This window comes from Oceanospirillum beijerinckii DSM 7166, assembly GCF_000422425.1.
GTDB lineage: Bacteria > Pseudomonadota > Gammaproteobacteria > Pseudomonadales > Halomonadaceae > Oceanospirillum > Oceanospirillum beijerinckii.
On the sequence record NZ_AULT01000053.1, the window covers coordinates 1 to 41,982 of the forward strand.

Annotated in this window: 31 protein-coding genes, 1 rRNA gene and 1 pseudogene; 19 read left to right on the forward strand and 14 right to left on the reverse strand. The window is 47.5% G+C overall.

Translation table 11 applies throughout. The features are described from left to right. The first annotated feature begins 57 nt into the window (after positions 1-57). Positions 58-173: ribosomal RNA gene (gene rrf, locus H579_RS0115515) — 5S ribosomal RNA — on the forward strand. 303 nt (positions 174-476) lie between these two features. Here rrf and H579_RS28670 read toward each other — a convergent pair. Then, positions 477-722 (reverse strand): annotated as a pseudogene (locus H579_RS28670) (transposase); the annotation flags it as partial. A gap of 377 nt (positions 723-1,099) precedes the next feature. Here H579_RS28670 and H579_RS0115520 point away from each other — a divergent pair. The 6 genes from H579_RS0115520 to H579_RS0115545 all read left to right on the forward strand — a co-directional run bounded on the left by H579_RS0115520 (position 1,100) and on the right by H579_RS0115545 (position 7,996). Next, positions 1,100-2,119 carry an amino acid ABC transporter substrate-binding protein gene (locus tag H579_RS0115520; RefSeq protein ID WP_028301455.1) on the forward strand — a complete coding sequence of 340 codons (1,020 nt, stop codon included), beginning with the start codon at positions 1,100-1,102 and terminating at the stop codon, positions 2,117-2,119. A 132-nt stretch (positions 2,120-2,251) separates the two neighbouring features. Continuing rightward, entirely contained in the window at positions 2,252-3,451 is a 1,200-nt protein-coding gene (locus tag H579_RS0115525) for an amino acid ABC transporter permease (protein WP_028301456.1), read from the forward strand. An 18-nt stretch (positions 3,452-3,469) separates the two neighbouring features. Further along, positions 3,470-4,585, forward strand: a complete 1,116-nt coding sequence (locus H579_RS0115530; RefSeq protein WP_028301457.1) for an amino acid ABC transporter permease — start codon at positions 3,470-3,472, stop codon at positions 4,583-4,585. 58 nt (positions 4,586-4,643) lie between these two features. Continuing rightward, positions 4,644-5,372, forward strand: coding sequence for an ATP-binding cassette domain-containing protein (locus H579_RS0115535; RefSeq protein ID WP_169449717.1), 729 nt, complete (start codon positions 4,644-4,646; stop codon positions 5,370-5,372). Between the two features lie 278 nt (positions 5,373-5,650). Then, positions 5,651-6,997, forward strand: a complete 1,347-nt coding sequence (locus tag H579_RS0115540; protein WP_028301459.1) for a DASS family sodium-coupled anion symporter — start codon at positions 5,651-5,653, stop codon at positions 6,995-6,997. 114 nt (positions 6,998-7,111) lie between these two features. After that, positions 7,112-7,996, forward strand: coding sequence for a DMT family transporter (locus H579_RS0115545; protein ID WP_028301460.1), 885 nt, complete (start codon positions 7,112-7,114; stop codon positions 7,994-7,996). 122 nt (positions 7,997-8,118) lie between these two features. On the opposite strand, the gene H579_RS0115550 is transcribed toward H579_RS0115545, so the two are convergent. Next, the gene (locus H579_RS0115550; protein WP_028301461.1) at positions 8,119-9,156 is read right to left on the reverse strand and encodes an NADP-dependent oxidoreductase; all 1,038 of its coding nucleotides are present in this window, start codon (positions 9,154-9,156) and stop codon (positions 8,119-8,121) included. 156 nt (positions 9,157-9,312) lie between these two features. On the opposite strand from H579_RS0115550, the gene H579_RS0115555 reads away from it, so the two are divergent. Then, positions 9,313-10,242, forward strand: coding sequence for a LysR family transcriptional regulator (locus H579_RS0115555; RefSeq protein WP_028301462.1), 930 nt, complete (start codon positions 9,313-9,315; stop codon positions 10,240-10,242). Positions 10,243-10,273: 31 nt separating this feature from the next. On the opposite strand, the gene H579_RS0115560 is transcribed toward H579_RS0115555, so the two are convergent. Continuing rightward, entirely contained in the window at positions 10,274-10,681 is a 408-nt protein-coding gene (locus tag H579_RS0115560) for a hypothetical protein (RefSeq protein ID WP_028301463.1), read from the reverse strand. Positions 10,682-11,156: 475 nt separating this feature from the next. Here H579_RS0115560 and H579_RS0115565 point away from each other — a divergent pair, with 475 nt between their 5' ends. Further along, entirely contained in the window at positions 11,157-13,172 is a 2,016-nt protein-coding gene (locus H579_RS0115565) for a CHASE3 domain-containing protein (protein ID WP_211224730.1), read from the forward strand. A 174-nt stretch (positions 13,173-13,346) separates the two neighbouring features. After that, positions 13,347-13,598, forward strand: coding sequence for a hypothetical protein (locus H579_RS0115570; protein ID WP_028301465.1), 252 nt, complete (start codon positions 13,347-13,349; stop codon positions 13,596-13,598). A gap of 152 nt (positions 13,599-13,750) precedes the next feature. Here the strand turns inward: H579_RS0115570 and H579_RS0115575 are convergent, their stop codons facing one another. Both H579_RS0115575 and H579_RS0115580 read right to left on the reverse strand, forming a co-directional pair. Further along, a complete protein-coding gene (locus H579_RS0115575) occupies positions 13,751-14,983 on the reverse strand; it encodes a bifunctional alpha/beta hydrolase/OsmC family protein (RefSeq protein WP_028301466.1) in 1,233 nt (410 codons plus the stop codon). A gap of 229 nt (positions 14,984-15,212) precedes the next feature. Beyond that, positions 15,213-15,746 (reverse strand): response regulator transcription factor, encoded by a 534-nt coding sequence (locus H579_RS0115580; RefSeq protein WP_028301467.1) that lies wholly within the window; start codon positions 15,744-15,746, stop codon positions 15,213-15,215. Positions 15,747-16,103: 357 nt separating this feature from the next. On the opposite strand from H579_RS0115580, the gene H579_RS25895 reads away from it, so the two are divergent. Then, positions 16,104-16,652 carry a DUF3833 domain-containing protein gene (locus H579_RS25895; RefSeq protein WP_245583288.1) on the forward strand — a complete coding sequence of 183 codons (549 nt, stop codon included), beginning with the start codon at positions 16,104-16,106 and terminating at the stop codon, positions 16,650-16,652. 128 nt (positions 16,653-16,780) lie between these two features. Here the strand turns inward: H579_RS25895 and H579_RS0115590 are convergent, their stop codons facing one another. The 4 genes from H579_RS0115590 to H579_RS0115605 form a co-directional block, all read right to left on the reverse strand. Beyond that, entirely contained in the window at positions 16,781-17,887 is a 1,107-nt protein-coding gene (locus tag H579_RS0115590; protein ID WP_028301468.1) for a 5-(carboxyamino)imidazole ribonucleotide synthase, read from the reverse strand. Next, on the reverse strand, positions 17,884-18,369 hold the full coding sequence (gene purE / locus H579_RS0115595; protein ID WP_211224731.1) for a 5-(carboxyamino)imidazole ribonucleotide mutase: 486 nt from the start codon (positions 18,367-18,369) through the stop codon (positions 17,884-17,886). Before purE ends, H579_RS0115590 begins: the two co-directional genes overlap by 4 nt. Positions 18,370-18,709: 340 nt before the next feature. Further along, a complete protein-coding gene (locus tag H579_RS0115600) occupies positions 18,710-19,987 on the reverse strand; it encodes an ATP-binding protein (RefSeq protein ID WP_028301470.1) in 1,278 nt (425 codons plus the stop codon). Between the two features lie 185 nt (positions 19,988-20,172). After that, a complete protein-coding gene (locus H579_RS0115605) occupies positions 20,173-20,748 on the reverse strand; it encodes a TetR/AcrR family transcriptional regulator (RefSeq protein ID WP_028301471.1) in 576 nt (191 codons plus the stop codon). A 148-nt stretch (positions 20,749-20,896) separates the two neighbouring features. Here H579_RS0115605 and H579_RS25900 point away from each other — a divergent pair, with 148 nt between their 5' ends. The 4 genes from H579_RS25900 to H579_RS0115625 all read left to right on the forward strand — a co-directional run bounded on the left by H579_RS25900 (position 20,897) and on the right by H579_RS0115625 (position 25,222). Continuing rightward, a complete protein-coding gene (locus tag H579_RS25900) occupies positions 20,897-21,457 on the forward strand; it encodes an HPP family protein (protein WP_084624167.1) in 561 nt (186 codons plus the stop codon). 163 nt (positions 21,458-21,620) lie between these two features. Further along, complete coding sequence (locus H579_RS0115615) at positions 21,621-23,774, forward strand: NosR/NirI family protein (RefSeq protein ID WP_036566396.1); 2,154 nt, start codon at positions 21,621-21,623, stop codon at positions 23,772-23,774. 238 nt (positions 23,775-24,012) lie between these two features. Next, on the forward strand, positions 24,013-24,798 hold the full coding sequence (locus tag H579_RS0115620) for a TatD family hydrolase (RefSeq protein ID WP_028301473.1): 786 nt from the start codon (positions 24,013-24,015) through the stop codon (positions 24,796-24,798). A gap of 112 nt (positions 24,799-24,910) precedes the next feature. Further along, positions 24,911-25,222 carry a hypothetical protein gene (locus H579_RS0115625; protein ID WP_028301474.1) on the forward strand — a complete coding sequence of 104 codons (312 nt, stop codon included), beginning with the start codon at positions 24,911-24,913 and terminating at the stop codon, positions 25,220-25,222. Positions 25,223-25,259: 37 nt separating this feature from the next. Here H579_RS0115625 and H579_RS0115630 read toward each other — a convergent pair whose 3' ends face one another. The 3 genes from H579_RS0115630 to H579_RS0115640 form a co-directional block, all read right to left on the reverse strand. Then, positions 25,260-26,984, reverse strand: coding sequence for a PAS domain-containing sensor histidine kinase (locus H579_RS0115630; protein WP_028301475.1), 1,725 nt, complete (start codon positions 26,982-26,984; stop codon positions 25,260-25,262). Positions 26,985-27,232: 248 nt separating this feature from the next. Further along, positions 27,233-30,343 carry an efflux RND transporter permease subunit gene (locus H579_RS0115635; RefSeq protein WP_036566392.1) on the reverse strand — a complete coding sequence of 1,037 codons (3,111 nt, stop codon included), beginning with the start codon at positions 30,341-30,343 and terminating at the stop codon, positions 27,233-27,235. Positions 30,344-30,346: 3 nt separating this feature from the next. Further along, positions 30,347-31,762, reverse strand: coding sequence for an HlyD family secretion protein (locus tag H579_RS0115640; protein WP_028301477.1), 1,416 nt, complete (start codon positions 31,760-31,762; stop codon positions 30,347-30,349). Positions 31,763-32,076: 314 nt separating this feature from the next. Here H579_RS0115640 and H579_RS0115645 point away from each other — a divergent pair, with 314 nt between their 5' ends. From H579_RS0115645 to H579_RS0115655, 3 genes are all read left to right on the forward strand, one after another. Then, positions 32,077-34,725 carry a DUF5666 domain-containing protein gene (locus H579_RS0115645; protein WP_028301478.1) on the forward strand — a complete coding sequence of 883 codons (2,649 nt, stop codon included), beginning with the start codon at positions 32,077-32,079 and terminating at the stop codon, positions 34,723-34,725. 201 nt (positions 34,726-34,926) lie between these two features. Further along, on the forward strand, positions 34,927-35,055 hold the full coding sequence (locus H579_RS29895; RefSeq protein ID WP_281167056.1) for a hypothetical protein: 129 nt from the start codon (positions 34,927-34,929) through the stop codon (positions 35,053-35,055). Between the two features lie 194 nt (positions 35,056-35,249). After that, positions 35,250-36,218 carry a sensor domain-containing diguanylate cyclase gene (locus H579_RS0115655; RefSeq protein ID WP_028301479.1) on the forward strand — a complete coding sequence of 323 codons (969 nt, stop codon included), beginning with the start codon at positions 35,250-35,252 and terminating at the stop codon, positions 36,216-36,218. A gap of 354 nt (positions 36,219-36,572) precedes the next feature. Here H579_RS0115655 and H579_RS0115660 read toward each other — a convergent pair whose 3' ends face one another. Further along, the gene (locus H579_RS0115660) at positions 36,573-37,640 is read right to left on the reverse strand and encodes a porin (protein ID WP_036566393.1); all 1,068 of its coding nucleotides are present in this window, start codon (positions 37,638-37,640) and stop codon (positions 36,573-36,575) included. Between the two features lie 789 nt (positions 37,641-38,429). Beyond that, positions 38,430-40,517 (reverse strand): elongation factor G, encoded by a 2,088-nt coding sequence (fusA, locus tag H579_RS0115665; RefSeq protein WP_028301481.1) that lies wholly within the window; start codon positions 40,515-40,517, stop codon positions 38,430-38,432. A 345-nt stretch (positions 40,518-40,862) separates the two neighbouring features. Here fusA and H579_RS0115670 point away from each other — a divergent pair, with 345 nt between their 5' ends. Beyond that, positions 40,863-41,744 carry an MOSC domain-containing protein gene (locus H579_RS0115670; protein WP_245583289.1) on the forward strand — a complete coding sequence of 294 codons (882 nt, stop codon included), beginning with the start codon at positions 40,863-40,865 and terminating at the stop codon, positions 41,742-41,744. The last annotated feature ends 238 nt before the right edge of the window (positions 41,745-41,982 follow it).

Sequence of the window (41,982 nt, forward strand, 5' to 3'; positions counted from 1 at the left end):
TAAAGCTCTTAATAAAGAGTACAGAGATATCTCGGCACGAATCTACAACCTTTTTTGCTTGACGACAATAGCGTGTAGGAACCACCTGATTCCATCTCGAACTCAGAAGTGAAACTGCTCAGCGCCGATGGTAGTGTGGGGTCTCCCCATGTGAGAGTAGGACATCGTCAAGCGCTTACTTAGTCTTTTTAGAAAAGACAGCAAACCCCGATCAGAAATGATCGGGGTTTTTTCGTGTGGGCGAAAGAAAAGTCTGTAAGAAAAGCAAAACAACGAAAAGCAAAACAACAAAGTAGCTTGCAGAACCCCCCTGATTCCATCTGCTATCTATCGCCGCAGCGCACAGAAGTGAAACGGCTCAGTGTCGATGGTAGTGTGGGGTCTCCCCATGTGAGGCTAGGACACCGTCAAGCGCTTGTTTAGTCTTTTTAGAAAAGACAGCAAACCCTGATCATAAAGCAGCTCATGGCTGCTTTTCAGTTTCTTATGGGTATGGTCCATTTTTTGGAAGCATAGTGAATCGCCAGATAAATCACTTTTCGTACTGAATCATCTGTTGGGAACACTTTCCGCTTACTCGTGCCCTTTCTGGTTACACTGTTCAGAGACTCTATCGCATTCGTCGTATAGATCGCCCTTCGGATATCCTGAGGGTAGTTAAACAGCGTATTCATATTATCCCAATGTTTCTGCCAGGAGAGACTGATTTGCGGGTATTTGTCAGTATTATCCTTAACTGGGTTGGTTGTATCTATCCTCCTCAGTTACGTGAGGTACAGGTTTGGTGCATTTTTGCTGATCATGTCACTTATAGTGGCATATCTCTAAAGCTGATTTTACAAGCAAAGTCAGCTCTGCGGTGCTTTTGCTCTAATTTTTCATGTGTGTAAATTTTATTTTACATGGTTCGTCCTCCCATTTTGTCGCACTTTTGCATATGTATTTCCCGTGAACTACGTTTAGTTTTAGGTGATATAAATAATTATCCTGAAACGGCGTTTAGCAAGATGGAACGTTGCTTGCTTAATGACTATTGTTTCTTGTGTAGTCATGTTATATGGCTACAGAAAACCCTGTGAACAATCGAGGAAATATAACAATGAAAAAACTGGGTCTGGTAGCTGCATCCGCAGTGATCTCTGTAACGATGGCGGGTACCGCTTTCTCTTCAACCACACTGAACGCTGTTAAAGAGCGTGGCTATGTACAGTGTGGTGTGACAACCGGTGTACCTGGATATTCTAACCCGGATGATAAGGGTAACTGGAAAGGTATGGACGTGGATGTCTGCCGGGGTGTCGCAGCAGCCACGTTGGGTAATGCTGATAAGGTGAAATATATCCCGCTGAATGCCAAAGAGCGTTTTACTGCCTTGCAATCCGGTGAGATTGATATGTTGTCCCGCGTAACCACCTGGACGCTGACCCGTGACTCTTCTCTGGGCCTGAACTTTGCTGGGGTGACCTATTACGACGGCCAGGGCTTTATGATTAATAAAGATCTGGGTGTGAAAAGTGCCCTGGAGCTGGATGGCGCTTCTCTGTGTATCCAGTCTGGTACTACCACTGAGCTGAATGCTGCGGATTATTTCCGTGCCAACAATATGCAGTTTGAGCCGGTCGTTTTTGATACGGCTGATCAGACAGTAAAAGGTTTTGAAGCGGGTCGTTGTGATGTGCTAACTTCTGACCAATCCCAACTCTATGCACTACGTATCAAGTTGGCCAATCCAAACGGTGCCATGGTACTGCCAGAGATTATCTCGAAAGAGCCGCTAGGTCCTGTCGTACGTCAGGGAGATGATGGTTGGTTTAATATCGTTAAGTGGTCACTGTTCGCTATGGTTAATGCGGAAGAGATGGGGCTGACTTCCAGTAATATCGACGGCAAGATGAAAAAGCCTGATCCAGCCATTGATCGTTTTGTTGGCAAGGAAGGTATCAAGGGTTCAGGTTTGGGGCTGAGCGATGACTGGGCTTACCAGATTGTGAAACAGGTAGGTAACTATGGTGAAGCTTTTGATCGTAACCTGGGGATGAGCTCTCCCCTGAAGATTGAGCGCGGCCTGAATGCGCTGTGGAATAAGGGCGGTCTGCAATACGCGCCACCGATCCGTTAATACGCTTTAACTGATTGGTCCGGCAGGTTCAGGGGAACTGTGCTGGCGTTATGAGAGTGTTGACTCGATTATTGTCAGTTTCTATGTAACCTGCGCCTGCTGGTGTATGTCTCTTTCTTCGGAGGTTGCTCTATGCAAGATGCCGATAAGACGCCGTCCTCCTCTCTACCTGAGCAAAAGACGCGCTTCTGGCATGATCCGGCAAAACGAGCCCTGGTGTTCCAGATACTTCTGGTGCTGGTGGTACTCGGTTTTGTTGGCATGATTGTCCAGAATACCCTGAATAATCTTGAGAGTCGGGGTATCACCACAGGTTTTGATTTCCTGTCACAACAAGCCGGTTTCGGCATTACCCAAACCCTCATCGAATACACGGAATCCAGCAGTTATGGCCGAACCTTTGTGGTCGGTTTACTGAATACCATTCTGGTGTCTGCACTAGGGGTTATCGTTGCTACCATTTTGGGTTTTCTGATTGGTGTGGCTCGCTTGTCCAATAATTGGCTGGTAGCTAAGGTCGCTTCAGCTTATGTGGAGATCTTTCGGAATATTCCACTGCTGTTACAGATTTTCTTCTGGTATTTCGCGGTACTGCAGGCGCTGCCGTCACCGAGAAAAAGTATTGAGATATGGGATACCTTTTATCTCAATGTGCGCGGTTTTTATATGCCACAACCCTTACCACAGGAAGGTTTTGATCTGGTTTGGATCGCCTTGTTGATTGCCGTAGTCGCCTCCTATGTACTGATCCGTTGGAACAAAAAGCGTCAGGATGCCACGGGGCAACGCTTTCCCGCTTATTGGGTTTCATTAGGCATGATTCTGGGTTTACCTCTGCTGGCATTTCTTGCCTCAGGCTCCCCGTTGGTATGGGAGCAGCCGGTATTAAAAGGCTTTAACTTCCGTGGCGGTATGGCTATTCTGCCGGAGTTAGCAGCGCTTTGGGTGGCACTCAGTATCTATACCGCTGCCTTTATCGCAGAGATTGTCCGTTCTGGTATTGAAGCGGTCTCCAAAGGCCAGACCGAGGCGGCCAGTGCCTTGGGTTTAAGCAACGGTAAGGTACTGCGTCTAGTGGTGATTCCTCAGGCGGTGCGGGTAATTATCCCGCCGTTGACCAGTCAATATCTCAATCTGATTAAAAACTCATCCTTGGCAACGGCGATCGGTTATCCCGATCTGGTGTCGGTGTTTGCCGGGACAACGCTGAATCAGACCGGTCAGGCCATTGAAGTGATCTTTATGACCATGCTGGTTTATCTGACTCTAAGCTTGTTGGTGTCGGCCTTTATGAATTGGTTTAACAGCAAAATGGCGCTGGTTGAGCGTTAAACGGACAGGAGATATTCCATGAGTGATCTGAGTAAAGTCAGACATGAGATGCTGCCCGATCTGCCTCCGCCTGAAAATACCACAGGCCCGATCGGCTGGATGCGTCGGCATCTGTTTTCCAGTGTAACCAATACCGTTTTGACGCTGTTTACACTTTATATCCTCTACATCCTATTGGTACCGACGATCGATTGGGCTTTTCTAAAGGCTGACTGGTTTGGCGAAACCCGAGATGCTTGTACCTCAGGTGGTGCGTGTTGGGTCTTTGTGACCACTCGTTTCAGTCAGTTTCTGTATGGTTTCTACCCTGAAGATCTGACCTGGCGAATTGATCTGGCCTTTATCCTGCTGGCGGTACAGCTGGCCTGGTTAATGATTCCAAAGCTGCCATACAAGGGCATCGTTTCTGTTTTGGTACTGTTTGTCTACCCCATCGTGGCCTTTTATCTGCTTTATGGTGGCAGCTTTGGTCTGGATGTGGTGGAAACCCATAAGTGGGGAGGACTATCGCTGACGCTGGTTTTGGCGGTGATTGGTATTGTTGCGGCCTTACCATTTGGTGTGCTTTTGGCTCTGGGACGACGTTCCGAAATGCCGATTGTGAAGAGCTTCTGCGTCGTCTATATCGAGCTATGGCGGGGCGTGCCGCTGATTACCGTGCTGTTTATGGCGTCGGTGATGCTGCCGTTGTTTGTCCCCGCTGAGGTGACCTTCGATAAGCTACTGCGTGCACTGATCGGTATTGTGATGTTTCAGTCGGCGTATATGGCTGAGGTGGTGCGTGGTGGTTTGCAGGCTATTCCCAAAGGTCAGTATGAAGCAGCGCAGGCGTTAGGTCTGAACTACTGGAAGATGATGGGCTTGGTGGTGCTGCCACAGGCATTAAAACTGATGATTCCTGGTATTGTGAATACCTTTATTGCCCTGTTTAAGGACACCAGTCTGGTATTGATTATCGGACTGTTTGATCTGTTAGCCATCGTTCAAGCCGGTTTGACCGATCCGAAATGGTTGGGCTATTCCGTTGAAGGTTATGCCTTTGTCGCCTTTATGTTCTGGATCTTCTGTTTTGGTATGTCCAAGTACAGTCAGCATCTTGAGCGTCATTTCCATACGGGCCATGGCTCCCGTTAAGCCCCGACAGAATTCTGGAGAGATTATGAGTAATACTCGTCAGCTAGATGACACTATTATGGTAGAGATGCGTGGGGTGAATAAATGGTATGGCCAGTTCCACGTATTAAAAGACGTTAATTTGGAGGTGCGCAAAGGTGAGCGTATTGTGATCTGCGGCCCTTCTGGTTCAGGAAAATCGACCACCATTCGTTGTATTAACCGTCTGGAGGAGCACCAGAAAGGCGATATTGTTGTTGCGGATACGGTGTTGAATAACGACCTGAAAAATATCGAAACCATTCGGCGGGAAGTAGGCATGGTATTTCAGCACTTTAACCTATTTCCCCATCTGACTGTGCTGGAGAACTGTGCCTTAGCGCCCATTTGGGTACGTAAGACGCCCCGGGCGGAAGCAGAAGAGATCGCGATGAAATACTTGCGCAGGGTACGTATCGAAGAGCAAGCACTGAAATATCCCGGGCAGTTATCCGGTGGTCAGCAACAGCGTGTGGCTATCGCTCGTAGTTTGTGTATGAATCCTCAGGTGATGTTGTTTGATGAACCCACATCCGCACTGGACCCTGAGATGATTAAGGAAGTATTGGATGTGATGATCGAGCTGGCGGAAGAGGGCATGACCATGTTGTGTGTCACCCACGAGATGGGCTTTGCTAAAACCGTCGCGGATCGGGTGATCTTTATGGATAAGGGGCAGATTATTGAAGAGAACGTACCGGATGCGTTCTTTAATAATCCGCAGTCTGAACGGACCCAGGCTTTCCTGAGTCAGATCCTGAATCACTGATCATCGTTACTGCGAATCATATGGAAATGGTTGATTGTAGTTCTGGATAAAGGCTGGGCCCGACGATAATGGTCGGGCTTATGCCTTCCTTGCCTTCTCTCTTCTCTCTTCTCTTTTGCCTTCTGTCTATACGCCGTTATAGCCTCCTATTATTCGGCTGACAGTGTTTCCCTCAAACAATAGATCCAGCGCAGTATAAAAAGCTTCAATTCCGTTTATGGCCAGTCACTTATCTGGCTTAATAGCATAATGATTGAAGAAGGGATGGGAGAAACAAGATGGTTGCTGATTTGGAACGTTCGCAGCTCAGCTTAATCGTGTCGCTATTGGCCGGAGCGGGGATCTGGTGGTTAACGGATTTGGATACGGCGCTAAAAACGGGCCTATCGATTCTAGTGGTGATTGCTTTGTTATGGATGACAGAGACCTTTCATATCACGGTGACTGCGCTTCTGGTACCGGTATTGGCGGTACTGTTTGGCGTGTTTTCTGTGAAAGAGGCGATGGCCAACTTTGCCAATCCGATTATTTTTCTCTTTTTGGGTGGTTTTGCCCTAGCGGCAGCGCTGCATAAACAGGCATTGGATGAACGTATCGCCAGTCTGGTATTAAAAGCCGCAAAAGGTCAGATGTTATTGGCCTGTGTACTGCTGTTTTTCACTGCGGCTTTTGTCTCTATGTGGATCTCCAATACGGCGACTACTGCGATGATGCTGCCGTTAGCGTTAGGTATGTTAAGTCGTCTGCCTTATGAATCAAACCGCAACACTTACTGGTTTGTATTATTGGGTGTGGCTTATTCCGCCAATATCGGTGGTATCGGTACTTTAGTGGGTAGTCCGCCTAATGCCATTGCGGCGGCTGCAGTAGGATTGGGTTTTGCCGAGTGGATGAAGATTGGTATTCCTGCGGTATTACTGATGTTCCCAGTGATGCTGGGTTTGTTATGGCTGATTTTTCGACCGGATCTATCCTTTCAGTTTGAATTGGAAGATAAACAACAGCCGATGACATCCCGGCAATGGCTGACATTGGGTATCTTTCTACTAACCGTGGTGCTGTGGTTATCCAGTAAACCACTGTCTCAAGCTTTGGATATCACCAAAGGCTTCGATGCCATGGTGGCGCTGCTGGCGATTATTCTACTGTGTGCCCTAAAGCTGGTGAATTGGAAGGATGTCGAACAATCCGCAGACTGGGGTGTATTGCTATTATTTGGCGGTGGTTTAACTCTGTCTGCCTTGCTTAAAGCCACCGGAACCAGTGTTTTTCTGGCGGAATCGATCAGTGCCATGTTGGAAGGTGCGCCGGTTATTTTGTTTTTGTTGGTCGTAACAGGTTTTGTGGTGATGCTGACAGAGATCGCCAGTAATACCGCCAGTAGTGCCTTGTTGATTCCGATTTTTGTCTCGATTGCTCAGGCGATGGGGCTGCCCCCGGTGATATTAGCTACCATGATTGCGGTATCGGCTTCCTGCGCCTTTATGTTGCCGGTGGCTACACCGCCTAACGCCATTGTTTTTGGCTCGGGCTATGTGCCTCAGCAGCAAATGATGCGTGTGGGTGTGGTGCTAAATATCGTGATGACTGTACTAATCGCCGTGATCGCTTGGCTGATGGTTTAGTTTTGAGAACGACAAAAGCGGGGAAGCTAAGGGCTTTCTAAGAGGGATTTTTATTGAATGGTCTTTTTGAAAAAAGGGTGCAACAGTGATTGTGCTATTAAGTTGTGAGTGGTTATGAGTGCACTAAGTGTTTTCCATCTGTTTAGCCTGGCGGCGATCTGGGGTGGTTCGTTTCTGTTTATGCGTATTGCCGCCCCTGTATTAGGTTCCGCCTGGTTGGTGGAGTTTCGGGTCGGCTTAGCGGCGCTGTTCTTGACACTGGTAGCCTGGTTTCTGAAAAAGCCGGTATCGTTTCGTCGCCACTACAAGCATTTTTTGATTCTGGGTTTGTTTAATTCAGCGTTGCCATTTTGGTTCTTTAGCTATGCTGCGCAAACTTTGACCGCCTCGCTGTTATCGATCCTTAACGCGACAGCACCGATCTGGGGTGGTTTGATTATGTCATTGTGGTATCGCGAGAAGCTAACTTATAAGGCGATATTGGGTATGGCCCTTGGTGTGTTGGGTGTCTCTATTTTGGTCGGCTTTGATGGCGTGATAACGCAGCAGGGTTCTTTGTTGTCGGTATTTGCCGCGATTGGCGCGGCTTTTAGTTACGGCATAGCGACGACCTATACCCGTAGTGCTGTTTCGGTGGATGCTTTTAATAATGCTTACGGCAGTATGTGGGCGGCAACACTTTGGATTATTCCGTTGTTGGCCTTTTATCCTATACAGGGCGAGCCCGATCTAACCATCGTTTCTTCTGTGATTGCGTTGGGTGTGGTGTGTAGCGGCATTGCTTATCTGCTCTACTTCCGTTTGGTGGCGGATATTGGTGCGGCACCGACGTTAACCGTGACCTTTTTGATTCCCATGTTTGGTGTGATGTGGGGTGCTTTGCTACTGGATGAGCCTGTGGGATGGCATACGCTGGCAGGTTCACTGGTGGTTATTACCGGTACAGCATTGGTGACAGACTTCTCGCCTAAGGTATTACTAAAGGGTTTTAATCGATAAGAGTTTGAGAATTGCTACGCATTGGCAGAGGCGTTACAAGCTGCATCTGTGTTTTCCTGTTAAAAGGCTTAAAAAGCCCTCAGGGCTATTTTAAAAATCCTGAGGGCTTGGGTGGCTGTGATTTATAGCTTAACGATCAGCTTACCCGTATTGTCACCACTATAGAGCATATTGACACCGGCTTTGGCCGCTTCCAGCCCTTCCAGTACATGAGTACGACTCTGAATTTTGCCCTGCTGCAGATAAGGCATAATACCCGCAGCCAGTTCCTGAGCGCGGTAAAAGTGATCCGTAATCACAAAGCCTTCAATCGTTGCCCGACGCTTAATGAGGTTGATCCAACTGGGGGCAGGTGCTGGGGTGGCGCTGTGGTAATCTGCAATCAAGCCGCAGACCGCTACCTTGCCATGAGGGTTCATGCGTTCAATGACAGTGTGTTGAGCTTCACCGCCAGTATTTTCAAAAAACAGATCAATACCATCGGGTGTCGCTTCAGTCAGGGCTTCTGCTACGTTATCTGTTTTATAGTTGATCGCAGCATCAACACCCAGTTCATCTTTCAACCAGCGTACTTTATCTTCACTTCCAGCCAAAGCCACGACACGCAGGCCGTCAGCCACAGCCATCTGCACAACGACTGAACCTACGGCTCCTGCGGCACCGGTCACTACAATCGTTTGCGGTTTGCCATTTTGCAGCTCGCTGACCTGTTGTGATTGAGTCTGACGTTGTTGCGCTTGTAATATATCGTGATAGCCCAGATAGGCCGTTAGCCCAGGCATGCCCAGTACAGACAATGCCATCTCTGCATCAACACTTTGAGGCACGATGGACAGTTCGCCCTCTTTTGCAATTAACTGTTCAGTCCAGCCGGTCATCCCTGTCACCTGAGTACCTACCGGGTAGTTTTCATTCAAAGATTCTGTCACGACGCCAAAGCCCAGCGAACGCATGACTTCACCCAGCTGTACAGGTGGGATATAGCTGCTTGGATCAGGGCTAACCCAGCCACGCATTGCCGGGTCTAGTGACAGATGGCTGACTTGCACCCTAAACTCGCCCTGTTGCAGAGGTTGTTCATTAAAACTTTGAGTCGCAAAAGTCTCGTCATCAATCAGGGCTTCAGGGTATTGCTGCAGAACAATGGCGTTATAGCTCATTCAGGATTCTCCTGGAAAATTATCTCTTAAGTTGCCAGAGATATTAGTTCAGAATACTTTGCTGATTGAGAGGGTAATTTGCGAATCAGTTTTGCTAAAATTGCAAAAATATTTTTTGCTTTGCAAATGTTCCAGCATTATCGGGGGAAGACAGCATTGGACCAATTTAAAGCCATCGAATGTTTTATTGCCGTTGCAGAAACCGGTAGCTTCAGTAAAGCCGCAGAGCGTTTAAGATTACCCGTTTCCAGTGTTTCCCGTCAGGTCACCGCATTGGAATCTCAGTTAAAAGCAGAGCTGTTATTTCGTACTACCAGGCAGATTCGTTTAACCGAAGTAGGGCAGCTTTATTTGAGCCAATGTCAGGATATCAGTGAACGTTTAACCAATGCCCAAGCCTTGGTGAATAGCTATCAGAGTGAGCCCTCGGGTACTTTGACTATTAGCGCGATGACCTCTTTTGGCGAGTTGGTGCTGACTCCATTGATTGAAGAGTTCCAGCAACAGTATCCACAGATATTAATTGATGCCGAGTTTTCAGATCAGGTGCAAGACCTCACTTTGAAAGGCATTGATCTTTGCTTTCGCGGCGGGCCTTTGCCCGACAAGCGCTTAATTGCGTATAAGGTGATGGAAAACCAGTTTTATCTCTGCGCGAGTCCTGACTACCTACAGCAATATGGACAGCCAAAAAACTTAGAGGACCTGGAACAACATAAAGCTATTTACTATCGGGCTCCGATAGGTCGTGTGCCCTGGTGGATTGCCGATGATCAGGGGCATCGTCGTTGCCAGTTAGATACGGCCTTGATTACCAACTCTACCTCGCTGCTGATCAACAGCATTGTTGCTGGCAAGGGGTTGTGCATGTTACCTATGTGGGCCATGTATCCCTACCTTGAAGCCGGTTCTCTGGTGCAGGTTGAGATGGAAAATCCACCTCGAATCAGTTTTGAAGAATCCGTTGGTATCTATCTGCTCTATCAACAAACCCGTTACCAGATTCCTAAGGTACGTTGTGCGGTAGATTTCTTTCGTCAAAAGTTAGCCCAATTAGAAAAAGGTCATGACTTAGGCAAGTCATAATGATGGGCGATCTCAAGTGAAGCTTTGTCGACTAAACCTCGATAGACAATCTTTGTGGGGGATTGGTAGCAGCATTGTGTGTCTGGCCGTCTTTGCTGTATAGGGGAAGAGGAGCAGGCTCAGGGGATACCGGTTCTATACTTGGCCTGGTTACAGACGATGATTGTGAGTTCATTTGAACTTCGGATGTGGAGGATGCGGCTTGTACAGATTCAGAGTGCTTGATTGCTGCGCCCTCTTTTAAATCGTGGTCCGCTTTTAACCCTTGGTAGATCAGAACCTGGTTAATAACTGGGTTTTGCTGCAACTGGCTTGTGAGCTCCTCATCCGCAGGTTCAATGGCAGAGATTCTTGAGATGGAGGAGATAGGCGTAATGGCACGCAAATGACTTAAGGTACTGATGGTAACCGGTCGGGTCAGATAATAAATGCTATTCATCGACTCTTTCTCCCATCCACAAACACACCATACCATTCTCTGGATCTTTAATTAGTTTACCTTCCTGCTGGTCAAATAGAGTTGTAAGCTGTCTTGGCTACACTTAGAGCTATTATAGCTTAAGTGATTAACTATAGATGATCGCTAGGTCATGATTCGTTCAGTAGGGAAAATTTGTCACAAGTCATGCATATAAGAAAAAAGTGAAAAAAAGATAACATGCTTACCTAATGCAGCAATAAAATATTGAAATCAAAGGAGTATTTACTCAAAATAAAAACATCTAATAAAAATGCTCTTTTACAAAAATCAGATAATGCTAACAACCTTTCATTCGGAAACCATTGATGGTGACGCTATGTTAAATCGCCTTAGTTTTAAAGCTAAACTATTGTCAGGATACGGACTTATCCTATCGCTTATGCTGATTGTGACACTCGTTGTTTTCTTCAGCGTACGCTCCCTTGTCAACAATATGAACTGGGTAAACCATACCCATAAAGTGCTGACAAAAGCCTCGGCTATTGAAGCCGCTGCGGTTGATATGGAAACCGGTATGCGCGGCTATTTGCTGGCGGGTAAGGAAGAGTTTCTTGAACCCTATAATGGCGGTAACCAGCGTTTTGAAAGTTTGATTGACGAGCTGTCAAAAACAGTATCGGACAACCCAGCTCAGGTTGCTCTGCTAAAAGAAACCAAAGAAACCATTCAGCAATGGAAGAGCAACGTCACCGAGCCCATTATCCAGCTACGCCGTGAGATTGGTGATGGCAAGACCATGAATGATATGTCTGAAGTGATCAAGCAGGCCAAGGGCAAGCAGTTTTTTGATCAGTTCAGAGCACAGATGAACACCTTTATCGAGCGTGAAGATGTGCTGCTTAAACAGCGTCAGCAAAGAGCAAACAGTAGCTACGATCTGAACGAAATCAGGGAGCTGAATGACTGGGTTGAGCACACGATCAAGGTGATCGCAAAGGCCAGATCTCTGGTTAGCGCTGCAGTGAATATGGAAACTGGTATGCGTGGTTTTCTACTGGCAGGTCAGGATGAGTTCCTGGCACCCTATAACGACGGTAAAAAAGAGTTTTATGCCCTGATTAAAGAACTGAGCAACACGGTTTCTGACAATCCGGCTCAGGTTAAGTTGCTGTCAGAAAGCAAGAATACTATTGATAACTGGATCAGTCAGGTTGTAGAACAACAGATCTCTTTGCGTCGTGACATTGGCGATGCCAAAACTATGGATGATATGGCTGATCTGGTGGGGCAAGCTAAAGGTAAGGTCTACTTCGATAAGTTCCGTGGTCAGATTGAAACTTTTAAAGACAGAGAAACTGTACTGATGGAGCAGCGCATGGGCGCACTGGCCAGTACCGAAAGTCTGGTAATCAACAGCACGATCTTTGGCACCTTGCTGGCCACTGTGATCGGTCTGTTTATTGCTCTGAAACTAACCCGTCATGTGATGCACCTACTGGGCGGTGAACCGACTTATATTGCCAAGATGGCGAAAACAGTATCTGAGGGTGATCTGGACCAAACCTACAGCGCTAAAGGTCAGGCGGAAGGCGTCTATGCCGAAATGCTGAAGATGACCCAGACTCTGCATAATAAAGCAGAACTGGCGCAGAAGATTGCTGCAGGTGAACTAAACCACAAGGTACAACTGGCCTCTGATCGCGATAGCCTGGGTCTGGCTCTTCAGCAGATGGCTGAAAACCTACATGAAGTGATGGGGCGTATTCAAAACGCCAGCCTGGAGATCTCCCAGGGCAGTAACAGTATATCGGATACCGGTATGAGCTTGTCAGCGGGTGCAGTACAACAAGCCCAGAACCTGGATGCAATATCTGTGTCTTTGAATGAGCTTACTGCTCAGATCAGCAATAACGCTGATAATGTCTCCCAGGCACAGCAGTTAACCGCTAAAGCACAGCAGGCGGCTGAATCCGGTCAACAGAAGATGGCCAGCATGGTCGAAGCAATGTCTGAGATCTCTCAGGCCAGCCAAAGTATTGCTGAGTTTATCAGCACCATTGATGAGATTGCAGAACAGACCAACCTGCTGGCACTGAATGCAGCAATTGAAGCGGCTCGCGCTGGTGAGCAAGGGCGTGGCTTTGCCGTAGTAGCGGATGAAGTTCGTAGTCTGGCGGCCAGAAGTACCGAAGCGGCGGAACAGACCTCTAAACTGATCGCCAGCTCGGTAGAAAAAACAAACTACGGTAGCCAGATCGCGTCTGATACTGCAGCCAGTCTGCAGGAGATCTTTACCGGCATCAGCCAAACTGCTGATCTGATGACTGAGATTGCTAACGCATCCAATGAGCAGGCCTCTGGTGTGGAAGAGATCAACCAGGGTATTATCGAGATTGATAATGTCACTCAGCAAAACAGTAATACCGCACAGGAAAGTGCAGCAGCCTCTGAGCAATTGGCGCAACAGGCAGAAGAGATGAAGATGATGCTGGCTCGCTTTAAGCTTTAGGCCAGAACGTTTCCTTTGCTCCAACATTCACCCCCAGTTAAGAGGCTCTCTTAGCTGGGGTTTTAGTTTATTTCCCCATAATCGTACACCAGCCTTTCTACTGTCGCTTACCCTACTACACGGGCATAATAGCTCTGAGACAACTTCTTATCAGGCAACTCACAGGTAATAACCATGAAACTCAGCGTAGAAATCAGCATGTACCCTCTGGCAGAAGATTTTAAGCCACCAATCAAAGCCGTTATTGCTGCCTTTAACCTGTATCCTGAGCTGGAAGTGATCACCTCTGCGACCAGTACACAGATTTTTGGTGATTACGATGTGGTGATGGATGCGCTAAAAGCCGAAATGAAGCGCTCTTATGAGCAGTATGGTCGAGCGGTGTTTGTCACCAAATTTATCAATGGGGATGTGAGAGATTTGTAAGCGGTTATCTCAAGTAAAGCACTGATCGTTAGGTGTCTTAGTACGGCCAGGCCTATACACCGATACTGGAATATAGGCCTTACCGTCTTAATACTGCTTGTTGATACTGAGTGAATGTTCTTCCAGCTTTATCAAGATTCAGGTTTTAATTTTCAGCCTTTAAGCGATGTTTTAATGGCAATTTCACCTTCCAGAGTACGATGTACAGGACAGCGATCTGCAATTTCTAACAGTCGCTGGCGCTCTTCATCACTTAGTTTTCCTACTAAAGTAATCTGACGTTCAAAACAATCGATCTTACTGCCCTTACCATTACCGTCTGAGGGTGAACAGCTGTCGCAGTCTTCAGCATGAATTTTGTCGTGAGTAACGTCTACCTGTACATGCTCTAAGGCTATTTTCTTACGACGAGCATACATACGAATAGTCATAGAAGTACAAGCCCCCAGGCCTGCGGCTACCAACTGATAAGGTGTCGCTCCGAGATAGTGACCACCATAATCGGCTGGCTCATCGGCTACTAGATGATGACCGTCGGCGCTGATATCCTGAGTAAAGCTGTTCGGATCTGCTTCGCTGACTCTAACCACACCTTCCGGTGTATTCATCAGTTTGGGCAGTACGCTGACATCAATATAGCGCTGCACCCAGGTTGAGATCATTTCAGCGGCATATTCCGCATCTTCAGCACGGCTGAGCAAGTGATCTGCAGAGTCCAGAGTAATAAAACTCTTCGGGTGTTTGGCCATCTGGAACAGTTGAGCCGCATTATCCAATGAGACGGTTTCATCCAAAGGCGCATGCATAACCAGTAGTGCTTTTCTTAACTCACCTACAGACTCCTGCAAGGACTGTCCGGCAATATCATCAATAAATTGACGCTTAATGGTGAAATTGCGTCCTCCCAGCTGTACCTCAGCTTCTCCTTTATGACAGATCTCACTGACCTGTTGAGAGAAGTTATGTAAGACATGAGCAGGATCCGCAGGGGAGCCCAAGGTGACAACGGCTTTGGCTTCTTCAACCTGTCCTGCTACTGCCAGAATAGCTGCTCCACCTAATGAGTGGCCGATCAGCAATTGAGGCGCTTGATGATGCTGTCTCAGATAATCCACCGCCAATAACAGATCCTGTACATTGGAACTAAAGCCCGTATTGGCAAACTCTCCATCGGAATGACCCAAGCCAGTAAAATCAAAACGCAGCACTGCAATACCGAGGGAGGCTAGTCGTTGGGCTATGCGTCGGGCGGCAGGAATATCTTTGGAACAGGTAAAACAATGGGCGAATAATGCATAAGCTGCGGGCTTACCGACAGGCTGATCCAGTCTGGCGGCCAGTTTTGATCCATCATGTCCGATAAACTCAATACGTTCTGATTTCATAATATCCTTCCTGTGACGATTGCACTGCAAAGATCACGCTTGGCAAGCGCGCGTATAAATATTCGGCATATTTGAAGATAGCTTAGGGGCTTAGAGCCGTTGTGAAAGGCCCAAGCAATTTTAAAGGCTTTAATGAAGTACGGTGAAAAGAGGAGCTTAGATGAAAATTGATGCTTTGGAGTTCAAAACTCGAAACAGATGTGGGTTTAGCTCACAAATTAATATGCAGTTACTCCCTAACCGGGCGCTTCTGTAGTTTACGCTGTAGTGTACGGCGGTGCATACCCAGTTGGCGGGCAGTGGCGGAGATATTGCCGTCGTTTTCGTTCAGAATCTTTTGAATATGTTCCCAGGTGAGGCGGTTTACGCTCATGGGTTTTTCGGCGATGGGTTGCTCTGGATTGGCTTCTTCCTGGGATAGCGCGGCCAGCACTTCATCGGTATCAGCGGGTTTACATAGGTAATTTACCGCGCCCAGTTTGATCGCTTCTACAGCGGTGGCGATACTGGAGTAGCCGGTCAGGATGACCACTTTACAGTCCGGCACGATCTCCAGCAGTTTCGGTAGCAGCAGTAGGCCGGTTTCTCCCTCCATCTTCAGATCCAAAGTTGCCAGTTCCGGTTGGAACTCTTCCAGTAGTGGCAGGGCTTCTTCGGCAGATTCAGCGACCAGTGTCTCGTAACCCCGACGTGTCAGTGAGCGTGACAGTATGCGGCTGAAAACGGGATCATCATCAACAATCAAAAAACGTGTCTGAGACATAGTGGACCTGTATACCGATTGATCTAAAACAGAGGACAAAGCTTATAGGATAGCCTGGCGCTTATTATGCCTTGTTCCTTGTTAAAACGGGAGCCCAATGGTCTGTAGCAAAATGTCGCAGTGTTTTGTAGGCCTGCTTTTGTAAGCTTAGGGGAATGAGTTTTGAGATGAGCTGTCTGGTTTGCAGGTATCGCTGTTGGATTAGGCGGTGTATTGATCAAGCAGACGGATTACGCGCTGGTTAAGTTGATCTGCCCCTTTGGTCAGTGCGTAAAACCAAGAGTGATAAATACTGATGTTTGCTTGAGGAAATGACTGATGCGCTCTTTTGGTTCTTGGCTTCGTTATGGAGTTATTTTGTCTTTTGCTGTGTTGCTTAGTGCCTGTTCGGGTATGAAGCCTGAACAGTTTGCTGATGGGGAGCCTAAGCTGGTCTTGGAAGAGTACTTCGACGGTAAGGTTTATGCTTGGGGGATTTTCGAAGATCGCTTTGGTCAGGTTAAGCGTCAGTTCCAGGTGGATATTGATAGTCGTTGGGATGGCAAGCAGCTGGTACTGGATGAGGCATTCCTGTTTGATGATGGTGAGCGTTCCCGCAGGGTTTGGACAATCACCAAGCATTCCAATGAACGCTATAGCGGTACCGCAGCTGATGTGGTGGGTGAAGCCGAAGGGATCGCGTCGGGTAATGCTCTGAATTGGCGTTATCAGATGATGTTAAAAGTGGGTGATGGTGAGTGGCAGGTGAGCTTTGATGATTGGATGTTCCTGCAGCCCGGCGGTGTAATGGTGAATCGTGCCGTGGTGAGTAAGTGGGGGGTTGAACTGGGACAGGTGACACTGTTTTTTACTCGTGGTGAAGCCATGAGAGATGCGCCCTTTGATCTGCAATCTGTGACTCAATGATATAACGGGATAGATAGTCATATTATTGTAGAGGTGTTGTTTACAAGGTGTTTTGTCTGTAGACAAAAACAAAAAAGCCGATAGCGTTTGCCATCGGCTTTTTTGGTACAGCTCAACGATAGTCTGAATTAGATATCGTCGCCGTAGACCTGCTTGGCCAGTGCGTTCAGCTGAGCTTTCAGAGACTCGCTGTCGTCGGCTTGCAGATTGATGTGGCCCATCTTGCGGTTAGGCTTAACGGACTTGTTGTACAGGTGCAGGTAGGCGTCTTCGCCCAGCGCATCTTTAGCCGTTACATCAACACCCAGTAGGTTCACCATACCGCCTGCTTTCGCTGGCTTGGTGTTGCCCAGTGGCATACCGGTAATGGCACGCAGGTGGTTTTCAAACTGACTGGCGATACCAGCGTTCATGGTCCAGTGACCACTGTTGTGTACACGTGGAGCCAGTTCGTTAACAACCAGACCGTTTTCCGTAACAAAGCACTCCATCGCCAGTACGCCCACGTAGTTAGAGGCGTTCAGCAGGGTGGCGATCATGCGCTGCGCTTCCGCTTCCAGCTCTTCTGACAGATCAGGTGCTGGTGCTTCAGAGATCAGCAGGGTGCCACGACGGTGGTAGTTTTCAGTCACCGGATAAACAGCGACTTCACCCTTGCTGTTACGGGCTGCAATCACAGACACTTCCGTGCTGAAGTTAACCATCTCTTCCATCACGCAGTCCTGAACGCAAACGCTGTCGTCCAGGTCCTGAATATCCTGTTCGGTCTTCAGACGCCACTGGTTGTAGCCGTCGTAGCCGCCGGAGCAGGTTTTCAGAATTGCGCTGCTGCTAAAGCTGTTCAGTGCGGCGATGATGTCATCACGGTTAGCAGTAACACGGTAGTTCGCCGTAGGAATACCTTGCTCATTGATCCAGTTTTTCTCTTTACCGCGGTGGCGGCAGATATCAATGACATCTGGGTCTGGGTAGATTGGGCAGTGCTGTTGCAGTTTGCGCAGCAGTGTGGTGTCTACCTCTTCTTTCTCAACAGTAATCACGTCAGGCTTACCCAGCGCGTCATACAGGCTGTCGATATCGGCATGGTCTTCCAGGAAGATAATATCTCCCAGACCTTCGATACAGGAGGTGTTTTCCTGCTTGCTGCCGAAAAAGGCAAAGCTGTAACCCAGAGGCCAACCTGCCAGGGCCATCATTCGGGCCAGCTGCCCGGTACCTTTAATGGCAATTCTCATTTTACGATCTCGAATGGTACGTTGTCGGTTTGTTTCTGACGGTATTCCTGCAGGCGCTGACGCAGTTCGTCGTCTTCAATCGCCAGCATCTGAGCGGCCATCAGACCTGCATTCAAAGCACCCGCTTCGCCAATAGCCATAGTCGCAACAGGGATGCCTCGTGGCATCTGTACAACAGACAGAAGACTGTCCATGCCTTTCAGATGACGGCTGGCAACCGGCACACCAATTACAGGTACCAGTGTTTCAGACGCTAGCATACCTGGTAGGTGAGCTGCGCCACCTGCGCCTGCGATAATGATCTTAGTTCCATTTTCATGGGCTTTAGTCGCGAATTCCACCAGACGCTGCGGTGTACGGTGAGCAGACACAATGCCTGTCTCGTACTCAATACCCAGCTCTTCCAGTGGCTTAGTTGCGCTTTTCATTGTTTCCCAGTCAGACTGGGAGCCCATAACAATGGTAACCCTGGCAAATTTCATGATCGTTATTCTCCACGCCCGAACAAAGCGGGTTTTATTAAGATATTAAATTTGATAGTCCACCGTCGCAGCTTTCGTTTTACATTCTACTCCTAGCACAAGAAGGTTCTGGTACATACAGGTTCTAGTACAAACAGGAAAAAGCCTATCCGACCCAAGCATACTCATGCCTAGTCTCAAAGCTTGTTGTCTGTTGTAAAACAGGGATACTGCAGCGGCATTCGAAGCCAGTTAATGGCGTAGTATACCACTTGTTTGTGCTGCATTCAGCGCCATTTATGACACTAATGCTATCCCTATTGTTATGAAGGACGTTTTTATATCTTTTTGATATAGAGCTTTAACTCTGATCAGACTCAGAAAGTGTGGACAGCAATGGCAGAGTCACCTGAGTGATGGTACCACCCTCTTTCGGACTATAGAGTTTCACCGTGCCATTAAAGCGGTTGATGGTGGAATGGGTTAAAAACAGCCCTATGCCCATACCTTCTTCCTTGGTGGAGATAAAGGTTTCACCTAAACGCTCGGCCACTTCCGGCGCAATACCAGGGCCATAATCCTTGATCTTAATGGTGACTTGAGACTGATCCCAGCTGACCGAGATATCCACCTGCTCAGGGCTGACATCGGCAGCGTTATTGAGCAGATTCAGCAGTGCCTGTTCCAGTGTTTGATCGGATTTTACCTTGGGTATCGGTGTGCTATCAGGGCTAGTAAGCTGATACTTTACCTCGGGGCGTAATACCTTCCAGTGTTCAATTACAGGGACTAGAAGATCACAGATATCCACCTGATTTTGGGACACTTGCTGATCCTTATCCGCCTGTCGGGTTAACTGCTGTAGCTTAGTCTTACAGCTATCAACTTGCTCACGCATAATGGCCAGATCTTCCTGTAGCAGAGGATCGTCGGCGTAATCCTTCTCCAGATCCTTGATCATAATCGCCAGTGTCGACAGTGGTGTACCCAGCTCATGAGCGGTACCGGCAGCCTGAGTCGCTACCGCCAGAATCTGCTCATCACGCATATGTTTTTCCCGCACTTCACCTAGAGTTTTCTCCCGATCCCGCAGGGTATGGGCCATCTTAAAAACAAATGTGGTGATAAGGCCGGTGGAGAGCAAAAAGTTAAGCCACATGCCTAACAGGTGCAGATTGATACCGACATGATTGGAATGACTGAGTTCGGGAACTGCAATATAGAACTGCATCAGAAAGGTATATGCGCTCAGCACCGCCGCCGCAATAATCCAAGTAAATATCCACGGTAAGGTGGCAGCGCTAATGGTCAGAGGGACCAGGAAATAGGAGACAAAGGGGTTATTAGCACCGCCGGAGTAATAGAAAAACAGGCTTAAACCGACCACATCGGCCAATAGATGAAACAGGTATTCTGAGTCGGTTACCGGGTAAGGTTTATGCAAGCGCCACCAAGTCAGCATATTCAGACCGGCCATGACAATAATAATGGCGATCAGAGGCACGGCCAGCAGATGAATTTTTAGTATTTCGGTGCCTGCGATCACTGCTAAAGAGAAACCGGTCCAGGCGATACCGCGCATCAGGGTCAGGCGAACCAGATTACGGCCCGGAGTGGAAAGAGGTAAAGGTTGATTCATAGGTGATCTAATCTGCAGAGCTTCTTTTAAGGCACTTTCGGTTCGGGTGTTGTTGTTTAAGTGCTGCTATTTGTGTGCCTTTATTTAGGCGTTTCAACTAGCCGAGCATTATGCCTGCTCAGATCCGATAACGGGAGGGATAGCGCTGTAGCAAAATGTCGCACGAGGGTAGAGCCTCTTGGTTGTTACATAATATCCAATGATACCTGTAAGGCTTTGAGAAGCCTTCTGCTCCTTTTTGCAGCCCCCAAATCTCCCTGAATATGGGCCTGAACTATGGCCCCTTCTTTTAGCTGGCAAATCGTCTCGGTCAGTTCTTGGTGTCCTGAGGTCATCGGTAGCCGATCTACCTGTTCTCTCACTAACTCTTCAATCCGTTTCTTATGCTGTGCACATCGTTGGTGGGCTTGGTGACTGATGTCACCAAATTCGGCGCAGGTGTTGATAAAGAAGCAGCCCTGGAAGTCCATTAGCTCTTCTGCCCGGTTATTAAACCAGTCATCCAATGCGTCAAAAATGGCCTCTAGTGCGGGTAGGCCGGGCTCGGCTTTTTGGATATAGCCACTAAACCATTCCAGAAAGACCTGGTCGCGATACTCCAGTACGGCCAATAGAAGTTGCTCTTTGCTGGTGAAGTGATGGTAAAGGGTTTTTTTTGCGATGCCGGATTCTTTCAGGATCTGATTGATGCCAACGGCGTGGATGCCGTTCTGGTAAAAAAGGCGGAATGCGGTGTTGATCGGTTGTTGGCGCTTATCCACGGCTTTTCTCTTCTTTTGCTTCAAGGCAGTTATGCAGATCGTTTCATATTGACAAAGGTAGACAGAGTTGTCTATCTTTTCGGGGTAGACAGATTGGTCTACTTGGCTGGAGGTTGATCCAGGACTGAATTCAGAAAGAGGTCAGGTAATGATTAAAGAGGGTGATAAGCCGATTGTGCATAGCTCGGGGAGTAATGGTTTAGCAGGTTTTGCGGTATTACGTCGGTTAGGGCTTACTCGCTGGCCAGCGTTGACGGCAGGGTTGGGTGCGATGCTAACCATTTCTATATTAGCCACTTTGGAAGAGAGCGGCATCCAGCTACTGGCTCAAGATCAGATCTGGCTGATGGCTCCGTTTGGTGCAACCATGGTGCTGCTGTTTGGTCTGCCAGATAGTCCGTTGGCGCAGCCAAGGAATATTGTTGTCGGTCATATTATGACGACGGCGATTGGTTTGGCTGTGATGGGGTTAGTGGGTGTTCATGCCTGGTCATTGGGTTTGGCAGTAGGATTGGCGATCACTTTTATGATGATGACGAAAACGGTGCACCCTCCAGCAGGTGCTAACCCTTTGCTGGTGATGTTAGCGGGGGAGTCCGTGGGTTTTCTGGTGAGTCCTGTGGCTAGTGGGGTGGTGATTATTGTTCTATTGGGTTGGTTTTATCATAAGGTGTTATGCCAACGCGCTTATCCTAAACAGTGGTTTTAGCCTTATTTAAAGAGAGGTTTTAATTGCTTGATTAAATATACATAGAACTAATAGGAATAAATTTTACGACTAAAGTACAGCAATAATTGCGCCCTTACGGTCATGTAGTGACTGCTTCCCCCTAAGTGATACTCAGGTATTGCTTATGAGGGAGATTGCATCAATGAAAGGTTTCAGATCATTGGCGCTGTTGATGCTGTGCCTGCTACCTTGGCTGTCGGCTCAGGGGGCGTTGTATCAACCGGGCGACAACGAGATGAAGGGAATGGCGAAGCAGCTGTTTCCTGAAGCGACAGAGATTAAGGCACCCGCAGCTGGGATGCCTGCCTGGCAAGTGTATCAGGTGACTGAGGTGATCGGTTATGTCTATCTGTCCGGGGATTATATTCAGTTGCCAGGGTTTTCCGGGGCTCCCTATCAGTTAGTGGTGGGGATTGATCATCAGGGGCTGTATCGCGGGGCCTTTGTCGTCGAGCAACATGAACCCATCTTTTTACACGGTTTGGGCACCGGACCTATGCTGGATTTCGTCGCTCAGTACCCCGGTCTGGATATCCGTAAAACCATTAAGATGACCAGTGCTACGGTACGTAGCAAGCAAGCGGGCGCTAACCAATGTGTGGATGGTATTACCAAGGCGACGGTTTCGGCCATTGTATTAAATGAAACCATCATGCTGTCGGCGCAACAGGTGGCGCAGAAGATAGGAATTATTCCCCGTTTGCGTCCCCCTGCGACGGTTAAAGCGGACGTTTATGAAAAGCTGAGTTGGCAGCAATTACTGGATCAGGGCTTAGTGCAACGTCAGCGGCTGAGCCTTGAGCAGTTAGAGCAGGCGTTCTCAGATACCAGCGCTGATAGTATGGGAGATGAACCGGTCGATGATAATGGCCAGGTAGCGGATCTCTATTTTGCTTATCTTAATGTGCCGACCATTGGCCGTTATCTGCTGGGGGATGCCGGTTACCAACGCCTAATGAAGGAAGAGCTGGCCAGCGGTGAACATGCGATTGCAGTGATCTCAACAGGGCCTTATTCCGTGTTGGGTGAGGAGTTTGTGCCGGGTACGCCACCGGATCGTTTAGCTCTATATCAGAATGAGCAGCAGATCGGCCTACGAGATATCGACTTTTTGCGCGATCCAGATCGTTATATGGCACTGGAAGAGCTATTGACCGACGAAGTACCCGCATTTGAAGAATATCAGGTGTTTCGTATCAAAGCGGCAGCGACCTTTGATCCTGCATCCCCCTGGCAGTTAGCTCTGATGTTCACCCGTTCATCGGGTTATCTGCGCCCGGATGTGGTAGAGGCTTTCCCAGCGGATTATCATCTGCCTCAGCGCTTTTTCGATATTCCTGATCTGGAATCCCTTCAGCCTGAGCCTATGTGGATGCAGATCTGGCGAGATCGTCAGGAACGTGTTATCGGTTTGCTGTTAGGGTTGGCGGTGTTAACTGGAATTATCGTGTTTCATCGTCAAGTCACAGCCAATGCTTCGCTTTTTAAAGCAGTACGCTGGGGCTTTCTGGCTTACACTCTGGTGTTTATCGGTTATATCACTCAGGGGCAGCTATCGATCACTAACGTCTTTACCATTGTGCAGGTGCTGATGGGCAAGGCCGATAGCAGTATCGTGCTGCTTGATCCTATTATCTTTCTTTTATGGTGCTATGTACTGGTTACTTTGGTGATCTGGGGGCGGGGTTACTTCTGCGGCTGGCTGTGTCCTTTCGGTATCTTGCAGGAGATCTCTGCCTGGTTGGGCGAGAAGGTACTTAAACTCAAACAAAAGCGCATCCCGTTTGGCCTGCATCAGAAGTTATGGCTGTTAAAATATCTCATCTTTATTGGTCTGGTTGTGACCTGCGCGGTTTCGACTGGTGTGGCAGAGCAGGCTGCTGAGGTTGAGCCCTTTAAAACGGCGATCACCATGGGCTTTGTCCGTGAGTGGCCATTTGTCATCTATGCAGTACTGTTGCTGGTTGTTGGTTTATATATCCATAAACCCTTTTGCCGTTATCTATGTCCGTTAGGGGCGGGCTTTGCCATATTCGGACGTTTTCATATCATGAAATGGTTGCCGCGACGCAAAGCGTGCGGTTCGCCCTGTAAGCTGTGTAATCACCGATGTGGCATTAAAGCGATCCATCCTGATGGCAAGATTAATTATCAGGAGTGTATCCAGTGCTTGGAATGCGAAGTGATCTATCGTGATGATAAACAGTGTGTTCCCCTGGTTACTGCGAATCGTAAACGCAAAAAGGTGGAAACCGTTGAGTTAAAATCAGATCGGTTGATTGTTAAATCGAACTAAGCACGGCAATATAAATATTTTTATCCTCATCGGCCAGCGGCCGGAGAGGATGAAATGTTTAACAGGAGCCAAGTTTATCAAAATGACGTATTAGTGAAGTCTGATTCTGAGACCTATAGTTGATATCTCCTTTGTATCACGGTAGTTAGTATACGCGATATGTTGTCTGCCATGATAATTGATACAAGTATGAGTGTAGAGCATATAGCAGACTGAAATGCCATGATAAGGACTCCTTATGTTAGTTGATAGCCATTGCCATATTGATTTCAGCGATTTTCACCACGACAGAGCCACTGTTCTGCATCAGGCAGCAAGCGCAGGGGTTAAGCAGATTGTCGTACCCGGAATAACATCCCGTTATTGGTCCCGTGTCTTATCATTAACCGGCGAGTTCTGTGGTGTTAAGCTCTATCCTGCTCTGGGCTTGCATCCTTTTTTTCTGACTGAGCATAAAAAATCTGATATTGATTTGCTGGATCAATATCTTAAACATTTTCAGGGCCAGGTCAGGGCTGTAGGGGAAATAGGGCTGGATTTTGCTCGAAAAACGGATAAAGACGCTCAGCTGGAGTATTTTGAAGCACAGCTGGATCTGGCAGAAAAATATCAGCTACCTGTCATTTTGCATGTGGTCAAAGCCCATGAGCAGGTGTTGGCGATCCTAAAACAACGTCCCGGACTGGCTGGTATTGTACATAGCTATTCTGGCAGTGCCGCTCAGGCTAAGCAATACATTAAGCAGGGTTTTTTACTGGGAGTAGGTGGTGTGATTACCTGGCCTAAGTCCGACAAAAAACGGGATATGTTTGCTAAGTTGCCTTTAGAGTCCCTGGTGCTGGAAACAGATTCGCCCGATATGTCTCCGGCAAATATCAAGGGGGAGCGAAATACACCGGATCAAGTGGTCACTGTATTGGACGCTCTGGCGGCCGTGCGCCCCGAGTCTGCTGATGAAATTGCAAAAACGACGACAGATAACGCCAACCAGCTATTGGGCTTGGGCCAAGTTTGTTTATTGTGAACGGGTGCAGGCTAGTCGACAAGTAATGTGACTGCCGTGTACATCAATAGTACTTGTGAAAATAATAGCATGGGGGTAAGTTTAGCCTCTTGATTTCACAAGGATATTGGCTATGGCCCGGGAAAAAGTTCAGTTTCAATCCTCTGCTTCAGCGCTGCGTGCATTAAAGGTCGGTAAACGTAATCCCAACTGGGTAGATGCCGCAGAATATCTGATTGAACGGGCATCACCAGAAGTGAAGCTGTTATTGGAAGCGGCCCAGGATATTGAACGATCAAAGTGGAGCACTGACTCTGACGTTGATAAAAAAGTAGTGTCGACTATGTTTACCCCTTTGCAGTGGACCTTGATGCTGTTGTTGGGAGTAGCGTGTACCGGCCTGCTGATCTGGGTTGGTACTTTGCTGGGTTCTGAGATCTGTTAGGCAAACACCCTTCTTATGTATGATGGGAGAGAGCTGATCAGTGCTCAGCTCTCGGTAGGTCAATCCAAAACGTTGAGCCCTGCCCTTCTTCACTGATAAAGCCAATACCCCCGTTCATTAGCTCAACCAGGTTTTTGCATAAGGCTAAGCCTATCCCCGAGCCTTCAATATTCGAACCTTCGGCATTGAGTCTGTTAAATGGCTGAGATACCTGACCCTGCAGTTCGGCAGGAATCCCCATACCTGTATCCTGGACACTGATACGAATGCTGTCAGTATCAATCTCTTCGATAATGACTGTGACCTTTCCATCAGGGCGGTTGTACTTAATCGCGTTTGACAGCAAGTTGATCATCACTTGTTTTAGTTTTCCGGGGTCGGCCAGTACAGGTGGCAACTTTTCACATATGGTGTTGAGTTTTAGATCAATCCCATTTTGCTCCGCCAGGTGCTTAATCATCGAAATGCTGTCTTTAGTAATCGACAGGGCATTGGTATTGATTGGAGTGAGTTGATACTGCCCGGCTTCTGCTTTGGCCAGATCCAGTACCTCATTAATCAATGCGAGCAGGTGATGACCGCTCTGCATAATCTGCTCAGTGTATTCGTTCTGCTCTGGCGACAGAGGCAGATCCGGGTCAGACTCCAGCAGTTGAGCAAAGCCGATAATGGCATTCAGTGGTGTGCGCAGCTCATGATTCATATTAGACAGAAATTCTGAGCGTGCTTTTAATGCGCTTTCGGCCACTTCTTTTGCTTCGGACATCGCTTGGTTGGCTTGTTTGATGGAGGTGATATCTTCCTGCACAGAAACGAAGTGCGTCAGGCTGCCATGGTCGTCATACATGGGGGCGATAGAGGCGATCACCCAATAGTGGCTACCATCTTTGCGCTTGTTTTTAAACTCATCATACCAGCGGTCACCGTTGAGCAAGGTTTGCCACATTCTTTCATAATCTTCCCGGCTTTTTTCCTTACTGCTGAAGATGCGTGGGTTTTCACCAATCACTTCCTCTTTGGTAAAACCTGTCATCTGCAGTAGTTTGGGATTGGCGTATTCGATCTCTCCAAGATGATTGGTAATCATCACCCCGGATGGACTATTACGTACAGCCAGTGACAGTTGGCGTCGCTCTTCTTCCATCTGGCGGCGTTTACTGATATCCCGCACAATACCTACAAACACCCGCTGTCCCTGAAACAGACTTTCCTGGTAGCTCAGTTCAATAAAAATGATTTGACCACACTTTTTCTTCAGCATGGCTTCTAAGCGCTGCGAGCAATTGGGAGATTGTCGGGCATTGGCGATGCGGGTAAAGGTGATGTTATGGCGTTCCAGCAGATGCTCAGGCACCAGTATAGAGAGAGGCTGGTCTACGAGTTCCTCCGGGCTATAGCCACTGATTGTTGCTATAGCCGGACTGGCAAACAGAATTTTGCCCTGAGTATCCACGGTCAGAATACCGTCAGCGATATTATTGACGACAGTGCTGAACCATAAGCTGTCCTGAGACTCTTTTTGCTGCTTTCTGTGTTGGTCCCATTGACTGAATAGTGCTCCACCTGCTGTCGCAATTAAGGCGCCGATTAAGAGTTGATGCATCCGGTCTTCGATAGGGCAGAATATAGAACAGAAGGTTAGGGCTGACATTAATAGCAACAGTGCCAGATTACCGACCGACAGGCGCTTATTGGCCTGCTGGATACGGCGATTGGCAGTCAGGGACTGATGTGTGTGTGTACTGGGCGTGGGGGAGTGCAACGACCCTACCTCTACTGATCATTCAGAAAGGGGTATTTTGCATTAATTTTACCTTGTCGCGAGTTAAAGCGAGATAAGATTTCGACTAAGTCAATTGGGCAACATACTGTTACATAAAATCTTGTTCTAAAAGGGATGAATGTGTCGAAAAGCCAGTATTAAAGAGTAAATGCTGGCTTTTCCTCTGCTTTTGTAGGGTTTTGTAATCTATTTTGTTAACTTATTAGGAATATTTGTCTCATTGCTTTTTAGTCTTGTTCGGCAATACGCTGTCGCCGTTCGATCATAACCAATACAGAGGGCACGACAAGGAGTATCAGCACTGTGCCAAAAGCCAGTCCAAAAACAATGGCCGTGGCCATCGGAATCAAGAATTTTGCTTGCAGCGAGGTTTCAAACAGAATAGGTGTCAGGCCCGCAATAGTAGTGAGCGAGGTCAGTAAAACGGCCCGCAAACGCTGACAAGCCGCTTCTTCAATGGCGCTCAGTACATCCAGTCCTTTATCTCGCATCTTTTGGTAAAAGGTGATCAGTACGATGGAGTCGTTGATCACAATGCCGGATAAACCAAAGAAGCCAAACAGAGATAGAATAGTCAGGTCCATTCCGAGCAGCAAGTGACCAAAAATAGCCCCTGTGAGACCAAAAGGAATGGCGATCATAATGGCAAAGGGCCAGCGGTAGGAGGAAAATACCCAGGCCAGAATAATATAGATCAGTGACAGGCCTAACAGTAGACCGGTTTTCATATCCGCCATAGTCTCCTGTTGACTGGCGGCACGACCTTCATAGCTAATGCGAACGGGATAGTTCTGACGTATCTGCTGCAGTACGCTTGCCTCAAGCTGTTCAATAATCAGATTGGCATTAGTAATCGCATCATCTACATCGGCAGAGACAATCACCGACAGCTCGCCATCTACACGACGTAGCAGATCCAAGCCTCGACGGGATTCAAAACTCACGACTGTGGTCATCGGTATGGCATCGCCATTGGTTAGAATAATCGGAAGTTGCTCCAGATTGCTAAGGTAGTCTTTTTGCTGATCGGGCAGCTGTAGATTGACATCAATACTTTCATCGTTCAGATAGAAGCTCTGTACCTCGATACCTTCCAGGGCGTGACGCAGCTGACGTCCCACCTGACTCAGGGTTAGGCCAATGGCCTGACCTGTCGGAGTCAGTGAAAAGATCAGCTGTTGCTTACCAAAGGGCAGGTCGTCATCAATATTACTGACACCTGAATAGCTTTTCAGGTTGTCCTGAATCTGTAGGGACAGGGCCTTTAGTTGTTCAATATCGTTTCCGGCCAGTTTGACCTCAATGGGTTTGCCCGGAGGACCGGCCCTGGGCTGGCTGATAATCAGTTTTTCCAGCCCGGCAGGTTCTTCGATCTGTTCACGCCATAGCGCAATCAGGGTGGCGTTCTTCAGGTTTCGCTCTTCTGCGGGTTTCAGAGCGATGGTCAAACTGCCAAACTCATCACCATTGCTGGTGCCGCCAATACCTGCACCCAGGGCGGCTTGGTGGTGGTTGATAACAACATGCTCTACCAGCGTTTGGCCATACTCTTTTTCCGCTTGTCTAAGATCTGCTGTGATCTGATGCAGAAAATCAGTAACGGTATCAGCGGGAGTGCCAGCAGCGAACTGTACCTGGGCATTCAGGGCATCGGAATCCACTGCCGGAAAGAAGGTGAACTTTACTCGCCCTCCGGCCAGCAAACCGATGGCCAGAATCAGTAGGGCAAAGGCAGACGCTAAAGTGCTGGCACGGTGGCGTACGGCAAAACGCACGGTTTTTCTAAAGCTGTGATCTCTGAAGTGATTAAACTTGCGATCAAACCAAATGCGCAGCTTTCCTTCTTGTGCACCCTTGGCTTTACTGAAGCTGTGGGTCAGGTGGCCTGGTAAGATCAGAAAGGACTCAACCAGTGACGCTATGATCACGCAGGTCACTACGGTCGGAATATCCACCAGAATATTGCCTATGGTACCACCGACCAGAAACAGGGGCAGGAATGCGGCAATCGTAGTCAGAGAGGATGAGACAACCGGTGCCAGCATCCTTTGAGCACCTCCAATCGCCGCGTGCTGAGGGTCTTCGCCTTGCTGCACATGAGCCAGAGTGTCTTCACCCACCACAATGGCATCATCGACGATAATTCCCAGCGCCATAATCAGACCAAACAGGCTGATCATATTAATGCTACCGCCAATCAGTTGCATAATCGCCAGGGTGGCCAGGAAGGAGACGGGAATACCGACAGCTACCCACCAGGCAACCCGGACATTCAGAAACAGGAATAGAATGGCGATCACCAGAATCAGACCGCCCAGACCGTTGTTAAGTAGTAGCTGAATACGGTCACGCAGGAATTTCCAGCGTTCATTGTAGGTGATGATATCGATACCCTGAGGCAGGGTGGGCTGAACCTGTTCCAGCCACTGATTCATAATATTAGCGGACGCCAGGGTATCATCGGCAGTGGAGCGTAACAGTTGCAGCTCAACGGCTGGACGGCCTTCGTATTCAATCTCCAGCTGATCTTTTTTACCCTGCATCACAACCTGAGCGATATCACCCAGTAGTAAGTATTCACCTGAGTCATTGGCCTTAATCGGCAAGGTCAGAAAGCCCTGGACATCTCTTTGCTGGTTCAGCCCCCGAATCTGAATAGCACCGTCTTTCTTCGCTGCGATACCGGCGGGCAGGTCCAGACTGCGGCTGCGGATAATACTGGCTAATTGTTCCAGTGTCATACCCAGTTCGTGCAGCTTTTCAGCGGAGATCTGAATGCTGATCTCCTGTTCGGGCAGACCATTGATGGTGATCTTGCGAATACCCATACGCAGCAGTTCATCTTCGATATTCTGAATAAAGGGCCTGAGTTCTTCTCGGCTGTTTTGGCCGATGATCAACAGTGTTGCGACATCTTCATAACGGGTGATCTGCTGGATCAGTGGTTCTTCTGCTTCAGCAGGGAGCGTTGTCAGGTAGGACATCTGCTGTTTGACTTCATCCAGTACCTGATTGATATCGGCAAACTCTTCCACTTCCAGTCGGATCTGAGACACGCTACGGCGGGAATCAGCAAAGACTTGTTTGATATAGTTAACGCTTTTGAGCTGCTGCTCAATAGGAATGGTGATGCCCTGCTGCACATCCTCCGCACTGGCACCGGGCCAGGTGACTTGCACGGTGATGATATCCAGCTCAAAGTCCGGGAAAAACTGGGTGTTGAGTTTCTTCAGACCCAGTAAGCCCGCCAGAATCATCAAAAACATCAGTAAGTTAGCGGCCACTTTATGGGTAGCAAACAGGCGGACAAAACCGCGAATCATGCTGTATTCCTGCATGGTTTACTCCTGTTCGCCGCTATTAGCTGAGTTTTGCTTTATACCAGAGCCGCTCGAACTCTGTACGTTATTGTTTGCCTGGCTGCTAATACGTACTGAAAGACCTGAAATGGCATTAGGCAGCTGGGTTACCAGAAGTTGGCTATTTGTAGGAATATCAGCGGCTGAAATCAGAATATGGGGTTGATCGAAGCCCTGGCTAACAGTGCCCAGCCGCTTGATCTGATGACTGACCAGTTTGTCATCCACAATGCTGTAAATACGATCCTGACCATAAAAGGCACTACCGGGCAGTGCAATGCTGTTATCAATGGCGGGCAGGTACAGGGTTAATGCAATATTTTGTCCTATAGGCAATGTGTGCAAACCATCGCTGGTGTTATGGAGTGTAAGAGGCCGGTTAACAGGGGTTGTTTGTTGGAGTTTTTTCTCAGGATCTACACGTGTCTCAGACTGAACTGGGAGAAAACGGAATAAACCGTCAGTGCCGCCTTGTCCTTTACTGATCTCGCCGGATAGACGATCCAGCTCCAGTTGATAACTTTGTCCATGAATTTCGGTACGAGCCTGCAGTGGTGCACGACGGTATCTGCCCTGAATCTGTTCTAACCAATGGCTGGGTAGTTGAGTTCTGACTTCCAATTGATCATAAGGATAAACCCTGGCCAGCCTGGTGCCCGGTGTCACACGATCACCAGGAGCAACAAGTAACTGGCTGATGCGGGCATTGTAAGGGGTTCTGGCCTGTGTGCGTGTTAGATCCAGTTGAGCTTGATCATATAGGGATTGCTGACGCGAGAGCTGGGCCTGTAATTGTGCCAACCGGTTGCTAAAGTTGCGAATAGACAGCTCTCGGTTCAGCACATTGATCTGCTGTCGAATAACCGCTTGTTGCGCTTCTTCCAATGCAGACTGGGATGCCGAGCCCTGCTTGTTCAGTGTGGTTAAACGTTTCACGCTACCCTGCGTCAGTTTTAGTAACGCTTGCTCTTGCTTCAGTGCGGCTTGATTATTCTGATGCTGTAAGCGCTCACTGGAGATCTGAGCTTTAAGGTTATCCAGTTCTGCCTGACGTTGACTCAGTAAAATCTCACTGTCTTCCGGTGACAGCTCAATCAAGAGCTGATTGCTGTTAAGCAGGTCCCCTTCTAAGGCATGAACCCGACTGACATAGCCCGTAACAGCCGCTGTCAGGGTGCTTTGATAGGGGGATTCCACTCGGCCCAGTAACTGAATCTCAGGTGCATAACTACCCGATTGAGCGAGTATCGCTTCTACCGGCCAACGTTTGCTGGCCACAGGCTTGGCCGGAGCTTCTGGTCGGGTGTTTTTTAAGCCAATAAAGGCCCCTATAGCCAAAGTAAGAATAAGCAGAGGGATCAGGAAAGTCTTTACCAGATTCAGTCGCTTTGTGGGCATGGTGTTTCCTTGTTGCCGCAGGGATTTTGCCGTAGTAACCGTATCGCCAGTGTTACCAAAGCGTTTTCATTACAAGGGGTTATCACAAAAGAGTAAGTCTACTGCACTTATCATAGCATGCCATTCTTTTATTAGCTTTTCTTTATATTAAGATGCAGGTTGACCTAGGTTAATGCAGGAAGTGGCTATGGTAACTAATCAATTGAATAAAATTGCAGTATTTAACATTTGATATCAGAACAGCATCACGTTTTGTATTGGCTGAGGCCTTATACTTAAGGGAGTTTTAATGAATAGTGGCAAAGGGGCTCGAGATGACTGATGTAAGAAAGAAAGGTTTATTTAAAATATGTGCGCTAGCGGCAGCCATCGTTTCATCAAATTCCTGGGCGTCAGATGACACCTTCTCTGTGCAAAGGGGGATCGTAGGTAAGGGTTTGGGTAACGATACTTATGTGCTTTCTGCCAGTCTTATTGACAGTAATGCCCAGATCACGATTACAGATACTCAAGGGTTTAATAGTTTGCAGCTGATCGGCGGTTTGTCTATCACAGGTTCGATTATTGCTGAAGACACCATGAAATTAACCCTAAGCAATGGTGCTGAAATTACTATCCTGGGGGCAAGTAGTTTCAGTTATATCCTGGGTGGCGATCCTTTAGCAGGTACTGCAGGTAGCAGCAAAACCTACCAGAGTTTTGTCAGTGATGCTTTAGGAGCCTCTGTTCCTCAGTCTGGTACTATTAACGGCAATGGTTCTGAAATCAGTAGTGATGGTACAGCCGTTGTGACAGCTCCCAGTACAGGCAGTTCAAGCAAAACCGTAAGTGTTGGTGAGATTACTGCTTTTGGTAGTGTGATTGTTAACGGGGTTCACTACGACATCTCCTCAAGCAGTATTGAAACGGATGACGGCACCGGCAGCGTAACGGATCTTGAGCTGGGAATGCAGGTTACTATTGAGGGCGAAATAGACGAGTCAACAGGTGAAGGTGTAGCGACAAGTATTAACTATCATGCCACTTTGGAAGGCCCGATAGAAAGTATTGATCTGGCTGCACAAAGTTTTGTGGTGTTAGCTCAGACAGTGAGTACCGATGAGTTGACCCAGTTTGATAATGTGACTTTTGACACCCTGATGGTGGGTAATGTCGTTGAAGTCAGCGGCCACGTTAACTCTGATGGTTCTATTCTGGCGACCCGGGTGGATAAACAGAGTGATACAGCGGCTGAAGGCTCGACAGTTTATCGTATCGCGGGTGATATCAGTAACCTTGATGTGAATGGTGAAACATTTACGATAGGTGATCTGGTTGTCGACTACTCCTCCGCTGAGTTTTTTGATCTGCCTGAGGGTGGCTTGATCGATGGTTTATCTGTAGTGATTGAGAGCATTCAAGCTCCTCAAACCGGCGTGTTGACAGCGAGTAAAGTTACTCTTGAAGCATTAACTTCTGGCACTGAGATGACAGAAAATCAGAAGATGAATCTTGAAGGCTTTATCGATAGTTTTGTTTCCGGCGCTGAGTTTACTATCAACGATTATCCTGTGATAACCAATGACGAAACGAGTTTCCGCAATGGTAATGCTGACAACTTGATACTGGGTATCCGTATTAAGGTGAAAGGTAGTGTGGATAGTGAAGGCCGTTTGTTGGCGAATGAAATTAACTTCCACAAGAACTCAAAGATTGAGATCGAAGGCTTGGTTGAATCCGTGGATCAGGATGAGCAAACAGTAACGATCCTGGGAAGTACGATTAAGGTTGATCCGGATACGCGTTTTCAGGATCACTCCGATGATAAAGTGCGGGAGTTTGGTTTAGACGACATCGTTTCCGGTGATGAACTGGAGATTCGCGGATATGTCAGTGATGATGGGATTCTGGCCAGTCGAATTAAACGTCATGAAGGGGCTGCTGATATTGATGAGGAGCCTATAGAGCATGAAGTTGAGCTAAGCGGTTTTGTAGAGAGTGCTTTATTACCGGAACTGGTTGTAAACGGTGTGACCGTAACAACTACAGCAGATTCTGAATTTGAAGATGATCAACATAATACTATCACCCAGGAAGCTTTCTTTGACTTGATCCAGGTGGATGATCTGGTAGAGATCGAAGGCTACTACGACAGTGAAGGTGATGGTCAACTGGTTGTTCAAAGCATAGAGATCAGCACTAATGATGAAACTGACAATACCGAAGTTGAGCTGGAGGGCAGTATCGATAGCTTTACTTCCCTGACTGAATTCACTGTCAATGGGCATCAGGTGACTACCAGTGACGACACCGAGTTCTCTGGCGCTGAGAGTGGAAGCTTGGCGGAAGGTGTTGATGTTGAGGTTGAAGGCACGCAGACGATGGATGGTATTATCCAGGCGGATAAAATCTCATTTGAATTCAAGAAAGAATTGCGGGTAGAAGCCACCATTGATGCTATTGATCAGGATGCAGGAACTATAACGGTTCTGGGTATTAGTGTTTTGATTAATTCAGACAGTCACTTCACAGGTAAGAAGACTTTAGCTGACCTGGAAGAGGGGGACTTCGTGCGTATCAAAGGTTACGAAAACCCTGAACTTGCCAACCAAATAGTGGCGACGACTGTACATCAGCAGGGGAATGGTAATGGAAAGAAAAAGCTTACCCTGAAAGGCTATGCGGCAGATATTGCGTCGCCTAATTTCTCAATCCTGGGTGTTCAGGTATTCAGTACTGACTCGACAGGTTTTGAAATTGATGATGACGATATCAATCTGGCATCTTTTTTCCAAAACCTCAGTGCCGGTGATCTGGTGACCGTAAAAGGCAGCTTGTCAGAAGGTGAAGAGGCTGGTCTTCAGGCGACAAGCATAGAGCTGGAACAAGATGATAATGAAGAAGAGGGTGAGGATTCCAGCGACAGTGATACGCCTGATGATGAAGATGCAGAAGACAGTGATAATCCAGATGACGGAGAGTGATAGCGATCAGGTGGAAAGCTGATAAACCCGGGACGTAGTTTTAGAATCGTACGTCCACTTTAATAGGCGGTTGCCGTTCAGCATGAATTTTACATGTAGAGCGGCAGCCTCTATTTATTTGATCTTTATGCTTCGCGGTTTATTCCCTCTTGGATTCAAGTAATAAGTGCAAATTCCATTCAGCATATAAAAGACTTTCAGTTGGCAAAGGATGGCAGCGATAACAGTCAGCAGTTGCGTAAGCTGGTGTCTGAAAAATATCCTAATGCTGGTTTGCCGGTTGCTCTGAGCATAGGGGCAAAAGTGCATGAAGGTGAGATGGCGTGGTAGTAAGCCTGATACGTAACTCCCCGGATTACCTGCTATATAGTCTTTCTGGACTTTGATTGCCCCTTATTTGATACCTTATGTAATATAGTGGTTGGTCGGTACGATGAGTACTTGGATTCGCAGCCCTCTCTGCTTTAAAGTGGATCGTACTATACTTGTTTAAAGTTGTGACAGTTTCATTTGGGGAAAGTACAGTGTTAGACACTCGAATATGTTTATCCCGCAATCCACATCCGGCCGTTGACTTGGAGAAGTGGCAAGTAACGGTTAATTTACTGGCGGAGATATATGATGCAGCCTGCGCAACCATTGTACAGTATCGACAGGATGAGTTTAATGCTGTAGTCACCAGTGCGAATGAGAGCAATTTTCTGGAAAAAGATATGGTCTGGCCCTGGGATACCAAAAGCTTTTGTCGGCATATCGTTGAAACCAGACAACCTTTGTATGTGAAAAATGCTATTGCGGAAAGTGAATGGAGTTGTTCTCCAGTGGTTGAAGAGGGCATAGTGCGCTCTTACTATGGCTTACCGATTCACTGGCCTAATAATGAGCCTTTTGGCACCTTGTGTGTCATTGATCGCAAGGCAACAGAGTACAATCGTACTTTGGTGCATTTGCTTGAGCAGTTCAGAGACTATGTCAACGCAGATCTTAAGTGCATGGAGAACTTTGAACAAATACGCTCCCTGGCAATGACTGATGAGTTGACCCAGGTGTTTAATCGTCGTGGTATCTTAACTGTAGGTGAGCAGCGGATTAAAGATGCCCGACGCTTTGATCAGGATCTGGCGATTATCTACTTTGATATCGATAATTTAAAACAAACTAACGACAAGTATGGTCATGATTTTGGTGATAAAGGCCTGAAAATGTTCACAGGCATTTTAAAGGCCAATAGCCGGGATGCTGATCTGATTGCTCGTATGGGAGGTGATGAGTTTGTCATGATGCTATTGACCTCTGACCCACTGTTTATCCCGACATTCTGCGATAGAGTCGTGTCTGAATACGCGAAGATTACAGATGCTGAAGAGGGTTTGAGCCCTCTGGGTATCAGTTATGGCTATAAGTTTTTTTCATCGGATAGTGTCTTGTCACTGTCTGAGATGATTGATCAGGCTGATTTGTTGATGTTGCAGCAGAAACAGCTAAAGAAATGACTTAGTCTCAGGCGTTAGCCATAAAACTATAAGTGGAGATACGCTTGAGAAATAAGGCGCAATAAAAAATGGTCTGCGGGTATGCAGACCATTTTCTGCTTATCAGATCCTGATTCCATTGCGATTGAAGTAGGATCTTTAGTGCTTTTCAATCTTTGAGTAAAGAATTTCCATCAAATACCAAACCCTGGATAACTCCCGTAGAAAAATCACTGCGACAAAATCATTCAGAAGAACTCGCAGTTTATAAGTCCAGAAGAAAAACCGTGGCCTGCGCTTATTGGAAAAACGCTAAATTTGATACGGTGGCCACGGCAACAGGGGCAGATATTATCTACGGCCTATTCGGCTGTATTACCAGCTTAGAGAAGCACCTACAGCAAACTGATTAGTGTCATCGGAGCCAGTGACAGACATTTTGTCAAACTCTGCAATCAGTTTCAGGTTGTCGTTCACATCGTAGAAAGCTGCAATAGCGTCCAGCTCAGTGGTGCTACCTGAAATATCAGTCTCACCGTGAGATAGTACCAAGCGCGTAGCACCAAAGGTATAGGAGCCTTGTAGCAGGAAGCCATCGCTGTCGGTTTCAGCATCTAACAAGCGATCAGACAGAGCTGTACTTAGACCTGTCTGGTCAAAGCCGGACAGGGTAGCTTGTAAGCCGGACACCGCTACCCGAATACCATAAGCCACACCAGACGCATCTACACCAGTACTGTCGTTTTCACCTGATGCAACACCGACCCAAGCTGTCATATTAGCGCCGCCCAGTTCAGTGGCATATGTCGCTTCTGCTTCCAGACGTACAGAGTTGTCGCTATTAGGTTCTTCTGCTTCACCGCTTTGAGGGTCAAGAATAGCTGCAGCAAGCTTAAAGCCATTCATATCTGGAGTACGGTAGGTGATCTGAGCTTTAGGTACAGCGTAAGGGTAGCCGGTTGAAATATTACCAAAGGTCACACCACCAGAGTTAGCCATAGGTAAACCTGTGCCTAGCAGCAATTCATCACTAAAGATGTTGGTGCGACCATAAAGACCAAAATCCTTACCAAAAAGTACTTGGCCAAAGCTACCGTCTACTGTGGCGTAGAACTGACGCACATCGATCGCAGTATCGGTAACGTTATCGCTACCGTCGTTAATAGTGACCCAGAAAGATGAACGGCCACCCAGAGTTAGATCACCGGCTTCTTTACTTACATTGAAGCCGATATAGTTTGGCAGGAAACCCATGCGCACGCGGCTTTGAGTTTCATCAGTGGCTTTGTTATCTGTACGGGTGAAAAAAGCGTTGAAGTGTCCGTCCGCGGAGAAACTCATGCCATCCTGATCATACAGGGTAACACCTGCATGAGCTTGAGAGGCTACTGCAACGGTGAATGCAAGCGGGCAAAGTTTTAACAGGAGGTTTTTCTTTTTCATGTTGTTCTCATCATTGATGCCTGAACAAAAAACGCTGTGAACTTCTCAGTTTATAGCCAGGGTCAGGCTTAAAGCTGAGTCGCTTTTGTTCAGGTGCTTGTGTTGTTTTTGTTGTGCTGATTAGCAAGATGATTATTAGCAACAGAAGAGATGTTCTATATGACGCTTTATAGTGGGTTGGTTAGCTCTTTAGAAGCAAATCGTTAGTGTTGCAAGGGTTGTAACGCTAAGGAATTAATACAGGGGTAATTAGGTGTACGACTGGTCAGTCATACAGGTTTTCTTACATATTTATTATTGTCTATCTACTGAGATATAAGGCTGGGTCGATACTTAAGAGCAGGATCTCCCATGAAAAAGCTTCCAGAACCTTTTTGTATCAAAATGGTAGAGTCTGTTTATTTTAAGCGCTTAGAACAGCGTCAGCAGGTGCGGTTTATACTTGTTTCCGTTAGCAAATGAAGATGTCTTTATTGATCTTTTGACCGATTCCGGGGCGGTAACCATGAGTGATCGTTAGTGGACTGTCTTTATGTATATTATGAGTGCTGTTGAAGGTTAGCTGGGAGAAGAAATTCATAGGTGATGGCGATAGGGTGAAGAGAGGGTTTGGATAAGGATTATCTTATTTATTGCATTAATCAGATCGCTTATCTTGTAAGCAGTTATAGGGCTTGAGATCCTCAGGTACTTTACGGCACGTTTTAAGCAAATTTAGCGAAGATCTTACAAAAAGAAAACCCCGGCACAAGCCGGGGTTTTGGAAGCGCATCAAAAAATAATCAATGATTACTTCTTAGCGTTGCGTTCTTTAACTTCAGCGATTACCTTTTCAGCAACGTTTGCTGGGCAAGCTGAGTAGTGGCTGAACTCCATAGAGAACTGACCACGACCAGAAGTAATAGTACGCAGGTGACCGATGTAACCAAACATTTCGGACAGAGGTACGTCAGCCTTGATGCGAACGCCCATTGCACCAGCTTCCTGGTCTTTGATCATGCCACGACGACGGTTCAGGTCACCAATTACGTCACCTACGTTGTCTTCTGGAGTGAATACGTCAACCTTCATGATAGGCTCCAGCAGCTGAGGGCCAGCTTTTGGCATGGATTGACGGAATGCACCTTTAGCAGCAATTTCGAACGCGATTGCAGAGGAGTCAACTGCGTGGAAGCCACCGTCGAACAGCTCTACTTCAACATCCAGCACAGGGAAGCCAGCCAGAGGGCCTTGCTCCATCATGCTTGCAAAACCCTTCTCAATTGCAGGGAAGAATTCCTTAGGAACGTTACCACCAACAACGGTAGACACGAACTTGAAGCCAGTGCCTACTTCACCTGGCTTGATGCGGTAGTCGATCTTACCGAACTGACCAGAACCACCAGACTGCTTCTTGTGCGTGTAGCTGTCTTCGATTGGTTGAGTGATTGTCTCACGGTAAGCTACCTGAGGAGCACCTACAACCAGTTCGATACCGAAAGTACGCTTCAGGATGTCTACTTTAATATCCAAGTGCAGCTCGCCCATACCTTTCAGAATGGTCTCACCGGAATCTTCATCAGTTTCAACCTGGAAGGATGGATCTTCTGCAACCAGTTTACCCAGTGCAACACCCAGCTTCTCAGAAGAACCTTTGTCCTTAGGAGCAACAGCGATGGAGATTACCGGCTCAGGGAAGATCATAGCTTCCAGAGTACACTCGTGCTTAACATCACACAGAGTGTGACCGGTCTGAACGTTCTTCATGCCAACAACAGCGATGATGTCGCCAGCCTGAGCAGACGTCAGTTCATTACGCTCATCAGCCTGCATCTCAACCATACGGCCGATACGCTCAGTTTTGCCAGTGGCAGAGTTCAGTACAGTGTCGCCTTTGTTCAGTTTACCGGAGTAGATACGAATAAAGGTCAGGGCACCGAAACGGTCGTCCATAATCTTGAACGCCAGAGCACGGAAAGGCTCGTCAACAGATACAGTAGCCACTTCGCCAGTCGGCTCACCAGTCTCTTTATCAGTCAGAGGCTGCGGGTCAACTTCTGTTGGAGATGGCAGGTAGTCAACAACGCCGTCCAGAACCAGCTGCATACCTTTGTTTTTGAATGCAGAACCACAGAAGGTAGGGAAGAATGCCAGGTCACGAGTACCTTTGCGGATACAACGCTTCAGGTCTTCAATAGAAGGCATTTCACCTTCCATGTAAGCTTCCATCAGATCGTCATCCTGCTCTACAGCAGTCTCAACCAGCATCTCATGGTACTCTTCCAGCTTCTCTACCATGTCTTCTGGAACGTCTGTGATTTCGTAGTTGTCTGGATCACCAGAGTCATCCCAGATGTAAGCTTTCTTGGTCAGTACGTCTACCACACCTACGAAGTCATCTTCGATACCGATTGGCAGAGTCATAACCAGTGGGTTTGCACCCAGAACGTTAGTCACCTGATCAACAGCGCGGTAGAAGTCTGCACCCATACGGTCCAGCTTGTTTACGAAGATCAGACGGGCAACTTCAGAATCGTTTGCATAGCGCCAGTTAGTTTCGGACTGAGGCTCAACACCACCGGAACCACAGAATACACCGATACCACCGTCCAGTACTTTCAGAGAACGATATACTTCAACAGTGAAGTCAACGTGCCCAGGAGTATCAATAACGTTGAAGCGGTGATCTTTCCAGAAACAACTTACTGCTGCAGACTGAATGGTAATACCACGCTCAGCTTCCTGCTCCATAAAGTCAGTGGTAGATTCACCATCGTGAACCTCACCGATCTTATGGATTTTACCGGTCAGCTTAAGGATACGTTCTGTAGTAGTGGTTTTACCCGCATCTACGTGGGCAAAGATACCAATGTTACGATAGTGATCTAAATTTGACATGTTTCTACGCTATACATCAGGGTTAATTTGCGCGCCAGATCAGCCAGTGACGGCTGATTATTTCCATCTGAGGCAACCTGGGCTTTAAATCTGAAATCGATTTGCGCGCAAGTATACCAAAAGTCGTTCAAGAAAATAGTCTGAAAGGCGCATTAATTAAAAGAATTTAAAGATAATTTTGCTCAAATGCCCTTTCCTTGCACTAGGTTAGGCGTCTGGACTTATCTTGCTTTCTCAACTGGGTGCACCTTGGGTCAAAACCATCCTGTGACTGTTTTATTCTGATGAAATGCAACACTGCACTGGTTATGCTGGCTCCTTTGGTCAGTATATGAGGATAGTCCGGTGTTGGTGGAAAGCCCAGTAGTTCCCGTGGTTGAAGTGTCAGCGTTAAATATTTATCCGGTTAAATCTCTGCGTGGTATTCAGGTCACTGAAGCGGTCGTTGGTGCCACAGGCCTTGCCTATGACAGGCACTGGATGGTAGTCGATCAGCATGGGCAGTTTGTTACTCAGCGTAATATGGCAAAAATGGCGTTGGTTGAAGTCGAGCTGACAGATGAACATCTGGTGTTGAAATATGCAGACTACTCTCCTTTGCAGATCCCTTTGCAGGTTAATCACTTACCAGAGCAGGAGTGCACAGTAATGGTCTGGGGTGATGAGTGTCGTGCTATTGATGAAGGCGCAGAGGCTTCTTTGTGGCTTACCACGGTATTAGGGCAATGGAAAGGCAGTGATCTGCGCCTGGTACGCTTTGCTGACGATTATACCCGCCCGGTAGAGCCGGATTTCCTACAAGGTGAGCAAGCTCATACCGAGTTCCCCGATGCTTATCCTTTTCTTATTGCTAATGAAGCTTCTTTGTCACTGTTAAATTGCAACCTGCAAAAAAAAGGTTGTTTGCCCGTGAGTATGAATCGTTTCCGTCCAAATATTGTTTTAAGGGGGTTAGAGGCTTTTCAGGAGGATCAATTGGCGGAAATAGTGACTCTGGAAACTGAAAAAGGTTTTAAGATAGGTCTGCGAAAGCCCTGCCAACGCTGTAAAGTCACGTCCATTGATCAGGTCACAGGTGAAGTAAAAGAAGCAAAAGAGCCGCTGGCAACTTTGGTTCAGATGAAAACTCAGCCTGATTTGAAAGGGGCTTATTTTGGACAGAATGGCATTCTGCTGAGCGGTGAAGGGCAGGTTGTTTGTGTAGGAGACACACTCAATTATCGCTAGTTAAGCTATTCTATTCTTCTGGACAGTGCGAAGTTCTCGATAGAGGAAGCATAAGCTTGACGCCTCTCTAGTTTATGGTCTGGACTTAAATTCACCACAAACCAAAGTCAGGCCAAAAACCAGGAGGCGACTATGAAATTATGGTGGGTGTGGTTTGCCGCTGTCCAGTCTTTAAAATCAGCTTGCTCAAGAAAACGAACATTCTTATGGTTATGCCTCGTTCTTATGGGCTTTACTG

Coding starts and splice junctions, on each gene's coding strand:
- H579_RS0115625 (WP_028301474.1), top strand. CDS start 24,911: ATGGCCCGGGAAAAAGTTCAGTTTCAATCCTCTGCTTCAGCGCTGCGT.
- H579_RS0115575 (WP_028301466.1), bottom strand. CDS start 14,983: ATGAAATCAGAACGTATTGAGTTTATCGGACATGATGGATCAAAACTG.
- H579_RS0115645 (WP_028301478.1), top strand. CDS start 32,077: ATGACTGATGTAAGAAAGAAAGGTTTATTTAAAATATGTGCGCTAGCG.
- H579_RS0115540 (WP_028301459.1), top strand. CDS start 5,651: ATGGTTGCTGATTTGGAACGTTCGCAGCTCAGCTTAATCGTGTCGCTA.
- H579_RS0115565 (WP_211224730.1), top strand. CDS start 11,157: ATGAACTGGGTAAACCATACCCATAAAGTGCTGACAAAAGCCTCGGCT.
- H579_RS0115525 (WP_028301456.1), top strand. CDS start 2,252: ATGCAAGATGCCGATAAGACGCCGTCCTCCTCTCTACCTGAGCAAAAG.
- H579_RS0115550 (WP_028301461.1), bottom strand. CDS start 9,156: ATGAGCTATAACGCCATTGTTCTGCAGCAATACCCTGAAGCCCTGATT.
- H579_RS25900 (WP_084624167.1), top strand. CDS start 20,897: ATGATTAAAGAGGGTGATAAGCCGATTGTGCATAGCTCGGGGAGTAAT.
- H579_RS0115615 (WP_036566396.1), top strand. CDS start 21,621: ATGAAAGGTTTCAGATCATTGGCGCTGTTGATGCTGTGCCTGCTACCT.
- fusA (WP_028301481.1), bottom strand. CDS start 40,517: ATGTCAAATTTAGATCACTATCGTAACATTGGTATCTTTGCCCACGTA.
- H579_RS0115600 (WP_028301470.1), bottom strand. CDS start 19,987: ATGAATCAACCTTTACCTCTTTCCACTCCGGGCCGTAATCTGGTTCGC.
- H579_RS0115580 (WP_028301467.1), bottom strand. CDS start 15,746: ATGTCTCAGACACGTTTTTTGATTGTTGATGATGATCCCGTTTTCAGC.
- H579_RS0115545 (WP_028301460.1), top strand. CDS start 7,112: ATGAGTGCACTAAGTGTTTTCCATCTGTTTAGCCTGGCGGCGATCTGG.
- H579_RS0115640 (WP_028301477.1), bottom strand. CDS start 31,762: ATGCCCACAAAGCGACTGAATCTGGTAAAGACTTTCCTGATCCCTCTG.
- H579_RS0115620 (WP_028301473.1), top strand. CDS start 24,013: ATGTTAGTTGATAGCCATTGCCATATTGATTTCAGCGATTTTCACCAC.
- H579_RS0115590 (WP_028301468.1), bottom strand. CDS start 17,887: ATGAGAATTGCCATTAAAGGTACCGGGCAGCTGGCCCGAATGATGGCC.
- H579_RS0115535 (WP_169449717.1), top strand. CDS start 4,644: ATGGTAGAGATGCGTGGGGTGAATAAATGGTATGGCCAGTTCCACGTA.
- H579_RS0115520 (WP_028301455.1), top strand. CDS start 1,100: ATGAAAAAACTGGGTCTGGTAGCTGCATCCGCAGTGATCTCTGTAACG.
- H579_RS0115530 (WP_028301457.1), top strand. CDS start 3,470: ATGAGTGATCTGAGTAAAGTCAGACATGAGATGCTGCCCGATCTGCCT.
- H579_RS0115570 (WP_028301465.1), top strand. CDS start 13,347: ATGAAACTCAGCGTAGAAATCAGCATGTACCCTCTGGCAGAAGATTTT.
- H579_RS0115635 (WP_036566392.1), bottom strand. CDS start 30,343: ATGCAGGAATACAGCATGATTCGCGGTTTTGTCCGCCTGTTTGCTACC.
- H579_RS0115660 (WP_036566393.1), bottom strand. CDS start 37,640: ATGAAAAAGAAAAACCTCCTGTTAAAACTTTGCCCGCTTGCATTCACC.
- purE (WP_211224731.1), bottom strand. CDS start 18,369: ATGAAATTTGCCAGGGTTACCATTGTTATGGGCTCCCAGTCTGACTGG.
- H579_RS0115560 (WP_028301463.1), bottom strand. CDS start 10,681: ATGAATAGCATTTATTATCTGACCCGACCGGTTACCATCAGTACCTTA.